This is a genomic window from Microbacterium sp. P5_E9, from assembly GCF_054049175.1.
Genome location: NZ_JBFUMV010000013.1, coordinates 1 through 56,501 on the forward strand (window position 1 = coordinate 1; position 56,501 = coordinate 56,501).

A 56,501-nucleotide genomic window follows, 5' to 3' on the forward strand; every position below is an offset into this window, starting at 1 on the left:
CGAGGTAGCCACGGGCGTGGGGTGGGCAGTCCACCCGGACTCGACTGACGCGGCGGGAGTCACGTTCGTCGAAGGACCTGCAACGCCGCCACTCGGTCGCGGCAGCCTGGAACTCTATGCGCCGACGTCGACTGATCGTGCGCTCGCGTTCGCCGTGCCGACGGGCGCTGGCGGCGGGATTGTGCCGACGCCGGTGCCGTGGGCCGGGACCACCGCCTCCTACGCGACCTTTGTACCCGACGGAGGCGGCGACTCCAGTGCGCCCACGTTGCGGATCGTCGGCTATCAGGTGTTCGTCGGGACGGAAGGGTTCACCACGCTCTCATTCCAGCCTCCCGCTGACGAGTTCGAAGCTGGCGTATGGCAGACGTGGGACATTGGCCCCGGTTCGGAGGTGTTCCAGTCGAACACCCCCGTCGACAACTTCTGCATTCAGGCCGATCCCTGCACGCTGGAGGAGTTCGGGGCTCACTACCCGGGCGGCCGCTGGGGTGAGATCCAGGTCGGCATCGGGGCAGGCGCACCGGCAGAGTCGCTCGGATATGCCGACGCCGTCGTCGTCCGTGGCGTGATTGACGATGCGCAGGCGGAGTTTGCCTACGACTTCGAGCTGCCGGCATCCGACAACTCCACGGCCTCCGTGGCGGCCGGCGCAGCGACCGCCACCGGCGGGTCGGCGACGGTGACGCTCAATGCCTCGGCGATCTCGGCGACGCCGACGGTGCCGTTCACGATCGTCGTCACCCTGCCCGACGGCACGGAGCAGAGCCAGGTGGTGGAGGTCGACTACGACAGCACGCAAGCGGTCTCGATCCCGGTTCCGTTCGGCACGACCCACGTCGAGGTCTGGGCGCAGGACACCCTGATCGCGGAAGGCGATGTGACGTTCACCGCTCCCGTGACACCGCCGGTGACACCGCCGGGCGGTGGCGAACTGGCCCCGACCGGATTCGATCCGGTCCCCGCGTACTGGGGATCTGCTCTCCTCGCGGCCGGGCTCGCCATGGTCGCAGTGGGGCGCGTACGTGTCCGGGCACGTGGCACTGATCGACGGGATTCATAACACCGAACGTCTGAGGGGCTGCGCGGGCGACCGCGCGGCCCCTCAGACTGTTCGGGGCGGTAAGAGAAGAAATCCCTGATGAGGTGCGCCGTCCGCGGGTGAGCTCGAGTCCTGGTCTGGTTGCAGGGGGCCATTGTCGAGCGTCTCGACTCCGGGATACGGTATGCGGAATGCGTAACGAAGGAGTTCGCCATGCTATTGAGTTCGGGTGCGGTCGCGACGGTTCTCGCCACRGTCACTTTCTTYGCACTGCCGGGCWCGCCGCCCGTGGTCGTCGACTCGTTCAGCACCCTCGYCGAGGTAGCCACGGGCGTGGGGTGGGCAGTCCACCCKGACWCGACKGACGCGGCGGGAGTGACCCTCGTCGAAGGGCCCGCAACACCCCCACTCGGGCGGGGCAGCCTCGAACTATCGGCGCCGACGTTCGATGATCTCGCGCTCGCGTTCGCCGTGCCGACTGGCCAGCCCGGCGGCGATCCGCTGGCGACCCCGTGGACCGGACTCAGCGCCTCCTACTCGACTTTCGTACCGGATGTCGACAACCCCACGGGCCGCGAACCGACGCTGCGGATCGTCGGCTACCAGGAGCTCGGCGGGCTCCAGGGGCCCGAGGGATTCACCACGCTGTCGTTCCAGCCCGCTCAGAATGGGCCGATTGAAGCCGGCGTCTGGCAGACGTGGGACATCGGCCCCGACTCGGAGGTGTTCCAGTCGAACACCTCCGACGGCTTCTGCACCATCACCGCACGCTGCACGCTGAGCGAGTTCGTGGCCGCCTACGAGACCGGCGGGTGGTGGCAGGTCCAGGTCGGCCTCGGGTCGGGTGTGCAGCCGGACTCGGTCAGTTACGCCGACGCGGTCGTCGTCCGTGACGGCGACACTGCGGAGTACTCCTACGACTTCGAGGTGCCGGCATCCGATAACTCCACCGCCTCTGTGGCGGCCGGCGCAGCGACCGCCACCGGCGGGTCGGCGACCGTGACGCTCAATGCCTCGGCGATCTCGGCGACACCGACGGTGCCGTTCACGATCGTCGCGACCATGCCCGACGGCACGGAGCAGAGCGAGGTGGTGGAGGTCGACTACGACAGCACGCAAGCGGTCTCGATCCCGGTTCCGTTCGGCACGACCCACGTCGAGGTGTGGGCGCAGGACACCCTGATCGCGGAAGGCGATGTGACGTTCACCGCACCGGTGACACCGCCTGTGACACCGCCGGGCGGTGGCGAACTGGCCCCGACCGGATTCGATCCGGTCCCCGCGTACTGGGGATCTGCTCTCCTGGCGGCCGGGCTCGCCATGGTCGCAGTGGGGCGCGTACGTGTCCGGGCACAGGACGCGGGCCGTCGATCGACTCGACGCGATTCGTAGCGCAGAACGACCTCACTGCGGGGCTGCCCGACCGGGCAGCCCCGCAGTGCTTCGCCCGCTACCCCTCGGTCTTCCAGAGGATCTGACGGATCGGCCCCGCTTGCGACTTCGACTCCACGAATTTGTGTGACGCCCGGAGGATCTGCTCGAGGACAGGCAGATCGACGTCGCTCAGTCGCCTGATGTAGAGGCAGTACCCCGTGGTGGAGTGCCTGCCCAGCTTGGCCAGGAGCGCCGAATGACGTGCCGTGCCATCCATCAGGTAGATGGTCAGCTTGCCCTTTCGCGGGTAGAAGCCGATCGTGTGACCGTCGCCTTCGCGGCCGCTGTCGTATTTGTAGTGGTAGGTGCCGAACCCGATCGTGCCGACATTCCAGAGCGTCGGCTCGTGCCCGCTGATCCGATGCATCATCGCAATCAGCGTCTGGCTGTCCGAGGCCACCTGCTCATCTCCGAGCGACGCGAGGTAGGTGTCGACCGAGGGTTCGTTGCGATCTGTCATTGCGTCCGCTTTTCCATGCCCGATGATGGAGTCGATCCCTGGACGCTACTCCGCCGGAAGGCGGCGATTCCAGGGGTCGAGCATGATCGGACTGTCGACGAGGAGGGTCGTGTGAGCCAGGAGAGGCTGCCGTGGCAGGCGGGGTCAGACGTTCTGCCGATGTTCTTCGCCGGGGTGTCCACCCCTGGCAGGGTGGATCGCGAGGCGGCTATCGAGGTGCTTCGGGGTGCGGTGGATCTGGCCAACGCATGGATCGGTGTCGACGTCACGTGGTCGACGTTCGTCTCGGTCAGAGAGGACGACATGCGGGCCCCGATGGAGAAGATGAGCCGACCTGGACTCGACTGGGAGTTCATCTCCACGAGGTCTGGAACCGCGGCGATGATCCTGCTGACCGGAGTGTGCACCGACCTCGCCGACTATCCGTGGCATCCGAACCACACGGTGGCGGAGGTCGCGGTCTGGTTCCCTGTTTTCGTGGCCGCGCTCGGTCGCGACGCGGGGCGGATGTGCGTGGGCGTCTCGGTGCAGCGCTGGGCGATGTACGGCTCGGGGGAGAACATGCCGTGGATCGCCGGGCCGGTAGGCCCGTGGGTGGCGCGCAGCGTCGAGATCATGGGCGCTGACACCGGGTACGCGATCCTGGACCAGGTGAAGGGCTCTCACCGCCAGAGCCCGCTGGAGAGTCGAAGTATGCCCCCCGACGGCGGATACGGGTCCGTTCCCGATGTCTGGGGCTACGGGTGGGGGACGCTCCTGTCGCCCTCGCACCTCGAGCGGATCGGCGGCGTCGAGGGCCTGCCCGATGCGCACGTCGAGCAGCTGCCGGGCGGCCGGGTCTGGGTGACGCTGGGCGACGATCCATCGCAAGTGCCCGAGGTGGCGATGTGGCGCCTGCATGAGGCGCTCCAGCCGGCGTTCCCGGCGCCCCGGCCGCAGTGGATCGAGGAGCCGGTCGATGAGCGGGCGATCCCGCGCACGGTCGAGGACGTCCGCGAGGCGTGGCAAGCGGCGGCCGCTTCGGCACGCGCGGCAGGCAGGACGGGCGGCACGTTCGGGCCTGTCGGGTTCACCCTGGACGCCGGGGTCCCGGAGGTGGTGGTGCCGCATGGGACCGTCTTCACCGACGGGTTGATCATGTTCGAAGACCTGGACGCAGAGGCGGCGGCGGTGCTGCTGGGCGGGTTGGATGCCGAAGCGCTCGATGAGCGCGCCGGGCCGGGTCCGACGCTGCGTGCGGCGCTGCGCGCTGCGGTCGCTCATCCGGGGGTCGTACGGCTCAATGGGCACGCGGTCGGGCCGAGCCGGGAAGACGAGCGGGTGACGGTGGATGGCGTCCACATCCACGACGACCCTGTGCTCGAGCTGCTCGGCCCGGGAGACCGAGAGCAGGCTTGGCGGCGGGTGCAGGAGCTGGGCATCGACGATGCGCAGGTCGCCCCCGACGAACTGCGCGCGCCCAGCGCGGCGGGCGGTCCCTGGATCGTCTGGTGGGACTGAGCTTCGCTCAGGCCGCCTGAACCGCGCGGATCGGGCGGGCGAGTTCGCCGAACATGTCGAGGTCCAGCAGCAGCCCCTTGCTGGAGCTCGCCGCGTTCGCGAGGTTCTGCAGGACCTGCCCGTCGACCCCGTCCGGCTCCGCGTCGAATACGAATCGCAGGGGGATCGCGGGCTGCATCCAGATCGTGGAGACGCCGGCGGGGTTACCGTCCGGGTGGTGCCAGGAAAGCATGAAGCACTCGCCGCGACGCAGTTTGGTGGTGGCGACCACGCGCAGGTGAGCCAGGATGCGGTCGGGGATCTCGATCGCCTCGGTCAGATTTCCGTACACCAGATGGCCCATGTCGAGCTCCTTCACAGCACCGCCGGTGGGTGCCTCATCGCCTACGGTAACAGATAGTACGCAAAATTAGCTAATATCACGAACAGTAAGATTGGCGAGACATTGTGTGCGATTACGCGGTGAGCGCCGACTCGCGCCGCTCGAGATCTGACCCAGAGCGGTCGGTGAGTCGTCAACCCCCTGGAGAGGGGGTGTCGCTCCGGACACAATGAGCCCATGACCACCACGGACCGCCCGCCGTTCGAATTCCTCGGCGACTGGAGCGGACAGTTCATCGCCACCGCGATCCACAACGGGCATGACGTGCGTCCGGACTTCGCCGCCGAGCTCGCCCTGCCGGAAGCAGATCGGCTGCGGGAGGAGGATCCGCACACCGACGAGATCGGCGCCCTCATCCCCGCGCGGGTCATCGTGCATCGGTCCCGGTTCGAGCTGGACCTGAACCGCACGCGCGATGAGGCCGTCTACCGCAACGCGGAAGAGGCATGGGGGCTCGACATCCTCCGCGATCCTCCACTCGATGAGGCCATCGTCGGCGGTTCCCTCGAGGTCTACGACGCCTTCTACGCCGAGCTCGGCAGGCGGCTCGACCCGGTCGCCGCACGCGGACCGTTCGTGGTGTTCGACGTCCACTCCTACAACCACCGGCGCGACGGCGCAGATGCCGCCGCGGCCCCGGGCGAGGAGAACCCGGAGGTCAACGTCGGCACGGGCTCGCTGGACCGCGAGCGGTTCGGACCCGTGGTGGACACCTTCATCTCGTCACTCGCCGGCGTGGATACGTCAACTGGTCGGCTCGACGTCCGCGAAAACGTCCGCTTCCGCGGACGGCAGCTCGCGGCCTGGACCCACAGCCGCTACCCGGACCGCGGCATCGTGCTCGCCCTCGAATTCAAGAAGACCTTCATGGATGAGTGGACCGGCACGGACGATCGCGCCCGCATTGAGGAGCTCGCGCGCGCCCTCGCGGGCACCATCCCGCCCGTCGAGGAATCCCTGCGGGAGCTGGGACTGCGGTGACGGGCGGCGACGCAGTCGGGCCCGAAACCAGCGCCATCGAGGTGGGCGCGTTCTCGGCCGCCGACCTCGCCGCGGACCACGCGATGGCGTCGCTCGTGGGAAGCGTGCGATTCCTCCTCGAGATGACGCCGGTGAACGCGGACGACGTCCGCGCGGGGTTCCTCGCGCACCCCGAGGCGGACCCGGTGTTCGAATACCGCGAGCTCGATGTGGACCCCGATGTGCTGGACGTCGAGGTCGCGGCGCTGCCGCTCGACGGCGTCTCGGACGCCACCCTCGCCGCGCTGCTGCGAAATCGGCAGCGCGAGATGACGCTTCGGATCGAGATGCTGCGCGCCCGCAATACGCCGGACTTCCTCCAGCTGTCGATCGCCCAGTACGGGGCGCTGCTTCCTGCCCTCGTGACGCGCGCGGAAGACCTTCTCGACCGGCTGCCGAGCGGGCGATTGGAATATGACTCCGTGGATGCGAAGGGGTTCCTGGCCGCGGCGAAGGTGGAGATCGATCATTACCGTTCGCTCGATCCAGATCTCGGCATCCATGCGGAGATCCGCGACGACGTCTCGGGCGTGCTGGTGGACGGCAGCACGCTCCTCATCTCGCGCAACGCCTCGGTCGCGGGGCCCCGGGTCAACGCGCTGCTCCAGCACGAGATCGGCACCCACCTGGTGACCCAGGTGAACGGTCTCGCGCAGCCGATCCGCATGATGGGTTCCGGTCTCGCGCACTACGACGAGACGCAGGAGGGCCTGGCGGTGCTGGCGGAGATCGCCTGCGGGGGGCTCACCGCCGCACGGCTGCGCCAGCTCGCGGCGCGGGTGGTCGCCGTGCACTCGCTGGTCGGAGGTGCGAGCTTCGTCGAGACGCACCGTCTGCTCACCGACCGGGGCCTGCCGGCGGGGAGCGCCTACGGCGTCACGATGCGGGTGTACCGAGCCGGCGGCTTCACCAAAGACGCCATCTACCTGCGCGGGGTGCTCGCGCTGCTCGGGCACCTGGCCGCAGGCGGCGTGCTCGATCTCCTCTTTCTCGGCAAGTTCTCGCTGGAGGATCTGCCGCTGGTGGAGGACCTCGCGGGTCGTGGGCTCCTCGCCCCGGCGCGGGTCATGCCCCGGTACCTCTCCGATCCCGCGACCGCAGTGAGACTGCGGGATGCCGCGCACGCGGAGGACCTCGTTTCGCTGGTCAATCATCCACAGCCCGTCCTGGAGGAACTGCCATGAAGATCGGATTCGTTGTCAACGACATCGCCACCGAGAAGTCGACGTACACGACGACCCGGCTCGCGATGACGGCCACTCGCCTCGGGCACGAGGCGTGCCTGATCGGATTGCGGGACTTCGGCTACGAGCCGGACGATTCGCTGTCGGCGACCGCGGCGGCCGCGACCCCCGGCAAGTCCTACCGCTCGCTGAAGCGGTACCTCGAAGATGTGCGGGCGGGTGCCCGTGAGCAGGTCGCCCTCGACGACTTCGATGTGCTCATGCTCCGCGCCGACCCGGCGGTCGACGCCGCGGAGAGCGCCTGGGCGAACACGGCCGGTTTGGCGTTCGGACACCTGCTCGCCGACACAGGAGTGCTCGTGGTGAACGACCCGAGCTTTCTGGCATACGCCCTGTCGAAGGCGTACTTCCAGCACTTCCCCGAGGTGGTGCGACCGCGCACGATGATCTCGCGCGACGAGGAGCGGATCCGCGAGTTCATCGTCGACCTCGGCGGCCGTGCGGTGCTCAAGCCCCTGCAGGGCTCCGGTGGCTCCGGCGTGTTCCTGGTCAACATGAAGGAAGAACCCAACATCACCCAGATCGTGGAGGCGATCGCTCGCGACGGCTATGTCGTGGCGCAGGAGTACCTGCCCGCCGCCACCGACGGGGATGTGCGGATGTTCGTCATGAACGGGCGTCCGCTCGAGGTCGACGGCGTGTACGCCGCCTTCCGCAGGCGCCCGGGTGAGACCGATGTGCGCTCGAACATGTCGGCAGGCGGCAGCGCCGAGGCCGTCAAGGTGACCGACGAGATGCTCCAGCTCGTCGAGGCGGTGCGCCMTAAGCTGCTCTCCGACGGCATGTTCCTCGTCGGGCTGGACATCGTGGGCGACAAGCTCATGGAGGTCAACGTGTTCTCACCCGGCGGTCTCGGGTCGTGTCAGGCGCTCTACGACGTGGACTTCACGACCGCCGTCATCGAGGATCTCGAACGGAAGACGGCGACTCGGGAGCACTATGGCACGAAGCTGTCGAACGCCCAGCGTGCCACGCTCTGACTGACGCGCGAGCGGCGGGGAGGATCCACCATGAAGCAGGTCGTCATCGTCGGTCATGGGGGCCCGGAGAAACTCCAGGTGCGCGAAGCCGCCGACCCCGCGCCGAAGCCGGGGGAGGTGCGGATTCGCGTCAGAGCGAGCGGCATCAACTTCGCCGACATCTTGACGCGCAAGGGCCTCTATCCCGATGCCCCGAAGCTCCGGGCCGTGGTCGGCTATGAAGTGTCGGGGGTGGTGGACCAGGTGGGCAGCGGGGTCGACCAGGCTCTGATCGGCAGAGAGGTCGTCGCGCTGACCCGCTTCGGCGGCTACGCGGAGGTCGTCTCGGTGCCGGCGGGGCAGGTCTTCGATAAGCCCGCCGGGCTTTCGCACGTCGAAGCGGCTGCCATACCGGTGAGCTATCTCACCGCGTGGCAGCTCCTCGTGGTCATGGGTTCACTGCAGTCCGGCCAGACCGTATTGATCCACAATGCCGGCGGCGGGGTCGGGCTCGCCGCGATCGACGTCGCGCGCCACGTCGGCGCGACGATCTACGGCACCGCCAGCGCCGCCAAGCATCCGTTCCTCATCGAGCGCGGCGTGCACGAGGCCATCGACTACCGCACCACGGACTGGTCGGTCGAAGTCGATCGGCTGACCGCGGGGCGAGGCGTATCGCTCATCATGGACGCCTTCGGCGGCTCGCACTGGAAGAAGAGCTATCGGGCCCTGCGCTCGACGGGGCGGCTCGGGATGTTCGGCGTCTCCGCGGCGACCGCATCGAAGCTGCCCGGGCCGCTCCGGCTGGGGAAGGTGGCCCTCAGCATGCCGATCTTCCATCCGGTGGCGCTGATGAACGGCAACAGATCGGTCTTCGGCGTGAACCTCGGTCACATGTGGCACGAGACCGACATGATCGCGGACTGGATGCGCGTGGTGCTCGAGGGCGTGACCGAAGGCTGGGTGCGGCCGCACGTCGACAAGAGCTTTCCGCTCGAGAGCGCGGGGGAGGCGCACACCTACATCGAGGAGCGAAGGAACACCGGGAAGGTCGTCCTGACGACCTGACCCGCCGCCTTGGCCCTCGCCGCTGTCGCCGCATCCGCGTAGCGTGGACGGCGAAGTCACCTGTCGAACAAGGAGGTTCCCATGGCGAGACTCTCGCCCATCCAGCCGTGCCTGTGGTTCGCCGATCGGGCACGCGAGGCGATGGAGTACTACGTCGACGTGTTTCCGGACTCACGCATCAACTCCATCGAGGAGTACCCCGACGCATCGCTCGACGAGCACTTCGGCGGCATGTCCGGCAAGGTCCTGAACGGACAGTTCACCCTCAACGGCATGGATTTCGTGTGCCTCGACGGCGGGCCGCTCTTCACCTTCAACGAGGCGATCTCGTTCGTCGTGGCCTGCGACGGCCAGGAGGAGCTCGACCGCTACTGGTCGAAGCTTTCGCATGTGCCCGAGTCGGAGCAGTGCGGCTGGTGCAAAGACCAGTTCGGGGTCAGCTGGCAGATCATCCCCGCGAACATGCGTGAGCTGACTCGCCGGCCGGAGCAGATCCAGGTGATGATGGGCCAGAAGAAGATCGTGATCGCCGAGCTCGAGAACGCCTGACGCGTCAGTCCGGCACCGTCACCGAGGTCGGGAACGGCAGGCGCTCTGAGTTGTTCACGACCTGGTGCCAGTAGGGGTAGATCGGCGTCGTCGCGCTCGCCGCGTCGAGCCGGGCGATCTGGTCGGCGTCCAGCGACCAGCCCACCGCGCCGAGATTCTCGATGAACTGAGCTTCGTTGCGGGCTCCGAAGATGATCGAGGACACCGTCGGGCGGCTCAGCACCCAGTTGAGCGCGAGCTGCGGGATCGTCTTGCCGGTCTCGGTGACGAGTTCATCGAGCACGTCGATGGTGCGGAACAGCGTCTCGCGATCTCCGGATGCCTCGGTCTCGCCGGGCACGGCGAGTCGACTGTCTGCGGGGACGGGCGTGTTCCGCCGGAGCTTTCCGGTGAGTCGTCCTTGCGACAGCGGACTCCACACCACGGTTCCGATTCCTTGGTCGACCGCCAGCGGCATCAGCTCCCACTCGAATTCGCGGGACGCGAGCGAGTAGAACGCCTGATGAGCGACATGGCGCACCCATCCGTTGCGCTCCGACACCGAAAGCGACTTCATCAGCTGCCAGCCGGAGAAGTTGGAGCATCCGATGCAGCGGACCTTCCCGCTCCGCACGAACTCGTCGAGCGTGCTCAGCACCTCCTCGACCGGGGTCAGGCCGTCGAAGCCATGGAGCCAGTAGACGTCGACGTAGTCGGTGTCGAGGCGCCGAAGGCTCGCTTCCAGAGCGCGGGTGAGGTGGGAGCGCGAACTCCCGACATCGTTGGCGCCCGGTCCGGTGCGTCCGTTCGCCTTCGTGCCGATCAGCACCTTGTCGCGCCGGCCGGCCACGGCTCGACCGAGGATCTCCTCCGCGCGCCCGCCCGAGTAGATGTCGGCGGTATCGAAGAAGTCGATCCCCGCGTCCAGGGCGAGGTCGACCATCCGCCGTGCCTCGTCGCCCTGCGTGCTGCCCCAGGATCCGGTGCCCTCACCGCCGCCGAACGTCGCGGTGCCGAACGACAGCACCGGGACCCTGAGCCCCGAACTTCCGAGTTGGCGATATTCCATTCCTTGGCTCTCTCTCGAACGGTCGATCCGCCCCTCATCGTGCCAGGCGGCCGTCGCGCTGTCTCCCTCTTGCCGCGGCATCCGCTCCTCCTGTACCCGCAGCTAGAGCGAGTCCCACTCCCGGGCCTTCTCGAGCAGTCGGGCGAGGACCGCGTTCGTCGCGGGCGTCGGCGGAACCCGCGCCGGCACGGCGAGGTGGAGCGTGTTGATCGTGGACTCGATCGGTCGATGCAGGATCTCGAGCTGTCCCGCGGCAAGGGCGGGGTCGGCCAGATAGCGCGGGAGTGCCGAGATGCCTGCTCCGGCGACGACGGCCGCGAGGATGCCGCGCAGGTCGGGCACGACGATGCTGACTGCGTTCGCGGGCCGGCTGTCGAACTGGCTGCGCCAGTAGCGGCGCACGATGGAGAGCTCGCTGTCGTAGGCGACCAGCGGCATCCGGCGGAGCGCTTCGGCAGGATCGCTGCGCAGCCGCTCCTGGTCGATGCCCGCCGCGAGAGCGGGCGCGCCGACCAGCACGAACTCCTCGTCGACGAGCCCGCGGTAGCGAACCTCCGGATGTGCCGGGCGGATCGAGGCGATCACCAGGTCCAGCCGGCCGTGCGCCAGTGAGTCGATCAGCGGCTGCGCGAGTCCGAGCGTGAATTCGAAGGAGATCCCGCCGAGCGTGAGGGGGGCGAGAGCCGGGATGACCCTGCTCGCGATCACATCGCTGGCGCCGCCGATCCGCACGGTGCCCGTCATCGGCGCGTCCGGATCGGCCGTCGCCTGGCGGAGGCGATCGATGGGGTCGGCGATGCGCGCGGCCAGTCGATCGGCGGTGGCGGTGGGCGTGACGCCGCGCGAGGAGCGCTCGAAGAGGGCAGTTCCGAGCTGCGTCTCCAGACGGGCGAGCCGTTCACTCACCGAGGGCTGACTCACTCCGAGGCTGGCGGCCGCGCTCGTGATCGAACCCAGACGGTAGATCTCGAGGAACGTTCCGAGCAGGTCGAGGTCCGGCATCCGCTTCTCCATCAATAAATCTATGACTCCCTAGGATCATACGGAATTCAGTCGATATCGGCGCGTTTACTCTCGAGACGGTTCGTCGAGCCGGATCCCCCTACGAAGGAGAAGCACATGTCACGAGTACTGATGGTCGTCACCGGAGCTGACACGCTGACGCTCGCCGATGGCAGCGCGCACCCCACCGGGTTCTGGGCCGAGGAGCTCGTCGAGCTGCACCGGTCGATCACGGCTGCCGGCCACACTCTCGATGTGGCGACGCCGAACGGGCGGGGTGCCACCGTCGACCCCGGGAGCCTCGACATCGCCACCGAATCCGGCCGGGAATTCGCGGGCTACCTGGATTCCATCGCCGGCGTCCTCGCCGAGCCGCTGGTTCTCGGCGACATCTCGGCGGGGACCTACGACGCGATCGTCCTGCCCGGGGGACACGGCCCGATGGCCGATCTCGCGTTCGACGCCGACCTCGGCCGACTGCTCATCGACGCCGTCGACCGTGACGCGATCGTGGGGGTCTTGTGCCACGGCCCGGCCGGTCTGCTGAGCGCGATCCGTCCCGACGGGTCCTTCGCGTTCGCCGGTCGCGAGCTGACCGTGTTCACCGACGAGGAGGAGAACGCCGGCGGTCTGGGAGCAGGCTCGCCCTACCTCGTCGAGTCCCGGCTGCGCGAGCTCGGCGCCGTGATCGCCGCTGGCGCGGCCTGGAGCAGCACAGTGGTCGTGGATGGATCGCTCATCAGCGGACAGAACCCGCAGTCGAGCGTCGCCACCGCCCAGCGGGTGGTCGAGGCACTCGCCGGCTGAGAGCAGCGCCTCGCCGCAGTTCGGCACACGGCGGGCGGTCCGCGACGTGGGGCCGGATGTCGCCGCCATACTCGGAAGGTCCGCACAACTCGACGAGGAGACGACGCATGGCCAAGACCCCGGTTCGCCGGCCGCCGATGGGCTGGAACAGCTGGGACTGCTTCGGCACGACCGTCACCGAGGCCGAAGTGCTCGCGAACGCCGAGTTCATGGCGACGCACCTGCGCGAGTTCGGCTGGGACACCGTCGTCGTCGACATCGACTGGTCGGATCCGTCTGCTCGGACGCACGGCTACAACGCTGACGCTCCGCTGGAGCTGGACGTCTATGGACGCCTCGTCCCCGATCCGATCCGGTTTCCGAGCTCTCGCGACGGCCGCGGGTTCGGGCCGCTCGCGGAGCGCGTCCATGAGCTCGGACTGAAGTTCGGGATCCACACGATGCGGGGGATTCCGCGGCGTGCGGTGGAGCGGGCGCTTCCGGTGCTCGGCACCACGGCGACGGCCGCCGAGATCGCCGATCGCACGAACGTCTGCGAATGGAACCCGGACATGTTCGGACTGGATCACGATCACCCGGCCGTGCAGGCGTACTACGACTCGACGCTCGCGCTCTACGCCGAGTGGGGCGTCGACTTCATCAAGTCGGACGACATGCTGTGGCCGTACCAGGCACGCGACATCGAGTCGTACGATCGGGCGATCGCGGCGACCGGCCGGGACATCGCCCTCAGTCTCTCGCCCGGTCGCGATCTGTCCCTCGCGCGGCTGGACCACCTCCGCGCGCACGCCACGATGTGGCGGATCTGCGACGACCTCTGGGACAACTGGGCCGACGTCGAGGCCAATTTCGCCCGGTTCGCGCGGTGGGCGCCCTTCGCCGGGCCTGCCGGCTGGCCGGACGGCGACATGCTGCCACTCGGCCGTCTCGGCCTGCGCGCTGAACGCGGCGACCCGCGCGACGACGGCTTGACCCCGGCGGAACGCGTCAGCCTCATGACGCTCTGGACCATCGCGCGGTCCCCCCTGATGATCGGGGGCGATCTGCCGAGTACGGATGCCGCGGTCATCGCCCTCTTCACCAATGCAGACGTGCTCGACCTGCACGCGACGGCGACAGCGAGCCGGGAGCTGTTCCGCGAAGGCGCGCTGGTGCTCTGGGGTGCGGAGGGTCCGGACGGCCGGCAATGGACTGCGGCCTTCAACCTCGGCGACTCTCCGCTCGAGGTCACGCTCGACGCGCAGAATCTCGGGTTCCCGACATCCGGCGACGGGCAGCTGCCCGGCGTGGTCACCGAGCTCTGGAGCGGGCAGACCGTGCCGGCTCGGCGGGTCAGCGAGCAGAGCGACGCGGCTCGAGGCGTCGCGCCGGGAAGCATCGCGCTCGATCTCGCCCTCGCGACCCACGGGGCAGTGCTGCTCCGCTTCGACCCGTCACCCGCCTGATCGAGGCCGAGTGCCGCCCGGCGTCAGAAGGGTGGGAGGGGTTCGGCGCCGGCGGTGGGGTCGATGGTGAAGACGGGGACTTTCCGTTCGGGTTGGACGACGTAGATGCGTCCGGTCGGGGAGGTCCATTCGATGGCGCCGCCGCTGCCGGGGATCTGGCGGATCTCCCAGTTGCCGTGGTGGCGGACGGTGTGGTGCCCTTGGCAGAGCGGGGCGTGGTTCTGCAGGGACGTCTCGCCGCCGTGCTCCCATGGCACCTGATGGTCGATCTGACATCGGGATGCGGGCATCCCGCATCCGGGTGCCATGCACCGGTCGGCGCGCCATTTGATCAGTCTCCGCAGTGCCGCGGGAGGTCGGTACTGGTCCCGGCCGACGGAGAGCACCATCCCGGTCTCCGGGTGGGTGAGGACCCGCATCCACGAGGCATCCCCGCCGCACAGTTCCCGGGCGACGGAGACCGGGATCGGCCCGATCCCTTCGACGACCGGCAGATCCGAGTTCAGCGCGGCTTCGTCGCTGAGCAGGGCCAGCACCGGGGCGGTGACGACCGCCGTGGCGCGGATGCCGCGGGATTCGGTGGGCATCGCGTCGGTGAACCCGTCGATCAGCAGGTCGCAGATCACGTCGGTGCGGACTTGGTCGAGGGCTCTCGTGTCGCCGTCACCGTCGCGGGCGTCGCGCCCGACGATGGTCTTCGCGATGGCGGTCGCTCGTCCGTAGATGGCGTGCAGTTCCACGATCGGGGCGTAAATCAGCAGCAGCCCTGCCCCGTCCTTCCCGGGTTCGAGCACGACCCGCCGGTTCTTCACCGCGGCGGCCCAGCGTTCCTCGATGGTCGGCGCCTGCGCCTTCTCGATCAGGGCATGCAGGCCCCGCCGGAACGTGCCGACCGGCTCCGCCTCGGCCAGCACCAGCGCCCTCGCTGCTACGGCGTCGCGGAGCTCGGGCATCAGTTCATCCACGGCGTCGGCCAGGATCTCGGCGTGCTTGAGCGTGATCCGCCCGCCCGCCAATGACTCCAGGACGGCCGGGTACCGGTGCACGAACGCGGCCGCGAGCGTGATCATCCGCCCGGCCGCGTACTCCGTCACCCGCAGCGCCGTCGCCAACTCCAGGCGGATCCCCCGCTCGATCACCTCACCGACGCCCAACCCGGCACGCTCGGCCACGGCCAGGAGTTCCCGGCGCATCACGTCGACCCGCCGCAACTTCTGCGCGGCGAACACCGCCTCCATCGTCGCGATCTCGAGCACCCCGTCCAGCGCATCCGGGGCGGGTGCTCCATCGACGTCGCCCGGCCACGCATCCGCAAACTCCTGCGGGTCGGGGGGAAGCTCCGGATCGATCATGACTTCAGAGTAGAACATACCTCCGACACTGGTAGCAGCAGCCACCTCGCGGTGGTCAGGGGGCAGCGGGGGCAACGCTCGGCGTGCGGAGCATCATGGCGGTGGTGATGCCGAGCACCACGATCCCGATCGCTTCGACGATCACGGCCTGCGGAACGAGCGGGCGATCCCACGACTCGGTGATGCCGAACAGGCTGACGGTGAGGGCGAGGATGAGCGCCACCAGGGTCGCTATCAGGAACAGCAGGCTCAGCACCGTGGTGAGTTGCAGCAGCCGGCCGCGGAGGAGCAGCATCCCCACCGCGAGCACGACGCCCGCGACCCCGTTGAGCACGAACGCCACCCCCAGCACGCCGCCGGTGCCGTTGAAGACGAGATACAGATGGATCAGGCCCGTCGCGAGAAGGACGGCGGCGCTGAGAAATCGCATGATCCACAGAACGCGCTGGTTGTCTTCGGCCATCACTCACCCGTTTCCGCTCGGCAGCCCTTCGAGACGAGGCTCTCACCCATACACACGATGGAGCGCCCCGGCAGGTTCACCTCGAGACGATCGTTAGTGTGGCGTGCGTGGCCAGTTCCGACAAGCACACCGATGCGATGCCCGCAGCGGTCCGGCTGAGTCCGCTGTACGCGGCCGGCTTCGTGACCGCGTTCGGCGCGCACAGCGTCGCGGCGGGGCTGGGCGCCACCGGCGGGGACATCGGTCTGAGCCTGTTCCGCATCGGTCTCCTCCTTGCGCTCTACGACCTCGCCGAGGTGATCCTCAAACCCGTGTTCGGATCTCTGTCCGACCGCATCGGGGCGAAGCCCGTGATCGTCGGGGGACTGGTCGCCTTCGCCCTGCTGTCGCTGATCGGCCTCGGGGCGGCGAACCCGATCATGCTCGCCCTCGCCCGCGTCGGGCAAGGTGCGGCGGCAGCCGCCTTCTCGCCGGCATCGTCCGCAGCGGTCGCACGGCTCGCCGGCCCCGGCAGGACCGGGAGCTACTTCGGCCGTTACGGGTCCTGGAAGGGACTCGGCTACACGATCGGCCCCCTGCTCGGCGCGGGCCTCATCGCCCTGGGCGGCCTTCCCCTGCTCTTCGGAGTCCTCGCGGCGGCAGCGGCCATCACCGCGGTATGGGTGCTGGTCGCGCTGCCCACGCTCGCGCCGCTGCCGCGCCCCCGGTACACGGTGATCGATCTGGTGCGTCAGACCACCGAACGCGCCTTCCTCGTGCCGACCGTGGCGATGGCGACGTCGAGCGCCGCACTCGGAGTCGCGATCGGGTTCCTCCCCGCACTGGCGGTGCAGCGGGGCTCCTCCGTGTTCGTGAGCATCGCGATCGCGTCCGTGCTCGCGCTGTCGTCGACCCTGGTCCAGCCCTTGGTCGGCACGTATCGCGACCGTCATGCCGACATGGACCGCACCGGCATGGTCGTGGGCTTGGTCGTGATCGCCGGGGGAGTGCTGCTGGCGGCGTCGCCGCTCGGCATTGCCGGGCTGTACGGTGCCGCGGTCCTCATCGGCGTCGGAATCGGGGTGACCACGCCGTTCGCGTTCGCGAGCCTCGCCGATTCGACGCCGGTCGAGCGGATGGGGCGCACGCTCGGTTCCGCCGAGGTCGGCCGTGAGCTCGGTGACAGCGCCGGCCCGCTGCTCGTCGGAGCCGTGGCCACAGCGTTCGCCCTTCCCGCCGGCCTGGCCGCGCTCGCCGCGGTGACGGCCGGCGTCGCCATCGTCGTGGGCGTGCAGAAGATCCCGGTTCAGCCGCCGGCATGACGTGGGATTCGCCGGATGCCGCGGCTAGCCTGAGCCCGTGAGCGAGCGCCCGATCTACCCGACCTGGATCAAGGCATCCCGCATCCGGCTCTTCTGGCTGCTGGCCGGCGCGGTGCTCCTCAGCGCGGTCGCAGCGGCGCTCTTGTGGCTGCCCGCGCTCGCGCTCGCCTTGCTGGCGGTGCCGTTCGCGTACATCGCGCTGGTCATCACGATGTCGTCGCACCGCCTGAGTCCTGCGGGCGACGACCTTCAGGCGAAGATCCACCGGCTGATCATCGACGGGGTCGGCGAGAACGGAAGGCTCCTCGACATCGGCTGCGGCAGTGGTGAGCTCGTCATCACGCTCGCCAAGGCGTCGCCCGACGAGTGCGTCGGACTCGACTTCTGGCCGGCGGAGTGGGGCGACTTCTCACAGGAGCTCGCGGAGCGCAACGCCCGGCTCGAGGGCGTGCCGGGCATCGAGTTCGTCCACGGCACGGCGTCGCAGCTGCCCTTCGCCGAGGCATCCTTCGCCCGCGTCGTGAGCAGCCTCACCTTTCACGAGGTGCGCGATGCGCCGGACAAGACCACGAGTGTCGCCGAAGCCATCCGCGTGGTCGCGCCCGGTGGCCGATTCGCCTTCGTCGACCTGTTCGACGACCCGAGCTTCTACCCCGGGCGCGAGGCGGTGCTCGCAGCGATCCGCATGGCCGGCGGCGAGATCACGTCTGCACGGGCGCTGTCCGAGCTGCTCGCGCTCCGGTGGCCGATGAACACTGGCAAGGTCCTGGGACACGCCGTGCTCGTCACCGGGACGAAGCCGCTCGCGCGCTGAGGGCCCACGCCGGGCATGCCATACTGCCTCGGTGGCGGACATCGAGATGGCGCGGATCCCGGCCGGCACCGTCACGCTGCACGACGCCCGCCGCAAGGCGCGCTGGAGCGTCCGGCTCGAGTCCTTCGAGCTCGGCGTCTACCCGGTCACGCAGGAGCAGCTCGCCGAACTTCTCGGCGAGACGGCGTCACATCCACGCCGCCCCGCGACTGAGGTGAGCTGGCTGCGGGCCATCCGCTTCTGCAACGCGGCCTCGGAATGGGAGGGCCTGGATTCCGCGTACTCGTTCGAGGGCGAGGACGTCACCTGGCACGTCGACTCCGATGGCTACCGGCTGCCCACCGAGGCGGAGTGGGAGTACGCGTGCCGGGCCGGGTCTACGACGCCGCACTACGGCCCGCTCGCCGAAGTCGCCTGGACGAGCGCGGACGGCGTCACCGCCCCGMAGAACGTCGGCGGCCGGCTCCCGAACCTGAACGGCCTGTTCGACACGCTCGGCAACGTGTGGGAGTGGTGCTGGGATCTGCTGGACCCCGCGCGCTACGACGCGTACCGCGTGTTCCGCGGCGGAGGCTTCGCCGACGACGCCTGGAGCGTCCGGGCGTCGACCCGCCGCGGCGGAGCGCCGCGCATGCACCACGAGGACGTCGGCTTCCGGGTCGCGCGCGGCGGCTTCGATACGACGGATGCCGCGCAGGGCTGGTCCGCGGAAGCCGACCGGGAGCGGGCGGCGGTCGATGGCCCGCTGCCGCCGGGGTGGACGCCCCGGCGCTGAGCCATCGACCGCCGGTGCCTCAGAGAGTTGCGGCGAAGGGATCGAAGTCGGCGTCCAGCGACCCGACCTCATCGACCGTGCTCGCGACGGGAGCGAACTGGCGCGCCTGCGCGGACTCCTCGATCGAGAGGAGCGTGTCGAGCACGTGGTAGCCGAAGCGTCCGGTCGCGACGTGCGGACGGTTCGCGCGGATCGACCGGGCCATATCGAGCACGCCGAGACCGCGACCGACCAGGATGCCCTCCTGCGGCACGTCTTCGGTGTCCTGCACGAGCGGCTCGGGCGGGATGATGACCCGGGTCAGCGGCCGCGTGATGAGGAGGTCGCCGCCGAACGTGTTCGGGTCGGGGATGACGAGCGTGCCCTCCGTGCCGGTGATCTCGACGATCCCCTGGCGGAACAGCGGCGAGTCGGTGCTGTACAGGCTCTGCGCCTGACCACCCCCCTCGAACTGCAGGAGCACCGACACGGTCGACGGGATCTCGACCGGGAACTCCTTGCCGGCCTGCGGGCCGACCTGCACCTTGCGGGTTTCGGTGCCCTTCAGTCCGAGGGCTGCCACCGCGGCGACCGGCCCGAAGACGTGGATCAGCGTGGAGACGTAGTACGGGCCCATGTCTAGCAGCGGTCCACCGCCGCGCGCGTAGAGGAAGGACGGGTTCGGGTGGAAGATCTCCGGGCCCTGCCACTGCAGCGTCGTCTGGGCGAACAGCGGTCGCCCGATGTCGCCGCGGGCGATCGCGCGCTTCGCGGTCTGCACGCCGGGGCCGAGCACGGTGTCCGGAGCGACGCCGACACGCAGGCCTGCGGCATCCGCCTTCTCCAGCAGTCCGAGTGAGGATTCGCGGTCGACGCCGATCGGCTTCTCGCTCCACACGTGCTTGCCGGCCGCGATGATCGACTCCGACACCGCGACGTGCGCCGCTGGGATCGTCAGGTTGATGACGATCTCGATGTCGGGATGCCCGAGCACGACGTCGATGCCGCCGGCGGTCGGCACGCCGTATTTGGCGGCCTGCTCGCGGGCGCGGTCCTCGAGCAGATCGCCGATCGCGAGCACGCGCAGGTCGGGGAAGGTCGTCAGGTTCTTCAGGTACTGGTCGCTGATGTTGCCGGCGCCGATGATGCCGACGCCGACCGGCTGGGCCGCCATCAGCGGGCCGCCCGCTCGTCGAGGAAGATCCGGCTGGCTTCGACGGCCTCGAAGATGTCGCCGTTGTAGTGGTCGAACTCGACGATGGCGAATTCGAGAGCGGATGCCGCATCCAGCGCCTCGGCGAGGGGAACCACGCCCTGGCCGGCCGGCACCTGATCGGCCGGCGGGTAGGCCGCGACGGCTTCGGGGTCGAGCGTGCCGTCCTTCACGTGGACGGCGATCACGCGATCGCCCAGCGTGCGCAGCAGGGTGGGGGAGTCGACGCCGGCGCGGGCGACCCAGTAGAGGTCGACCTCGAGCACCACACGGGGATCGAGCAGGCTCGCGAGCAGCTCGAGGCCGGACACGCCATCGAACCGGGCTTCGAGCTCGTGCGCGTGGTTGTGGTAGCCGACGCGGATGCCGTGCGCGACGCCGATCTCGGCCGCGGCGTTGAGGAGCCCGGCGGTGTGCTCGATCTGCTCGACGCTGGTCCAGCGGTCAGGCGCCGTGTACGGGTCGATCACGGTGGTCATGCCGAGCGTCTTCGCCGCGGCGAAGACCTCCTCGGGCGAGGGAACGGGGACGGTGGTGCCGCTGCCGTCCGGCAGGACGAACGACTCCGAGGCGAGGAAGGCGTGCCCGGTGGGCGCGGCAAGCCCGTGTGCGGCGAGGGAGGCAGCCAGCGGTTCGGCGCGCCGCACGAAGTCGTACGGCTCCACCGCGGTGAACCCGCGCGCGGCGATGGCGGCGAGAGTGCCGTCGAGGTCGGCTTCCAGCGCCGCGTTGACGGTGAACAGCTGGACGGATGTCTGAACCGGCATCGGTAGTGCTCCTTCGTGTCGTCGATGACCATGGCGGCATGGCCGCGCACTCACGATAACACAAAACCTCCACGTGGAGGTTTTATTCGATAGGATGCCGGTATGCCCGACGAGAGCCCGAATCCGCCCCCGCCGCGCGGGTCGTACGCGAAAGGCGTCGCCCGTCGGCAGGAGATCCTCGACCGGGCGATCGAGGTGTTCGCGCAGCGCGGGTCGGACCGCACGAGCATGCGGGCGATCGCGAAGGAGGTCGGCGTGACGCACGCCGCGCTCGCGCACTACTTCGGCTCGCTCGAAGAGCTGCTCGTCGAGGTGTATCGCGAGTCCGAGCGTCAGGGCGGCAAGCGACCACCGGCGGACCCGGAGGAGACGCCGGTGGAGATGATGCGGCGGTCCGCCGAGGTCAATCGCGAGGTGGTCGGGCTCGTCCAGCTGTACTCCACGCTGGTGGCGGCCGCCCTCGAAGAGGGCCATCCTGCCGCGCACGAGTTTGCGACGACCAGGTTCGCTCGGCTGCGGCAGGATCTGGCGGCCCGCGTGCGCCTGAATCAGCAGGCCGGCCGCATCCGTGTCGATCTCGACCCTGAGGCGATCGCCGCGCTCGTCATCGCGGCGTCGGACGGACTGCAGACGCAGTGGCTGCTCGACTCGGATGCGCCGCAGGATGCCGCCCTCCTGCTGCTCGAGCAGCTGCTGTCGCGTCCCTAGGAAATCAGTTCGTCTGCTGGCCGCGCTCGGCGGGGTTGTTCGCGAAACGGGTGCCGATCAGTGCTGCGAAACCGCCGCCCACGATGACGCCGACGGTGAGCGCGAGCGGCAGGAACAGTCCATAGGTGGAGGCCCAGTAGCCGATCCAGATTCCGATGACCAGATTGATGCACGCCCACAGCACGTTCTCGGCGGCCGACGCGGGCACGCGCCACGGCACCCGGTGCAGGTACCCCGCGCTCCCGCGCGTGAGGTGCGGGATGGCGTTGGCGATGAAGATGCTCGCCAGCGCGGCGATGAGGTATCCGACGATGATCACCTCCTGATCCTGCCGCACCGCGGGCAATGCTCCCGCCGCATCTCCAGCGGCCGAGCGGTTGTCAAGCCCCTCAGTTGTGTCGAGCCCCGCTACTAGCGTCCGAGTCGGAGGTGCCCGGAGCCATGGACGCAGTGCGAGGGAACGGCAGGCCATGAGGCGCCGCGGCGCGGGGGCGATGCTCCTCGCGGCGAGCCTCGCGCTCGCCGGCTGCTCGTCGGCGCCGATCGACTCGGTCCTGACCTCGGCCGTGGCCGACGCGATCAGTTCGGGTGCCTCGGCTCAGCTCGGACTCGAACTCGACGAGCGGAACCGGATCCTGCCCGGGACGCTCACGGCACTCCTCGGCGACATGGCCGGCAACCTCGCCGACACCGAGCGGCAGCTCGAGCTGCATCAGGCATCGGATGCCGGTGACGCCGAGTATCGCGAAGAGGCGCTGGAAGGGGTCCGGGCCTCGCTCGAGGCCGTGCACGTCGCGGAGAAGGGCGATCACGCCGCCGGACTCGACGCGCTGACGGCATCCGTCGAGGATCTGCGGACGCTGGAGGCCGACGGATGAAGAAGATCTTCGCCCTGGCCCTCGGCATCCTGACCGCGATCGGCGGGTTCGTCGACATCGGCGATCTCGTCACGAACGCGGTGGTCGGCTCGCGCTTCGGATTGGGGCTCGCGTGGGTCGTCGTCATCGGCGTCGCCGGCATCTGCGTGTACGCCGACATGGCCGGGCGGGTCGCGGCGGTCAGCGGACGCGCGACGTTCGAGATCATCCGCGAACGGCTGGGCCCCCGCGTCGGGCTGTCGAATCTCGCGGCGTCGTTCCTCATCAACCTGCTGACGCTCACCGCCGAGATCGGCGGCATCGCGCTCGCGCTGCAGCTCGCCGCGGGAGTGGGCCCGATGCTCTGGATCCCGGTCGCGCTGTTCGGGGTGTGGATCGTGATCTGGCGGACGAAGTTCAGCACGATGGAGAACGTCGCCGGGCTGCTCGGGCTGACGCTGATCGTGTTCGTCGTGGCACTCTTCCTGCTCAAGCCGGATTGGGGCCAGCTCGCCGGCGGTGCCACGCAGCCGTGGGTCGCGGCATCCGACAGCCCTCTCTCGTACTGGTACTTCGCGGTCGCGCTGTTCGGCGCGGCGATGACGCCCTACGAGGTGTTCTTCTTCTCCTCGGGCGCCGTGGAGGAGAAGTGGACGCGCAAGGACCTCGGCACCGAGCGGGCCAACGTGTTCGTCGGCTTCCCCCTCGGCGGCATCCTGTCGCTCGCCATCGCCGGGTGCGCCGCCGTCGTGCTGCTGCCGCAGGCGATCGAGGTGACGAGCCTGTCGCAGGTCGTGCTGCCGGTGGCGCAAGCCGGCGGGCAGCTCGCCCTCGCGTTCGTGATCGTCGGCATCCTCGCCGCGACCTTCGGCGCCGCGCTGGAGACCACACTCTCCAGCGGCTACACGCTCGCGCAGTTCTTCGGGTGGAGCTGGGGCAAGTTCCGCAAGCCGGCGCAGGCCGCGCGCTTCCACGTGGCGATGATCGTGTGCCTGCTGATCGGCGGCGGAGTGCTCGCGACCGGAGTCGATCCGATCACGGTCACCGAGCTCTCGGTGGTCTTCTCCGCGGTCGCGCTGCCGCTCACGTACTTCCCGATCCTCGTGGTCGCCAACGACCCGCAGTACATGGGCGACGACGTCAACGGGCGGATCCGCAACGGACTCGGCATCGGGTTCCTCGTCATCATCCTGGTCGCCGCGCTCGCGGCGATCCCCCTCCTGATCGCCTCCGGAATGGGGTCGTCATGACGCGCGCGACGAAGCCGCAGCATCCGCTCGAGTGGTACCGCGACCCGGACGGGCGCGGCGTGGACGCCCAGCTGCATCTGCTCGACCGGCAGATGATCGACCGGGACGGGGTGCCGGTGAGCACCGTCGACGATGTCGAGCTGGCGGGTGTCGAGCTCGGCGAGCCCGTCGACCACATCGCTCCGCCGACGGTCGCGGCCCTGCTCGTCGGGGCCGCCGTGCTGCCGCGCATCTTCGGCGGGCACATGCCGAGATCCCGCTGGGATCGCATCCCGTGGCAGGACGTCAACCGGCTCGACACGACCGTGGAGCTGAACGTCCGCGCCGATGACCTGGATGCCACGTGGCTCGAGCGCTGGTTCCGCGATGTGGTCATCGCCCGCATTCCCGGAGGCCGCCATGCTCCTGAGTGACCTGCTGGATCGGCCCGTGCACGCGCCCGGCGGGGCCGAGCTCGGCCGTGTGGTCGATGTGCGCTTCCGTCGCGGCGCGCGCCAGGGTCGCCGGGAGGGCGACCTCGAGCTGATCGCCCTCATCGTCAGCCCGCACAGCCGGCTCTCCTACTACGGCTACGAGCGGGGCACGGTGAACGGCCCGGCGGTGATCGCCGCGATCGTGCGCTGGCTGCACCGCGACTCGCACATCGTGCCGTGGGAGTGCGTCGCCCAGGTCGACGACGACGGTGTGGTCCTCGGCGTCACGCCGCCGCGGATTCCGCTCGATCCGAAACGGCCGATCGACGGCTGAGCGTCGACTTCGATCTCAGAGCAGCGCCTTGGCGGCGTCGATGAACCGGAGGCAGTCGTCCAGCCCGTCGGTCGGCGTGATCACCCGCAGCACGACCTCGTCGACCGCCGCACGGTAGCTCGCCAGACGCTCGGCGACCGAGTGCGCGCTCGCGTCGAGGACGGTCTCCGCGGCGACCGCTCCCTGCCGCGCGAAGTTCGCTCCGTAGGAGGGGATCCCCGCGTAGCGTCGCATCTCCGCGTCCATCCGGTCGAGCGCTGACGGGTCGAGCGCCGTGCGCACATAGAGAGCGATATGCGCAGCGGATGCCGCGGCCCGAGCCTGGGCGGCCTGCTCCGCTGCGACATCCGGCCTGAGCCAGCTGAGCAGCACGCCGTCCGACCGCTCGATCGCGAGCTGCCGCATCTTCGGCCCCACCGCGCCGACGACGATCCGCGCGGTGAGCCTGTCGCGAAGCTCGGTCGCGGCGTCGCCGACGAGCTGGAGCGCGCCGACGGTGGCCCCGCCCGCGCCGATGCCGAGCATGAGGCGCTCCTGCGGCAGCCCCAGTTCGGCGACGGTCGCGGCGATCTGGTCGGCGGATCGACGATCGACCGGGATCACTCCGGCCGCGAGGGTCAGGCGCGTCGTGGACCGGGCGGCGGCCGCGAGCACTGCGAGCGAGTCGGCGCCCGGGATGTCGTTCACCCAGATGGCGTGGAAGCCGGCCTCCTCGATGGCGGGGGCCAGCCGGCCGACCAGCTCGGGCCCGATCGCCGCGCCCACCCCGATCGACACCACAGCGCGTTCACTCATCGTCCCAGCATGCACCCACAACGCTGAATCTGGTCTCGGCTCCCAGCCTGGTCGCGTACCGTTGAGATAGACGCAGCTGGCCGCCCGATGCGGCCCCGTCGCCACTACAGCGCAGGGTCCGCTCGACCCGCATCCCCCGCAGGAAGGCCCACATGAAGGTCGCCAAGACAGCCGACTGGCGCGACGGCGTCCCCTTCGATACGCCGATGGTCGCGGCCGACGTCGCCCCGGGCGAGGCGACACGCTGCTTCGTGTGCGGAACCGACTCCGAGCCGCTCGACCGCACCGAACTGTGGGCGGTCAAGCACCAGCATCCGCATCATCACGATGGCTACGTGCGGTTCTACTGCGCCGAGCACACCCCGAAGATCGCGCTCCCTGTTGCGCCGATCATTCCGGTCGCGAAGGCGAGCGCTCGCCGCGCAGCACCGCGCCCGGCGGGTTCGAGCGAACGGCAGGCGCCGGCAGTGCGTCGCAGCCCGGTGACAGACGAGGCGCCGCGCGCGATGTGCCCGAACTGCTTCATCGAGGTCTCCGCCCTCGGTCTCTGCGGAGTGTGCGGCGAGACGGTCGCCTGACCCACGGTCATCCTCGCTGTCTGATCGGGGGACCTCAGCGCGCAAGAGTTGCGAGCGCCTGCGGTTGCATCGCAAGAAATTGACAATATATCGTCAATTCACGACAGGGCATTGAACTTTCCCGTGAGACGCGCCTAGATTGGGCCGCGAGCGGGCAATGCCGCCCGTCCCCTTCGTTCGAAGCGAGTCGATGATGACACGTCCCCGCACGCTGCTCGCGGCTGTTGCCGCGGCATCCCTCACTCTCGGCGTCCTCGCCGCGGCTTCGCCCGCCTTCGCGGTGAAGCCGAGTGCCCCGCCACCCGTCGTCACACGCGCGGCGCTGGATCCGGCCCTGGTCGACGGCCGCGGCGCGGAGGTGCCCTTCCTCGAGCAGGAGGCCGAGAATGCGTCGACCACCGGCACCATCATCGGCCCGAGCCGCGACGCCTACACTCAGGCGGCCGAGGCATCCGGCCGCAAGGCCGTGCGGCTCACGCCCGGGCAATATGTCGAGTTCACGCTTCCCGCGGACGCCAATGCGATCACGGTGCGCTACAGCATTCCGGATGCCGCGAACGGGGGTGGCACGACGGCACCGCTGCTGGTGACTGCGGGCAACAAGAAGAGCACCCTCACGATGACCTCGCAGTACGCCTACCTCTACAACCAGTACCCGTTCAGCAACGATCCGAACGCCGGCCTGCTGCACCCGGACTGGTGGATCACGGAATGCGGGTGCGTGCCGCAGGTCGACCAGCCTGGATTCGTTCCGGACAAGCCGTTCCGTCCGATGAAGTTCTACGACGAGCAGCGGCTGCTGCTGGGCAAGACGTACCACTCCGGTGAGACCGTCCGGCTGACCGCACCCGCTGACGTGCCCTGGACGGTGATCGACCTGATCGACACCGAACTGGTGAGTGGGCCGTACGTCAAGGACGGAGCCGTGAACGTGAACCGGTTCGGGGCCGACCCCACCGGCCGCAAGGACTCGGCTCCGGCCATCGAGAAGGCGATCGCGTTCGCCCAGCAGAAGGGCGCCACCGTCTACGTGCCGGCAGGCATCTTCCGCGTGGACCGCCACATCATCGTCGACGACATCACGATCGAGGGCGCCGGCAGCTGGTACACGACCTTCAAGGGCACCGAGGTCGCGCTGTCCAGCCCGACACCGGACGGCTCGTGGCACACGGGGGTCGGCTTCTACGGAAAGGATGCCGCGACCGGCGGCAGTCGCAACGTGCACCTGTCTGGCTTCGCGATCGAGGGCGACGTGCGCGAGCGCATCGACACAGACCAGGTCAACGGCATCGGCGGCGCGTTCAGCGACTCGAGCTTCAGCGGTCTGCACATCCAGCACACCAAGGTCGGCATCTGGCTCGACGGTCCGATGAGCAATGTGACGATCGAGGGGAACGTCATCGTCGATCAGATCGCCGACGGCGTGAACTTCCACATCGGCGTCACCGACTCGACCGTGCGGGGCAACTTCCTCCGCAGCACCGGCGACGACGCGCTCGCCGCGTGGGCCGAGGCCAAGCCCGGCCTCCCGACCAACGCCCGCAACGTGTTCGATCACAACACGGTGCAGACGCCGACGCTCGCCAACGGCATCGCGATCTACGGCGGCACCGACACGACGGTGTCGAACAACCTGGTCGCGGACACGATCCGCGAGGGCAGCGCCCTGCACGCCGGCTCGCGGTTCGGGGCGAACCCGTTCGCCGGCTCGCTGACGTTCTCGAACAACACCACGGTCCGCGCCGGCACGTTCGAGTTGAACTGGCACATCGGTCTCGGCTCGATCTGGTTCTACGTGCTCGATCAGTCGATCGACGCGAATATCCAGGTCGTGGGAGACCACTACCTCGACAGCACCTACAACGCGATCATGCTCGTGGCGGACTGGCCGGTGAAGGACCTGTACTCCCTGACGGGACTGCACTTCAAGGACATCCAGGTCGACGGGGCCGGGACCTCGGTGGTCAGCGCCCGCGTCGCCGGCGATGCGACGTTCGAGAACGTGGACGCCCGCAACATCGGATGGGCAGGCGTGAACAACTGCGGCACGTTCACGTGGGACTGGGTGAACGGATCGACCTTCTCGTACCAGAACCTGGGCGGCAACGACGGGGCGACGCTGCTCACTCCGTGGAACGACGGCCCGGCCAACTGGCTGAGCCGTTACCAGCCGAACATCATCTCGTGCAACGACCAGCCGCCGGTCGTGGCACCCCCGGCGCCGTCCACGTGGGTGCAGCCGGTCGGCTGACCGGTCGGATTCGATTGATTCGAGCGGATGCCGGATCCCGCGCTGCGGCGCGGGGTCCGGCATCCGTCGTTCTGCGTGTTCGCCGCCGTACCATTCGGCCGGCTATCCGCGAGAAACCATATCCGCGACGAGACACACGGCGCCGCATGATTCTTCGGCGGGAATGTGGTTTCTCGGGTTGGGAGCGGGTCAGGAGCTTGCGGCTGCGGCCTGGGCGACGAGGGCGCCGGCGACCAGGTCGGCCCCGGCACCCGTCAGCAGCAGGCTGTAGTGGTTGAGCTCGGGAGCGCTCACGACGACGAGCTGCGGCATCTCGGCGACGGACTGGGCGACGACCGCATCGCCGAAGAGGGGCGTCGGCTCGTTCATCAGGTTGTGACCGGCACGCACCAGGGTGACCGGGCACGTGATCTCGGAGAGCCGGCGGAGGTCGGTGTTGACGAGCTGGTCGCGTCCGTCCGCGACGACCGCGGCCACGGACACGACGGAGCGGAACTCCGGTGCCTCACCGGTCAGGTCCGCGTCGACGTACGCCTCGATGTACGGATTCCACACGTCGCGGAGCGCGGGGTGCTCGTGCCAGAACGCCCGGTAGGCGTCGCGCGATTCGAAGGTCATGCGCAGGCGCGCGAGGGCGGGGCCGAGGATCGCCGCGACCGCCGCATCCGGATCGGCGAGCAGGGCCTCGGGAACGGCGAGCGGGAGTCCGCCATCGGCGAGGACGAGCCGCTCGACGCGATCCGGGTGCGCTACCGCGAGCTGCACGGCGACGTAGCCGCCCATCGACTCGCCGAGCACGATCGCCCTCGGCACGCCGAGGTCGCCGCGGTCGACGGGAACCTGCAGATCCGTCGGAGCGATGCGGCTGATCATGGCGTCTCATCTTCGGCGGGCGAATCCGCGGCCTTCGCGGCCACACTGGGCGCGAGCATCTCGGCCACCTGGGCAACGTTGTCGGTCGCGGGAGTCACCGTGTCGGGCCAGGACGCGATCTGCTCGAGCGACCAGTCCACCCACTCGATGATGTGGTCGTAGTGGCCGATCATGTAGCGATTGGCGAGCGCGAACAGGTGCTGGCGCTCCGGGAACGTTCCGCCGGTGGATGCGATGAAGGCGGCATGGTCGGCGAACAAGGCGCGCGCGGCGACCGATTGGCGGCGCATGGTCTGCAGGTTGGCGCGGAGATCTTCGATCGATCCTTCGTCGGCGAGCAGCACCCGGATCATGCCCTCGAACTCGAGTGCGGGGGGTCGGGCCTCCGTCGACAGCCAGAGCGCGAGCGCTTCGCGGCCCTCCGTGGTGATCGAGTAGATGGTGCGCGTGCGTCTGCCGGAAGGCTCCGCCCGCGCCGTGACAAGGCCCTCCTCGAGCAGCTGCTTCGGCGTGATGTAGCGCTGCCGGGCCGCGCGTGGCCAGAGGTGGTCCACGCCTCGCCCGACCTGCTCCGCGAGCTGGTAGGCCGACCAGTCCCGGGAGGTCAGCAGCCCGAGGGTGAGGTACGCGGAGGTCGTGAGCTGGCGATCGGTCATGGGTGCTCCCCTCAGCTCCACAGACTTCGAGCCTACGTGCGCGGCGCCGAACCCAGTGCCTATACTGAGATCCGGTTACTGCATTGCGCAGTAGTCGGGGGGACCAACGCATGCGTCGCCCGACCAGACAGATGTGGGGATCCCTGGTCGGACGGCGCATGCGTCTTGACTCGGCGGGTCACGTTCCGAGCGCCACACGGAGGATGCGGTCGTCCTCCGGCCCCGGAGAGCCGCGTCCGTCGGTGTTGTTCGTGATGAACCACAGATCGCCGTCAGGTCCCAGGGCCACATCGCGGAGCCGCCCGAACTCGTGCAGGTAGTAGTCGGTGTGCTGCGAGGGGTCGGCCGTCGGGACGGCGCGGAGCACTTCGCCGCGCAGATTCGCGATGAAGATCGTGTCGCCGACGATCGCCATGCCACTCGGGCTCGCGGCATCCGGAGTCCACTGCTGCACCGGATCGATGAACTCCGCGCCGCCGCCCATGCCCTCGACGACGGGCCAGCCGTAGTTCTCGCCGGGCTCGATGATGTTGAGCTCATCCCAGGTGTCCTGGCCGAACTCGGTCGCGAACATCGTGCCGTCCGCGGCCCACGCGAGTCCCTGCACATTGCGATGGCCGTAGCTCCACACCGGCGAATCGGGGAACGGATTGTCACCAGGGATGCCGCCCTCCGGCGTGAGCCGCAGGATCTTGCCGCCGAGATCGTCGAGGTCCTGGGCGCGATCGCCCTGGGCTGCGTCTCCGACACCGACGTACAGCATCCCGTCGGGGCCGAACGCGAGGCGCCCGCCGTTGTGGTTGCCGGCGACGGGCAGAGAGTCGATGATGACCTCGGGGTCGCCGAGCGCGAACGAGCCGGGCGAGCCCTCCAGGTCGTAGCGCTCGATGCGGTTGTCGGTCGGCGTGCTGAAGTAGACGTACAGCCCGCCGTCGGGCCCCACTGCGAGCCCGAGGAGCCCGCCTTCACCTCGGCCGTCGGCATCCGCGATCACGCCGACCCGGTGCACCCCACCGTCGTCCGCGATCTCGACGATGCGCCCCGAGTCTCGCTCGCTCACGAGTGCCGTGCCCTCGGCGAAGACGACCGACCACGGCACCTCCAGTCCCGTCGCGAAGCTCTGCGGCTCGCCCTGCGGAACGACCGCTGCCGCCGCGGGACTCGAGCCGGCCGAGGGGGGAGTCGCCGTGGGTTCTGGCGCGGCCGCGGTGCATCCGGCGGCGGCGAAGACGACGCCCAGCGCGAGGGCGAGCCCGGCGTGACGCCGAAGCACGCGCCGCGCGTTCTCGGTTTTCGAGTCGCGACTCACCACTCCAGCGTGCGCCATCCCGTCGCCGTGCGCCATCCCGGCGCGGCCGGCGTCGGTGAGCGCTGGGAAGGTGGCGCGAGTGACCGACCGCCTGCGCGCATGCGACCACCTTCTTGGGATGGTCTTGTCCGAGTTCGGGGAGGGCATCCACCCGGCAAATCCCACTCCTATCCGTCGTGCGTGCGATCGGAGGTATGGCGGTGGCGATCGCGGTGTTCTCCCTCATGCGCTCCGCGAGGGCCTAACCTCCGGCCGGGGTTCCGTTATGCATTCGTTACCCTTCTCCGGGTGGAATCAGCTCGAACACTCGTTCGAATGTCGGTGGTCGCTGAGAGCATGTGGCATGGCGTTCTTCTCAGACATCGAGCAGCACATCGCGATGTTGCGCGGCGCGCTGGGCGAAGACACTTCGGCCGACGCTCTCCCGGTGAAGATCAACGAGCTCGACGACGCGACGGTCGTGAGACTGATCGGCGCCGCATCCCGGCTCATCCGCGCCGCCGAGAAGGTGCGGATCACGGCCTCCGGGGTCGTCGCCGCCCGCTCGACGCGAGATGCGGGCCATAACGGGCTTGCGCAGGTCCGCGGCCACCGCTCCCCCGTCGCGTTGATTCAAGACCTCACGGGCGCAACGCACGCCGATGCGGTGAAGCATGTGCGGCTCGGCGAGTCGCTGCTGGAGTCGGTGGGCATCGGTGCCGCCGGAGCGTCGACGGATGCYSCGTCAGCCGGTGCGCCCACCGACGTGCCGGYGMCGTGGCACGCGCCGCTCGGCCGCGCGCTCCTCCAYGGGACGATCAGCTCCGCRCAGCACGATGTGATCCTCCGCGGCCTCGGCGAACCGCCGGCCGTTGACGACACGGCGGCCGCGGAGCACATCGTTGAGGTGTGGTCGTTGGCGGCGGAGCAGCTTGCCGTCGAGGCCTCCGAGCGGACGGTCGAAGAACTGGCCCGCGCGGCCCGCACCATCCGCGACCAGCTCGACCCAGAAGGTGCCGAGCGCCGCTTCGACGAGCGGTTCGAGCGGCGGTCGTTCCGACTGTGGACCGACGCCGACGGTGTCCGCCATGGTGCCATCGTCTTCGACGACCTGGGTGGCACGTGGCTGCAGACCATCCTCGACAGCGCACTCCGTCCCCGGCGCGGTGGCCCACGGTTCGTCGATCCGACGGAGAAGTCCCGCGCCGAGGAGCTCGTGGCCGATCCGCGCACAAACGATCAGCTTGCGTACGACCTGTTCCTCGACGTGATGCGCTCGGGAGCCCTGGCCGACTCGGCGACGGTCTTCGGAACGAAGCAGGCAGGCGTGCGGGTGCTCGTCACGGAGGCAGCGCGAGCGTCGGAGGCGAACGGCCGGGCCGCGGTGGGGCTCACCGAAGACGACCAGACCGCCGTGCCGGCGTGGCTGATCGCACAGCAGGCCTGCGAGGTCGGCACTATCGAGTGCACGATCGATCGGGACGGAAACCCGCTCTACCTAGGACGAGAGCAGCGCCTGTTCTCCGCGAAACAGCGCCTGACCCTCGCGATCCGCGACGGCGGATGCCGATGGCGCGGGTGCGATCGACCGCCCTCGTATTGCGAAGCACATCATCTCGACCCTTACAGCGAGGGTGGATGCACCGATATCGACCGGGGCATCATGCTCTGTCGTTATCACCACATGCAGCTGCACCACGGCGCCTGGTGGATCACGCGCGACGGTCTGGGAGAGTTCGTCCTGCATCCTCCGCAGGGGCAGGGCGAATCGATCGTCCTCACACCGCGCCTCCCGCTCCGATATGCCTGGGCAGATGTCGATCCGCCCCCGCTCCGATTTCGGCGAGCGGCGTGACATCGCGCCTCGACGCTTAGGATCGAGGGATGCCCTCGATCGGTGAAGTCGTCGCACCCCGACGCCTGGGAACCGATTTCCGCTGGCTCATGGCGTCCTCGTGGACGACCAACCTCGGCGACGGCATCGCCCTGTCGGCGGCGCCCCTGCTGATCGCATCGCTCACTTCGTCGCCCCTGCTGGTCGCGTCGGGGGCCATGATGCAGTTCCTCCCGTGGCTGCTCTTCGGACTGCTCGCCGGCTCTGTCGCCGACCACCATGACCGCCGCCGGCTCGTGATGCTGGCAGACGGCTCCCGCGTCGTGATCGTGGGAGCCCTCGTCGTCTTCCTCGTCACCGGACACGCGACAGTCTGGATCGTCCTGGCGACGACGTTCCTGTACGGCACCGCCGAAGTGTTCGCCGACACGGCGAGCAGCACGCTGCTGCCGATGATGGTGCGCCCGGCCGACTTGGGCATCGGCAACGCCCGCCTGCAGGCCGGCTACCTGGTCGGCAATCAGCTCGCCGGACCGGCGCTCGGGGCGATCCTCTTCTCGGTCGGGTCGTTCTGGCCGTTCTCCGTGCAGATCATCTGCGTCGCGCTCGGGGTCGTCCTCATCTCTCGGATCGCACGCACGCCGATCCCGCCACGCGCGGATGCCGAGTCCGGCGTCAAGACGCATCCGATCCGCGAGGGCCTGCGGTGGCTGCGCGGCAACCCACCCGTGCGCACGCTCGTGCTCATCATCTTCGTGTTCAACGTGACGTGGGCGGCGCCGTGGAGCGTCCTCGTCCTGTACACGACCGAGTACCTCCACATGGGCGCGATCGGCTACGGCGCCATGACGACCGTGTCGGCCATCGGCGGACTCATCGCGATCGCGAGCTTCGGCTGGCTCGAGAAGCACGTGTCGTTCGCGACGCTCATGCGCGTGTGCCTGTCGCTCGAGGTGCTCATGCACCTCTCGTTCGCGCTCACCACCTCGCCCGCGGTCGCGTTCGTCGTCATCTTCGTGTTCGGCGCCTACGCGTTCGTCTGGGGCACGATCTCGACGACGGTGCGCCAGCGCCTCGTGCCGCTGGAACTGCAGGGACGCATCGCCTCGGTGAACATGGTCGGCGTCTTCGGCGGATTGGTGATCGGCCAGCTGCTCGGCGGCCTCATCGCCGAAGCGTGGGGCCTGACCGCGCCCTGGTGGTTCGCCTTCGCGGGCTCCGCGATCACCCTGCTGCTCGTGTGGCGCACGATCTCGAACATCGCGGCGGCTCCCCCCGTCGTCGGCGTGACGGGACCGATCGACCTGCCCTGATGCGGCTCAGTCCTCGAACGCGCCGTAGACCTCGACCGTGTTAGCGGCCAGCTGCGCACACAGCTCGTCGACGTCGACGCCCAGCTCGGCCGCGATGAACCGCACCGTGACCGGGATCAGGTACGGCGCGTTGGGCCGCCCGCGGTGCGGAGTCGGCGTGAGGAACGGGGCATCCGTCTCCACCAGGATCCGCTCGCGCGGCGTCACCGCCAGCGCATCGCGCAGGTTCTGGGCGTTCTTGAACGTCACGTTCCCCGCGAACGACAGGTAGTACCCGGCGTCGGCGGCGACACGCGCCATCGCCTCGTCTCCCGAGAAGCAGTGGAACACCGTGCGCTCCGGCGTGCCCACCCGCTCCAGCGTCGAAAGCACGGCGTCATGGGCATCGCGGTCGTGGATCTGCATCGCGAGGCCGTGCTTCTTGGCGAGCGCGATGTGCGCCTCGAAGCTCTCGAACTGCGCGGGGAGGCCGTCCGCCTCGGTGCGGAAGAAGTCCAGCCCGGTCTCGCCGATCGCCCGCACTCGGGGCTGCGCGGCGAGCTCGTCGATCACCGCGATCGCCTCATCGAGCCGGCCGGCCGCCGCGTACGCAGGCGCTTCATTCGGGTGGATCGCGACTGCCGCGAGGACGCGGGGATGGGATGCCGCGGCCTCCGCCGACCACCGGCTCGACTCGATGTCGCCGCCGGCCTGCACGACGCCGATCACCCCGACGGCCGCCGCCCGCTCGAGCTGGTCGGCGAGGGTCAGCGGCTCGTCGCCGTCGGAGATCTCGAGGTGCGTGTGGTTGTCGTACACCGGCACCGCGAGCGGCTCCGGCGCGGCGGGCCAGCGCACGTCCCGCTTCCCGTCGTTGTAGCGCTCCCGGACGTAGCCGCTCGGGTCGGTCATCGCCGAGCTAGACCGACTGCTCGACGCGCGGGAAGAGCGGCGCGAGCGCGTTCACGGTCGTCCCGGGGCGCAGCACGCCCCAGGCCCCGGCCTCGCGGATCGGCTGGTCGACGAGGCGCCCGAGCGAATCAGCGGCGCCCAGGGCGATCCACAGCTTCTCGGTCGCGATCGGCGTCACCGGCGACAGCAGCACGGCAAGCGCCCGCAGGCCCTCGGCCGCCGTGTACAGCACCGTGCCGAGGCGCGCGCGCTGCGCGTCGTCCTTCGCCAGCGCCCACGGCTCGTTCTCCGTGATGTACAGGTTCAGCGCGTCGACGATCGTCCAGATCGACGTGATCGCCTCGTCGATGCGGAAGCGCTCGATCGCGGCGTCGGCCGCGGCCGCGGCATCCGCCACCGTCTGCTGGATCGCCAGATCCGCCTCGGTGTACTCGTCGGCCTCAGGGAGCACGCCTTCGAAGTAGCGCTCGATCATCGCCGTCGTACGCGAGGCGAGGTTGCCGAAGCCGTTCGCGAGCTCCGCCTGGTAGCGCGCGGAGAGGTCTTCCCACGAGAACGAGCCGTCCTGCCCGAACGCGATCGCGGAGAGGAAGTAGAACCGGTAGGCGTCCGACCCGAACACGTCGGTGATCTCGGTGGGCGCGATGCCGGTGAGCTTCGACTTGGACATCTTCTCGCCGCCGACGAGCAGCCAGCCGTGCGCGAAGACGCCGCGCGGCACCTCGACGCCCGCTGCCATCAGCATCGCGGGCCAGATCACGGCGTGGAAGCGCAGGATGTCCTTGCCGACCACGTGATAGGCCGGCCAGCGGCGCGCGAACTCCTCCGGGTCGGAGCCGTAGCCCACCGCCGAGGCGTAGTTGAGCAGTGCGTCGACCCACACGTAGATGACGTGCGACGGGTCCCAGGGCACCTCGATGCCCCAGTCGAACGTGGAGCGCGAGATCGACAGGTCCTTGAGGCCCTGCTTGACGAACGAGACGACCTCGTTGCGGGCGGACTCGGGCCGGATGAAATCGGTCTTGTACAGCTCGAGCAGCTGGTCCTGGAACTCGCTCAGCTTGAAGAAGTAGTTCTTCTCCTGGAGCAGCTCGAGGGGCTTCGAGTGGATCGCGCAGACCTTGAGGCCCTCGAAGGGCCCCTCGCCGTCGACGATCTCGGACTCGGTCTTGAACTCCTCGCAGCCGACGCAGTACAGCGCCTCGAACTCGCCCGCATAGATGTAGCCCCGGTCGTAGATCGCCTGCACGAACTTCTGCACGCGCTCCTCGTGCCTGCTCTGCGTCGTGCGGATGAAGTCGTCATTGGCGACGTCGAGCGTCTTCAGCAGCGGGAACCACGCCTCGCCGACCAGCCGGTCGACCCATTCCTGCGGGGTCGCGCCGTTGGCCGCGGCGGCCCGCAGCATCTTCTGGCCGTGCTCGTCGGTGCCGGTCAGCATCCAGGTGTCGTCGCCGGCCTGGCGGTGCCAGCGCGCGAGGGTGTCCACCGCCACGGTCGTATAGCCGTGGCCGATGTGGGGCACGTCGCTCGGATAGTAGATCGGCGTCGTGATGTAGAAGGATCGGCCGGTGCTCACCCGAAGATTCTAGTTTGGACGGATGCCGTCACCCGCCGTGTGACGGTCAGCCCTTCCGTGCTGCCAGCGCGGCCTGATACAGCTCGCGCGACGAGTGCCCTGTCTGCGCCGCCACCTCGGTGGCGGCATCCTTCAGTCGCGTGCCGGCGGTCACGAGCGTCAGCACCTGCGTGACCGCGTCCCGGAAGACGACGTCGACGGCGACCGCTCCCCCGACAACGACCACGACTTCGCCGCGGACGCCCGGGGCTGCCCACTCCGCGAGTTCGGCGAGCGTTCCGCGGGCAACCTCCTCATGCAGCTTGGTCAGCTCGCGGCAGACGGCGGCGGGTCGGTCGGTGCCGAAGGCGGCGCCCATGTCGACGAGGGATGCCGCGACCCGGGCAGGCGACTCGAAGAACACCATCGTGCGGGGCTCCCGGGCAAGGGCGGCGAGGGCGCCGCGGCGCTCGCCTGACTTGCGCGGGAGGAACCCCTCGAACGTGAAGCGGTCGGTGGGCAGCCCCGCGACCGCGAGCGCGGTGAGCACCGCACTCGGCCCAGGGATGACCGTGACGGTGACCCCCGCCTTCGCGGCGGCGGCGACGAGCCCATAGCCCGGGTCGCTGACCGTCGGCATTCCGGCATCCGACAGCACCAGCAGGTCCTGGTCGCGAGCGAGTTCGACGAGCTCCGCCGCGCGCTGCTTCTCGTTGTGGTCGTGCAGAGCCAGCAGCCGTGGGCGGTTCGCGATCCCCAACGCCGCAAGGAGGCGAATGGTCGTGCGGGTGTCCTCGGATGCCACCACCCGCGCGGTCTCGAGGGCCTCGACGAGTCGCCGCGAAGCGTCCCCGAGATTGCCGATGGGCGTCGCGGCCAGGATGATCACGAGCCCAGCCTAGGCTTGTCGCCGTGACCGTCACCTCCGAGGAGCCGACCGTGGAGCCACCGGTGGAGCCGCTGGTGCCCGAGCCGCGGCCCACCTTCTATGAGCGCTGGCGCGGCCGCCTCGACACCGATCCTCGCGTCGAGCGCCTGTGGCGCTGGCTCGCGCCGACGATCGTCGTCGTACTCGGGGCGATCCTGCGACTCTGGGACCTCGCACACCCGCACACGCTGGTCTTCGATGAGACCTATTACGTGAAGGATGCCTGGAGCCAGTGGAACCTCGGCTACCCGGCGACCTGGCCGGAGAACGCCGACGAGCGCTTCGCCGCCGGCGAGACCGACATCTTCACGACGACCGGCAGCTACGTCGTGCACCCGCCGCTCGGCAAGTGGATCATCGGCGCCGGCATGGCGATCTTCGGTGCGGACTCGTCGTTCGGCTGGCGCATCGCGGTGGCGCTGTTCGGCACCGCGACGATCCTCGTGCTGTATTTCGTGGCCCGCCGGCTGGGCGGATCGATCGTGTTCGCCTCCGTCGCGGCGCTCTTCTTCGCGGTCGACGGACTCGGGATCGTGCTCGGCCGTGTGGGCCTGCTGGATGGCATCCTCACCTTCTTCGTGATGCTCGGGTTCTGGTTCGTGCTGCTCGACCGACAGCGCCATCACGAGCGGCTGGCCGCCGCAATCGCGGCGCGCACGGCGGACGGCAGAGGCCCCGACTGGGGACCGGTCTTCTGGAATCGCCCATGGCTCATCGCGGCGGGTGCCGCGTTCGGCGCCGCGACCGCGGTGAAGTGGTCCGGCCTCTTCGTCATCGCGGCGGTCGGGATCTACCTCGTGGTGGACGACGCGCTGACCCGGCGCAAGGCCGGCGTCTGGTACTGGCCGGCCGATGCGACACTCCGCCAGGGTCTCGCGAGTTTCGTCCTCTACGTCCCGATCGCGTTCGTCGTGTACCTCGCGTCGTGGACCGGCTGGCTCGTCACCGACGGCGGGTACGACCGGCACTCCGCAGATGACTCGCCGGCAACCGGACTGTGGTCATGGGTGCCGCTGCCGCTGCAGAGCCTGTGGATCTATCACAAGGCCATCTACGCCTCGAATGTAGGACTGACCTCGCCGCACAGCTATGCCAGCCCCGCGTGGCAGTGGCCGCTCATGCTCCGCCCGACCTCGATGTACTACCAGGGCTCGGCGACCGGAGAGAACGGCTGCTCCGCGGTCGGAAACGGGTGCGCCGAGAACATCTCGAGCATCTCGAATCCGCTGCTGTGGTGGGCTGCGGTCATCGCGGTCCTGTATCTCGTCTGGCGCTGCTTCGTCCGCCGCAACGCCGGCGACTGGCTCGTGCTGACCGGCGTCATCGCCACCTACGTCCCGTGGCTGCTCTACCCCGACCGGACGATCTTCCAGTTCTATACGATCGTCATCCTGCCGTTCATGATCCTCGCGCTGACCGCCGCACTGCGGGACCTCGCACAGCTGCGCACCCGAAGGCAATTCCCGCTCGGACGCTGGTGCGCGGGCGTGTTCATCGTCGCCGTGCTTCTCGTCTCCGCCTGGTACTACCCCGTGTGGACCGCGATGCCGGTGACCTACGACTTCTGGCACCTGCACTTCCAGCGCGACGGCTGGGTGTAGCCCGGGCCCCTTTCAGGCCGGGCGTGCGGCCGCTGCCGCGCGCGCGGCGGCGGGAAGCGCGTCGAGGATCCGCGCGATGGCGGCCTCGTCGTGCGCCGCGGTGAGGAACCACGCCTCGAACACGCTCGGCGGAAGCGAGACGCCAGCGTCGAGCATCGCGTGGAAGAACGGCGGATAGCGCCACGCGTCCTGCGCCCGGGCGTCGTCGTAGTCGCGCACCGGGTCCGCCCGGAACGCGACCGAGAACAGGCTCCCGGCCCGCGAGATCGTATGAGCCACGCCTGCCGCTTCGAGGGCCGCATGCAGGGCATCCGCGACGGCGTCGGCCGCGGCATCCACCCGCGCGTACACCGCGTCGTCGGCGAGCCGAAGCGTCGCCAGCCCCGCGGCGACCGCGAGCGGATTGCCGCTCAGGGTGCCGGCCTGGTACACCGGGCCGAGCGGGGCGAGCAGGTCGAGCAGCCGTGCGGGGCCGCCGAGGCCCGCGAGCGGCATGCCGCCGCCAATGACCTTGCCGAACGTCACGAGATCGGGCACCCACGCCTCGCCGGCGGCCTGCTCGAGCCCCCACCAGCCGGCGGGGCCCACCCGGAAGCCGGTCAGCACCTCGTCGAGGATGAGCAGTGCGCCATGGGCGTGCGCCTCGTCGACGAGGAAGCGGTTGAAGCCCGGCTCGGGGGTCAGCACGCCGGCGTTCGCGCCGGCCGCCTCGGTGATGATCGCCGCGATCCGACCGGGATGCGCGGCGAAGGCGGCGCGCACGGCGTCACGATCGTTGTACGGCAGCACCAGGGTGAGCCCGGCGATCGCCGCGGGCACGCCGGCCGAGCCCGGCAGGCCGAGGGTCGCGATGCCGGAGCCGGACTCGGCGAGCAGGCCATCGGAATGCCCGTGGTAGTGGCCGGCGAACTTGACGATCAGGTCCCGGCCGGTGGCGCCGCGCGCGAGCCGGATCGCGGTCATGGTGGCCTCGGTGCCGGTCGAGACGAGTCGTAGCTTTTCGATCATCGGCGTGCCGCCGGCGACCAGTCGGCCGATAACGAGCTCGGCCAGTTCGGTCTCACCCGGGGTCGATGCGCCGAAGGACAGTCCGCGGGATGCCGCGTCCCGCACCGCGTCGACGACGCCAGGGTGCGCGTGCCCGAGCAGGGCAGGTCCCCACGAGGCGACGAGATCGACGTAGTCGCGGCCGGCGACATCGGTCACTGTCGCGCCCTGCGCGGAGACGATGGAAAGCGGGGTGCCGCCCACCGAGCCGAAGGCCCGCACCGGGGAGTTCACCCCGCCGGGGATCACCGCGCGGGCGCGGGCCGCGGCATCCGTGTTCGAGGCAGCGTTCGAGGCAGCGTTCGAGACGGCGCTCATGCGCGGCTCCACCGCTCTGCGGCCTCGATCGCCCAGTAGGTGAGCACCGCGTCGGCGCCCGCGCGGACGATGCCGGTGAGGGATTCGTCGATCGCCCGTTCCCGGTCGATCCAGCCGTGTGCGGCGGCCGCCTCGATCATCGAGTACTCGCCGCTCACCTGGTACGCCCAGACCGGCACGGGCGAGGACGCTGCGGTGTCGGCGAGCACGTCGAGGTACGACATCGCCGGCTTCACCATCACGATGTCGGCGCCTTCGGCCACGTCGAGCGCGACTTCGCGCAGGCCCTCGCGGCGGTTCGCGGGATCGAGCTGATACGTGCGGCGGTCGCCCTCGAGCGAGGACTGCACGGCGTCGCGGAACGGGCCGTAGAACGCCGAGGCGTACTTGGCTGCGTAGCCGAGGAGGGCGACATCGCTGCGACCGGCCTCGTCGAGGACGGCGCGCACCGCGGCGACCTGGCCGTCCATCATGCCGGACAGTCCGAGCAGCGCCGAGCCGGCGTCGGCCTGCGCGAGCGCCATCTCGCGGTAGCGCGCCAGGGTCGCGTCGTTGTCGACCCGGCCCTGCGCATCGAGGACCCCGCAGTGCCCGTGGTCGGTGAATTCGTCCAGGCAGAGATCGGTCGCAACGACCAGCGCGTCGCCGACTTCGGCCACGGCGGCCCGCGTCGCCACGTTCAGGATGCCGTCGGGATCGGTGGCCCCTGAACCCACCGCGTCCTTGTGCTCGGGCACGCCGAACAGCATGACGCCGCCGATTCCGGCCGCCGCGGCGCGCCCGAGCTCGGCGCGGAACGAGTCGAGACTGTGCTGCACGACCCCCGGCATCGAGCCGATCGGCAGGGACTCGGCGGCACTCTCGCGGATGAACAGCGGGAGGATCAGCTGCGCCGGCTGCACCCGGGTCTCCTGCGCCAGGCGGCGCCAGGCCGGGGTGGCGCGCAGGCGCCGGGGTCGCGCGGCCGGGAATGTCGCGTCGGGAGAGGTCATCACGGGTCCTGTCGGGGGTTCAGGGGTGCGAGGTCGGCAGCGCCGAGGCTCAGCAGCTCATCGGCGACGCGAGCGGAGATGTCGGCCGCGGCATCCGCGTCCACCGCCATCGCGTGCGAGCTCGTGACGAACGCGCCGCCGTCAGGTCGGTAGACGCGGGCGCTCAGGAACAGCAGGCCGTCCTCGACGAACGCGTGCGCGCCGATCGGCGCGGCGCAGCCGGCCTCGAGGCGCGCGAGTACGCCGCGCTCGGCCTCGACGGCCAGCCGGGTGTCGGCGTGGTTGAGGCGCGCGACGAGGCGCTCATCGCCTGACCGGGTCTCGATGGCGAGCGCGCCCTGCGCGGGCGCCGTCGGCCAGTCCTCCAGCGGCAGCAGCTCATTGGCGGCGTCGAGACGCCCGATCCGGTCCAGCCCGGCGGCGGCCAGCACGACCGCATCGAGAGCGCGAGCGGGGTCGGCCGTCGCGAGTCGGTCCAACCGGGAATCGATGTTCCCGCGGATGTCGACGAGTGCGACATCGGGGCGCAGAGCCGCGAGCTGCGCGCGGCGGCGCGGTGACCCGGTGCCGACGCGGGCGCCGGCCGGAAGCCCCGCGAGGTCGGATCCGTCGCGGGTGCACAGCGCGTCCCGCGCGTCGGCGCGCTCGGGCACCGCGGCGATGGCGAGGCCTGGGGCCGGGTCCGTCGGAAGGTCCTTGAAGGAGTGGACCACGGCATCCACCTCCCCCGCCAGCAGGGCGTCGCGCAGCGCGGTGGCGAAGACGCCGGTGCCGCCGAGCGAAGCCAGCGACGCACTCGAGGTGTCGCCCTCCGACACGATCAGCACGAGCTCCGCGCCGAGGAGCTCGGCCACCGCGCCCGCCTGTGCGCGGGCCAGGGTGCTCGCCCTGGTGCCGATGCGCAACGTCAAAGCAGGTCCGCGAGCTCGGCGGCCTCGATCAGGCGACCGGTGAAGAACGGCACCTCTTCGCGCACATGGCGGCGCGCTTCGGTGGCGCGCAGGTGCCGCATCAGGTCGACGAGGTCGATCGGGTCGTCCGCCTCGAGGGCGAGCAGCCATTCGTAGTCGCCGAGCGCGAAGCTCGCGACCGTGTTGCTCTGCACCTGCGGGTATTCGCGGCCCTTGCGGCCATGGTCGGCGAGCATCGCGCCGCGCTCGGCCGCCGGAAGGACGTACCACTCGTAGCTGCGGACGAACGGGTACACCGTGACCCAGCCCTTCGGCGGCAGGCCGCGGGCGTACGCCGGCGCGTGGTCGCGGCTGAACTCCGCGTCGCGGTGCACGCCCATCGCGTTCCAGGTGGGCAGCAGGGGGCTGATCTCACGGGTGCGACGCAGGGTGCGCAGCGCCGCCTGCAGCTCGTCGGCCGATCCTCCGACCAGCCAGATGAGCAGATCGGCGTCGGCACGCAGTCCGGAGACGTCGTAGAGTCCCCGCACGGTCTCGCCAAGCGACTCGACGGCCTCCGCTGCGGTGGGCGCCTTCGGGCTCACCGGCTTCGCGTGCGGGTCGCGCCGCAGCACCGCCCAGAGGGCATAGTGGCGTGCGCCTCCCTCGACGGGAGGGTCGGATGCCTGGTCCTGGGTGTGTTCGGTCACCTGACTATCCTCATCCCTCACGGCGAAGGCCGCCAATCGCGGGCGAACCCGCCAGGTCGCGCGCCAGGCGCTCCGCCTGCGCGACGACCGCGGCGAGCCCCGTTCCGGCGGCGGTCTCGCCGACGCTCGGCAGCGTGGCCGCCGCCGCCGCACCGGAGCGTTCCCACGTGGCGAACGTCGCGTCGTCGACGCGGTCGATGACGGTGCCCATCAGGATGCCGGCGTCCGCCGTGGCGGTTGCGACCGGGTCGATCGGGGCGATGTCGTATGAGAGACGCAGCGCGTGGCGGCCGGGGAGCGCCTCCGCCGCCCAGGTCCATTTCGCAGTCAGGTGCGTGAGCGCGCGGGCGCGGACGCCGGGCGCGCCCGGCGCCACGAGGACGCCGGTGCCCCGTGGCGCGCCATCGAGCGCCGGCGCGTCCACGACGAGGGTCACGAGGGTCACGGTCCGGCCGGCGGGATGGCGGCGCGGCGGGCACGCCCACACGACGACGCCGTCACGGCGCCGGCCTTCGACCACGACACCGGCGGGCTCGGCGCGCTCGACGCGGGCACCGCGCTCGATCGCGACGCCGAGGCGCTCGCAGTCCGCCACGAGGGCGTCGACAAGGCGGAACATCCCGCCGCGGATCCCGCCGACCTGGGAGCCGGCCGGTGCGGCCGCGCGCAGGGCGAGCACGGCGGCCGCGAGCGATCCCTTCGCGCGCAGCTCGGCGCGCAGGCGCGGTGCGGCGCGGTCCAGAGCAAGCCCATCGGGTTCGACGGAGTGGACGCCGCGCACGACGGGAGCGACGAGGCCGTCCACGACGGCGCGTCCCATCCTGCGCCGGACGAGCTCGCCCAGTGACGAGGCATCCGCTCCCACCCATCCGGGGAGCAGCGCATCCCACGAGGCCCGGCGGGCACCGGCCGCGCCGATCGCGCGGACGACGTCGGCCGCACCAGGATCGCCAGGGATGCCGAGCAGACCCGTCGCCGGGAGCGGCACCGCCGTGCCGTCGGCGCGGTGCAGCCACGCCGGGTCGGACCGGGGCTGCACGATGTCGGCGCCGAGGCCGAGCTCGGTGAGGAGGCGAGCCACGGTGCCGTCGCGGGTCGCGAACGACTCCGCCGCGGCATCCAGGTCCACTCCCCCGACGCGCTGCCGCGCGACCTGGCCGCCCAGCGTGCCGGACTGCTCGAGCACGGTCACCCGGCGACCTTCGAGGGCGAGCCGGCGCGCGGCGACGAGGCCCGCGACGCCGCCGCCGACAACGAGGACCCCTGGGTCAGAGACCATGGACGAACTCGACGATGCGGGTGAGGACCACAGGATCGGTGTCCGGCGGCACGCCATGACCCAGGTTCACGATGTGCGCCGGGGCGGCCTTCCCGCTCTCAACGACCTCGCGGATGTGCGCCTCGAGCACGGGCCACGGCGCCGTCAGGAGCGCGGGATCGATGTTGCCCTGCAGCGGGTGGGCGCCGCCGAGCCGCTCGTTGGCCTGTTCGAGCGGCATCCGCCAGTCCACCCCGACGACCTCCGCGCCGATCCCCGGCAGCAGGTCGAGCATCTCGCCCATGCCGAGACCGAAGTGGATGCGGGGAGCCTCCAGCCCGCGCAGGGCGGAGAACGCGCGGCGGGAGTGGGGGGCGACCCGGCGCTGGTAGTCCGCGCGGGACAGCGAGCCGGCCCAGGAGTCGAAGAGCTGCACCACGCTCGCGCCGGCCTCGACCTGGGCGCGCAGGAACGCGCCGGTGACGTCGGCGCACCAGTTGAGCAGGGCCGCCCACGTGTGCGGGTCGCTGCGCATCAGGGCGCGCGAGCGCAGCTGTTCGCGCGAGGGACCGCCCTCGATGAGGTAGCTCGCGAGCGTGTACGGGGCGCCGCCGAAGCCGACGAGCGGGGTCGTGCCGAGTTCGGCGACGACGAGCGCCACCGCCTCGCGGATCGGCGCGAGCGCCTCCGGCTCCATCGGCCGCAGCTTCAGGACATCCGCGGCGGTACGCACCGGCTCATCGAGCACCGGGCCGCGCCCAGGCACGATCCGCACCGGGACCCCCGCCAGCAGCACCGGGATGACGATGTCGCTGAAGAACACCGCCGCGTCCACACCATGCCGGCGCACCGGCTGGAGCGTGATCTCGGCCGCAAGGGCGGGGTCGAGGCAGGCGTCGAGCATCTCGGTGCCCACCCGGCTCGCCCGGTATTCCGGGAGGGACCTGCCGGCCTGCCGCATGAACCAGATCGGCAGGACATCGGGTCGATCACCCCGCGCGGCGCGGACGAGCGGCGCCGAGGCGGTGCGGCCATCGAGCAGGGGATGGGCCTTGGGCAGGGCGCTGACGGAGAGTGACACCCCTCCAGGCTAGACTCGCCTCCGTGCTGTTCTGCCTGACGGCCAACCACCGGAACACCGACTTCGACGTCCTCGACCGCATTTCGAGGGCCTCGGAGTCCACCGGCGCCGACATCGTCGCCGCGCATGGATTCGTGCGCGGTGCCGTCGTGGTATCCACCTGCAACCGCTTCGAGACCTACCTCGAACTCGACGAACCGCTCACCGGCGGCGTCGCGCTCGCCCGCGAAGCCGTGCTGGAGACGCTCGCCACAACGGTGGGAGCGGATGCCGAGGCCCTGCGCTCCTCCGCGGTCGCACTCTGCGGCGATGAGGTGGTCCGCCACCTGTTCGCGGTCAGCTCTGGCCTGGAGTCGATGGTCGTCGGCGAAGAGGAGATCAGCGGTCAGGTGCAGCGCTCCCTTAGCGGCGCCCGCACGGCCGGCACCACCAGCACAGAGCTCGAGCAGGCTTTCCAGCGCGCCGCCCGGGCCACCCGCGACGTGCGGGCCAAGGCCGATCTCGCCAAGGAGGGTCGTTCGCTCGCCCGCCTCGCGCTGGACCTCGCCGAGTCGCGCTTCACGGATTGGGCCGCGACCCCGGTGCTCCTCGTGGGCACCGGCCGGTACGCCGCCACGACGATCGCCGCGCTGCGCGCTCGCGGTGCCACCGACATCCGGGTGTACTCCGCGACAGGCCGCGCCGACGCCTTCGCCACGAAGTACGGCGTGCGCGCAGAGCACGAGCTGTCCGCCGCGATGGCCGCCGTCGAGCTCGTCGTCACGTGCACCGCGCGCTACGTGCTCACCCCCGCGGACTTCGGCGACGCCCGGCCGCGGCTTGTGATCGACCTGGGTCTGCCTCGCAACGTCGACCCCGCCGTCAGAGGGATCGCCGGCGTGGAGCTCCTCGACCTGGAGCTCATCGGCCGGCACGCCTCGCTCGCCGAACTCGGCGCCGGGGCGCATGAACTGGTCGGCTCAGCGGCAGCGACGTTCCACGCGGAGCGAGCCGCCGCACCCGCGATCGTGGCGCTGCGCGCCCACGTCCAGGCGACGCTCGAGGCCGAACTCGCTCGACTCGGCGCCGACGACCATCGCGCGGCGACCGCCCTGCGCCACTTCGCCGGGGTGCTCTCGCACGGGCCGACGGTGCGTGCGCGCGAGTTCGCGGCCGAAGGCCGCCTCAGCGAATACGAGCGGGCGCTGGAGATCGTGTTCGGTGTCGAGGTGGGCGCGCCGCTCGCGGCCGTCGACGAGGACCGCGCCGCGGGCTGAGACGGCGTTTCGTTTCGCTTAGTCGCGGTTCCTGAGCTTGTCGAAGGGCGCTCAACGACCGGGGTCAGAGTTCCCTGGGGTCGGTGACCGGCAGGCGGCAGGCGAAGTCGCGGCAGTCGTAGGCCGTCGCTCTCCCATCGCGCTCTGTCTTCTCGTCGAAAAGCGTGAAGCCGGCTGCCGACCACGCCTCGGCCTGCGCCGGTGTGACGATCGCCACGACGTCGGCATCCAGCGCGCGGGCCGCGACCGCGAGCGGGTCATCCGGGTCGCCCGTCAGCACGACGACCTGACGTGGCGCGAACGCGAGCAGCGCGGCGACCCGCAGCAGGGCGCTGTGTGCGAGCGGTTCGGCCAGCGCTGCGGCCGAGTGCGCGGCGACCAGCCCCTCCGCGAGCGCCAGGTGCTCGTCGCCGGCGCCGAGCACCCACAGTGCGACGGACGCCCCGGCGAGCGCGGCGACCCCGGAGGGCTCGTCGCCGTCGGATGCGGCATCCGGTGCCTGCAGGCCCTGGGCGGCGAGCACGGGGTCTGCTCCGGCGGGCGCCCGCACGACGCCATCGGTCGAGAGGCACGCGGCGACGAGTTCGCGGGCGCGCTGCGCGTAGCCGGGGTCACCGGTGGCCACGGCCAGCGCGACGAGCCCCCCGGCGAGCTGCCCGTGATCGGCGACCGTCGCCGGCGCCGGCGACCGGATGCCGTCGAGCGAGGCGCGCACCAGCAGCCCGTCCGGGCGGGTGTTCGCGGCGAGCACGGCTTCGGCCGCCGCCCGCGCGCCGTCGATCCAATCCGGCTCGCCGAGCCGCGCGCCCGCGCGCGCCAGGGCGCCGATCGCAAGGCCGTTCCAGCCGGTCACCACCTTGCCGTCGACCGCCGGGCGCTCGAGGTCGCGCCGTGCCGCGGCATCCCGTGCGTAGTACCCGCCCTCGCTGCGAGCACCGTCGATCCACGATTCCGAGTCCTGCGCGGCGCCGAAGCCACCGCCCGGCTGCCGCAGCACGTCGAGCAGGAATGCGGCGACGCCCCGCGCCGTGTCGGCGTCGCCGGCATCGACCGCCACCTCGAGCAGCTGCGCGTTGTCGGTGAGCATGCGCTCGAAGTGCGGCACTGTCCAGTCGCGGCGCGTGGCGTACCGAAAGAACCCGCCTTCGACCGGATCGCGCAGCTCGGACGACGCCATCCCGGCGAGCGCCCGGTCTGCCACGACGGATGCCTCCTCCGCCCGCTCGCGCACGGCCCGGGTCTGCAGCAACCGCAGCGCCGTCGCGACCGGGAACTTCGGCGCGTTCGGATCGCCGCCCCAGAAGCCGCCGTGCTCGGGGTCTTCCCGGGCGGCCAGGGTCCGCGCCGCGGCGGCGAGGGCATCCGCGTCGGGGACCGTGCCGCCGGCAGCCGTCGAGCCGGCGCGCACGTCGGCGAGCGCCCCGGCGATCGCGGCGGCAGTGCCTTCGGCGGCGTCGCGTCGGGTGGACCAGGCTTCGCGCACCGCGTCGAGGATCTGCCCGAACGACGGCGACTCAGCCCGCGGTACCGGCGGAAAGTAGGTGCCGGCGAAGAAGGGTCCGCCGTCGGGGGTGGCGAACACGCTCAGCGGCCAGCCGAGATGCGGGGTGAACGCCGCGGCGGCGGCCATGTACGCGCCATCCACCTCCGGGTGCTCCTCGCGGTCGACCTTGATCGCCACGAAGTCCTGGTTCAGGCGCGCGGCGAGCGCGGCATCCTGGAACGACTCCCGCGCCATCACATGGCACCAGTGGCAGGTCGAATAGCCGATCGACACGAACACCGGCACGTCGCGCCGGCGCGCCTCGGCGAAGGCCTCCTCGCCCCACGGATACCACTCGACGGGGTTGTCGGCGTGGGCCCGCAGGTAGGGGCTCGCGGAGGCGGCCAGGCGCGGGTTCACGGCATTCCCGGTCAGTTGACCTCGTCGGGGTGCGCGCTGACGCGACCCGAGCCGTCGCCGGCGTCGAGCGTGTCGATCGCGGCGACCTGGGCGGCGCTCAGTTCGAAGTCGAAGATGTCGAGGTTCTCCTCGAGCCGTTCGCGCCGCACCGACTTCGGGAACACGATGTTGCCGTGCTGGACGTGCCAGCGCAGCACGACCTGCGCGGGTGTCTTGCCGTGGGCGACTGCCGCGGCCGCGACCGGCTGCGTGCCGAACAGGTCGTACTTGCCCTGGCCGAGCGGTCCCCACGCCTCGATCTTCACGCCGTGCGCGGCGGCCCAGTCGGTGATCTCACGCTGCTGATGGGCCGGGTGCAGCTCGATCTGGTCGACGGCCGGGGTCACACCGGTCGCGGCGACGATCTTCTCCAGGTGCGGCACGAGGAAGTTCGACACTCCGATGCTGCGCGCGAGCCCGGCATCCCGCAGCTCGATGAGCTTCTCCCAGGCATGCAGGTAGTTGTCGCGGGCCGGGGTCGGCCAGTGGACGAGGTAGAGGTCGACCTGGTCGAGACCGAGCTTGTCGAGGCTCTCCGCGAGTCCGGCGGCGGGTTCGTCGCCGTCGTGGCGGTCATTCCACAGCTTCGTCGTGACGAACAGGTCGCCACGGGCGAGGCCGCTCGCTGCGATCGCGGCGCCGACGCCCGTCTCGTTGCCGTAGATCGCCGCGGTATCGATGTGGCGGTAGCCGACCTCGAGCGCCTCGGCAACCGCGCGTTCGGTGTCCTCCGCCGGCACGCGGAACACTCCGTAGCCGAGCTGAGGGATGAGGTGGCCGTCGTTGAGCTGCACTACGGGGATCGTCATCCCTCCAGCCTAGGAGTTCACTCGATGCGCGCGACCGGCCACTGCAGCTCGGTCACCCACTCCTCCTGCGGCAGCGGCTCGGAGACGAGATACACCTCGCGGCACGCCCCCGCGAAGCCATAGCCGTTCTGCTCGATCCATTCGTCGAGCGCCATCCACGACTCCCCGATCCGCGCCATGACCCCGTGGTGGATGAGCGTCGCGGCGAGCGGCACGGCGTCAAGCGTGACCTCCGTGAACTCACCCGCACGATCGCCGGGTTCGGCGGGGAACCCGACATGGACAGCTACCGATCCGCTCTCCGACTCCATATCGGTGCCCTCGCCGGTGTAGTAGATCGTCGATGGATCGCGCAGGGGAATACCGGCGGACTGGAGGGCGGGGATCAGGAGGTCGTACAGCGGACCGATCACCGGGCCGATGTTCTCCGGCCCGAACCCGGGCGCGGAGCCGACGACTTCGTGCAGGCTCACAGCGGGAAGGGCCTTCAGCCGCACGGCTGCGCTCGCAGCGGACATGGGGACTTCTCCTTCCAGGGCGGGCCGGCGCCGGTCCATGGTTTACATGATCCTCCTCATGCTCGGTACGATCGAAGGCTATGCCCGCGCCCGAACCCGTGATCTCCTACCCGCCGGAGCTGCCCGTCAGCGCCGCCCGGGACGAGATCGCGCGCGCCATCCGCGACCACCAGGTGGTGATCGTCGCGGGCGCCACCGGATCGGGCAAGACGACCCAGCTGCCGAAGATCTGCCTCGAGCTCGGCCGCACGAACATCGCGCACACGCAGCCGCGCCGGATCGCCGCTCGCTCGATCGCCGAACGCATCGCCGAGGAGCTCGAGGTGCCACTGGGATCGACGGTCGGCTACAAGGTGCGCTTCACCGACAAGGTGACCGCCGACACCCGCGTCGCGCTGATGACCGACGGCATCCTGCTCAACGAGATCCACCGCGATCGCCTGCTCCGCCGCTATGACACGATCATCGTCGACGAAGCCCACGAGCGTTCGCTGAACGTCGACTTCCTGCTGGGTTATCTCACCCGGATGCTCCCTCAGCGTCCCGACCTCAAGGTGATCATCACGTCGGCGACGATCGATCCGGAGAGCTTCGCGAAGCACTTCGCGGATGCCGCGGGCAACCCCGCCCCGATCATCGAGGTGTCCGGCCGCACCTATCCCGTCGAGATCCGGTATCGCCCGCCGATGACCGAGCAGGCGAGCGAGAAGAAAGGAGCCGCGGAGCCCGACGACGTCGACGCGATCGTGACGGCCTTGCGCGAACTCGATCGCGAGCCCGCCGGCGACGTGCTCGTCTTCCTTCCAGGGGAGGCCGAGATCCGCGACGCGATGGACGCCGTCCGGGGCGCGTACGCGAAGGATGCCGCGCCCACCGAGGTGCTCCCCCTCTACGGGCGACTGAGCTCGGCTGAGCAGCATCGGGTGTTCGAGCGGTCGCAGGTCGCGGGCGTCCGCCGCCGCGTCATCCTTGCGACGAACGTCGCCGAGACGAGCCTGACCGTGCCAGGCATCCGGTACGTCATCGACACCGGCACGGCGCGCATCTCGCGCTACAGCAACCGCAGCAAGATCCAGCGCCTGCCGATCGAGGCGATCTCGCAGGCGTCGGCGCAGCAGCGCGCGGGGCGAGCGGGGCGCACCGCCCCGGGCATCGCGATCCGGCTGTATGCCGAGGAGGACTTCGACCGACGCTCCGAATTCACCGAGCCGGAGATCCTGCGCACGAGCCTGGCCGCCGTCATCCTGCAGATGCTCGCACTCGGGTTCGGCGACGTCACGTCGTTCCCGTTCCTCACGCCCCCCGACTCACGCGGGGTCAAAGCCGCGTTCGACCTTCTCCTGGAGATCGGCGCGGTCGAGACCGGCGCACCCCGCCTCACCGATCTCGGCCGCAAGATCTCGCGGCTGCCGATCGACCCGCGGTTCGCCCGCATGCTCATCGAGGCAGAGCGCACCGGCGTGCTGCCTGATGTGCTCGCGATCGTCGCCGGACTGTCGATTCCGGATGTTCGCGAGCGCCCCGAGGAGCGCCGCGAGGAGGCCGACCGCCTGCACGCCCGGTTCACCGACCCCACCAGCGACTTCCTCTCGCTGCTCAATCTGTGGAACCACCTGCAGGAGCAGCAGACCGCGCTCGGCTCCAGTGCGTTCCGCCGCCTGTGCCGGGCCGAGCATCTGAACTACGTGCGCGTGCGGGAGTGGGCCGACGTGCACCGCCAGCTCGGCAGCCTCGTCGGCCGCAGGCGCACAGAAGCTGCCGACGGTCCCGCAGCGGATCCGGACGCCATCCACAAGGCGATCCTCTCCGGCCTGCTCTCGCACATCGGGATCATCGACGAGCGCACGACCACCACCCGTGGCCGGCCCGAGGCCCAGACCCGTAAGCCGGCTCAGGCCAGTCGCGACTACCTCGGCGCCCGCGGGGCCCGCTTCGCGATCTTCCCCGGCTCCGGACTGCGCAAGAAGCCGCCCACCGCGGTCATGGCGGCCGAGCTGGTCGAGACCAGCCGCCTGTTCGCCCGCACGGTCGCGGCGATCGACCCGGAGTGGGCGGAGCCGCTGGCCGGAGACCTCGCCAAGCGCCGGATGAGCGAGCCGCACTGGTCGAAGAGCTCAGGCGCGGCCGCCGCGTACGAGAAGGTGACCCTGTTCGGCGTCGACATCGTCCCTCGGCGCCGCGTCCAGCTCGCCCGCGTCGACCGTCCGCTCGCCCGGGAGCTGTTCCTGCGTCACGCGCTCGTGGAGGGCGACTGGGACTCCTCGTATCTGGACAAGCGCCTCACCGCCTTCGAGAGACGCAACTTCGAGCTGCGCCGCCGGCTGGAGAAAGTCGAGGAGCGTGAGCGTCGGCGCGACATCCTGGTCGGCGACGAGGCGGTGTACTCCTTCTACGACGCCCGCATCCCGCAGGACGTGTTCGACGCGCGCTCGTTCGAGACGTGGTGGCTGGATGCTCAGGCGCGCACGCCGCGCCTGCTCGACATGGCCGAAGCCGACCTCGTCGAGGGTGCGTCGCGCGGCGACGAGCGCGACTTCCCCGCCCGCTGGCTGCAGGACGATCAGGTGCTCTCCCTCGCCTACCGCTTCGAGCCGGGAGCGCCGGACGACGGTGTCACCGCGATCGTGCCGCTCGCCCTGCTGGCCCAGCTGCGCACGGACGGCTTCGACTGGCAGGTGCCCGGGATGCGCGACGAGCTCATCGCCGGGCTCATCCGATCGCTGCCTAAGGCGATCCGCCGTCACGTCGTGCCTGCCGCGGACTGGGCGGCCCGCTTCGCCGGGGAACTCGACGGACAGGGGCCGGAATCGCACGCCGGCCGCCCACCCGCCACGCTGCGCGATGCCCTCGCGGCGCGCATCCAGCGCATCGCCAACAGCCCGGTCGCCGCGGCGGACTTCGACCTCGACCGCGTGCCGCCGCACCTGCGGATCTCGTTCCGCGCTGTGGATGAGCGCGGCCGCGCCGTCGGCTCGGACCGCGACCTCGCCGTCCTCCAGCAGACGCTCGCCGATCGCGCCAGAGCCTCTGTGGCCCGCTCGCTCACGAAGGCCGAGGCCCCGACAACGCGCCCCGCCCCGCGCCAGGGCCCTACGCCACCCTCCCACCAGGGCTTCGCCGAGCAGTCCGGCCTGACCGACTGGACCTTCGGCGACCTCCCCGCGGTCGTCGACACCCGGGTCGCGGGCGGCGTCGTCCGCGGCTACCCGGCCCTCATCGACGAGGGAGCCTCGGCGGCACTGCGGATCGAGGCGACCCCCGAGGCCGCGGCATCCGCCACCAGCGCCGGCGTCCGCCGGCTTCTGCTCCTCGCCGTCCCGTCGCCGTCGGCGTACGTGCTCGATCACCTGACCTCGAACGAGAAGCTCGCGCTCGCGGCCTCGCCCTACCCTTCGGCGAAGGCCCTCGTCGAAGATGCCCGCGCAGCGGTCGCGGATGCCGTCATCGCGCGCACCGTCCCGACCGGCGAGGTGCGCGCACGCGCCGAATTCGACCGCGTGCGCGACGCCCTCTCCGCTGCCGTGGTCGATGAGCTCTTCCAGGCGGTGTCGCTGAGCGCACGCATCCTCACCGCCGCGAGAGACGTCGAGCGCACGCTGCGCGGGCAGAACTCGCTCACGCTCCTGGGCGCGCTGAACGACGTCAAGGGCCAGCTCGCCGGCCTCGTCTTCCCGGGCTTCGTCGGGCGCACCGGGCTCGCCCGGCTCGCCCACGTGCCGCGCTACCTCAGCGCCGCCGGCGCGCGTCTCGCCGCCCTCGCGGACAATCCCGGTCGCGATCGGCAGCGGATGACGGAGTTCGAGCGGGCGGCCGCCCTCTTCGCCGAGGCCGGCGGCGTCGTGCCCGTCGCGACGGACGCTCCCCCGCATCTCGTTCAGGCTCGCTGGCTGCTCGAGGAGTACCGGGTGAGCCTGTTCGCGCAGACCCTCGGCACCGCCGAGGCGGTCTCGCTCCCCCGCATCCAAAAGGCGCTGCGCCCCTGAGCGCAGCCCTCACCCTGGTTGGGCGAGATCTGCCGTCACGTCGGGAATGCCCGCCCGTCGCGGCCAGTTGCGCCCTGCATGGCTGATGCGATCGTTTACACAGAGTTCGGCGGACCCGAGGTCCTGACCCTTTCCCAGATCCCCATTCCCGTTCCCGGAGCGGGCGAGATCGCCCTCCGGGTAGAGGCCGCAGGCGTCAATCCGATCGACTGGAAGCTACGCAGCGGCCTCCGCCCGAGCGGCCCGATCGTCGAGCCCCGTGGAGTCGGGTCGGACGCCGCCGGCGTCGTGACCGCACTGGGCGACGACGTCGAGGGCTTCCGCGTGGGCGATCCGGTGGTCGTCGTCGGCGCGCAGGGCGCGTATGCCAGCGACATCGTCGTTCCCGCCGCCAAGGCGCACCCGCGGCCCCCGCAGGTCACGGCCGCGCAGGGCGCCGCCGTCGGCGTCCCGGCAGGCACCGCCTACCAGTCGCTGCGTTCCCTCGCCGTGGGCGCGGGAGACACCCTGCTCGTGCACGGCGGGTCGGGCGCGGTCGGCCAGGCCGCGATTCAGTTCGCGGTGCTCTGGGGCGCTACCGTCATCGCCACCGCCTCCCCGCGGCGCTTCGACCGCGTGCGCGCCCTCGGGGCGACCCCCGTCGATTACGGCGACGGCCTCGAAGACCGCGTCCGCGCCGCCGCCCCGCAGGGGGTGACCGTGATCCTCGACGCGGCAGGCACCGACGACGCGCTCGCCGCCTCGGTTCGTCTCCTCGACGACAAGTCCAGGATCGCGACGATCGTGCGCGGACGGGATGCCGCGGGCCTCGGCATCCGTGCGTTCGCGGGCGGCAGCCCTGAACCCCTCACCGCGCAGCAGCTGACGTGGCGCGCCGAGGCGATCCCGGTGACGCTCGCGCTCATCGCGGCAGGCCGGTTCACGATCGAGCTCGGGCCGACGGTGCCGCTCGCGGACGCGCCCGAGGCGCACCGCCTCGTGCAGGAAGGCGTCGACGGCAAGGTCGTGCTCGCTCCCTGATCGCCCCGGGAGAAACACTGCGACACAGCGATTTGCCGCAATCCCAGGGGGGCATGGAACGATGTCGGGATGACCGATTCGTCCACCCCGCCCGCCGACGTCGACGGCGAGGCATCCGCCCCCCTGGGATTCGCCACGCTGCAGGTGCAGGCGGGGTACCGGGCGGGGGTGCCGCAGAACACGGCGATCCCGCCGATCTACCAGTCGAACGCGTATGAGTTCGCCTCGCTGGCAGACGCCCGCGACGTGTTCGCGCTCACCAAGCTCGGCAACGTCTACAGCCGAAACGCCAACCCGACCCAGCTCGTGTTCGAGGAGCGTCTGGCGCTGCTCGAAGGCGGCCGCGCCGCGGTGGCCGTCGCCTCCGGCCAGGCCGCCACGGCGGGCGCGATCCTCGCGCTGGCATCACGGGGTCACCACGTGGTCGCCGCCAAGCAGCTCTACGGCGGCACGGTCGACCTGGTCGCCGACTCGCTCGCCGACTTCGGCATCGATGTCACGTTCGTCGACCAGGACGACGTCGAATGTTGGCGCGCCGCCGCGCGGCCGGAGACGCGCCTGTTCTTCGCCGAGTCGATCACCAATCCGCTCGCCACTGTGCTCGACATCCGCGCGATCGCCGACGTCGCCCATGAGGTCGGCGTGCCGCTCGTCATCGACAACACCGTGGCGACGCCGTACCTGCTGCGTCCGGGCGACTTCGGCGCGGACATCGTGGTGCACTCGGCGACGAAGTACATCGGCGGTCACGGCACGGCCCTGGGCGGCGTGATCGTCGACATCGGCTCGTTCGACTTCGGCGCCGATCCCGCCCGCTGGCCGCAGTTCACGGCGCCCTACCCGCGCTTCGGCGACCTCGTGCTCTGGGAGCGGTTCGGTGCGGAGGGCCTCGCCCTCGCGGTGTACCTCAAGACGAAGTTCGTCCACGACTTCGGGCCCACTCTCTCGGCGTGGGGCTCCTTCCAGTTCCTGCAGGGCCTTGAGACCCTGGATCTGCGGATGCGCCGGCACAGCGATTCCGCGCTCGCGGTCGCGCAGTTCCTCGAGGCCCACCCCGCCGTCGCCCGCGTGCATCACCCCGGCCTGGAGTCCAGCCCGTGGCATGCGAACGCGGTACGGTACCTGCCCCGTGGCACGTCGGCCGTGTTCTCGTTCGACCTCGCCTCATCGGGTGACGCCGACCTCGACTGGGTCCGCGTCCAGCAGGTCGTCGACGGCCTCGAGGTGGTCAAGCTCGTGGCCAACATCGGCGACGCGCGCAGCCTGGTCAACCACCCCGCGTCGATGACGCACAGCCACCTCAATGCGGAGCAGCTCGCCGATGCGGGCATCGCCCCCACCACAATCCGCCTGTCGATCGGGTTGGAGGAGACTGCCGATGTGATCGCCGACCTGGCGCGTTCGCTGGATGTCGCGTTCGCGGCGCACCCCGGTGCGGCGCTCTCCGAACAGCTCTCGTCCGCGGACTGAGCCGAGCCGGTGCAACGAGAAACGCCCCGCCGATTGGCGGGGCGTTTCTCGTAGGTCGTCAGCGAGACTTAGTTGCCCGAGCGCCGCTTGTTGTAGACGTCGAAGGCGACGGCGAGGAGCAGGACGAGGCCCTTGACGGCCTGCTGCCACTCGATGCCGATGCCCATGATCGACATGCCGTTGTTCAGGACACCGATGATCAGACCACCGATGATCGCGCCGCCGATCGTGCCGACACCGCCCTGGACCGCCGCGCCGCCGATGAAGGCCGCCGAGATCGCCTCGAGCTCGAAGCCGTCGCCGGCCTTCGGGCCCGCGAGGTTCAGTCGCGCGGTGAAGATCAGACCGGCCAGAGCCGCCAGCGTGCCCATGTTCACGAACAGCCAGAAGTCCACCCGGCGGGTCTTGATGCCGGAGAGCTCCGCTGCGTGACGGTTGCCGCCGATCGCGTAGAT

53 protein-coding genes (1 of these 53 running past the window's edge) are annotated in these 56,501 nt (G+C 70.3%); 27 read left to right on the plus strand and 26 right to left on the minus strand.

Annotation, left to right across the window (positions count from 1 at the left end):
- Both ACXJ3V_RS14625 and ACXJ3V_RS14630 read left to right on the plus strand, forming a co-directional pair.
- Positions 1-1,063 (plus strand): hypothetical protein (locus ACXJ3V_RS14625; protein WP_457101057.1); only part of this gene is annotated, 1,063 nt, incomplete at its 5' end.
- Positions 1,064-1,417: 354 nt separating this feature from the next.
- Positions 1,418-2,434, plus strand: a complete 1,017-nt coding sequence (locus ACXJ3V_RS14630; protein ID WP_457101058.1) for a hypothetical protein — start codon at positions 1,418-1,420, stop codon at positions 2,432-2,434.
- Positions 2,435-2,492: 58 nt separating this feature from the next.
- On the opposite strand, the gene ACXJ3V_RS14635 is transcribed toward ACXJ3V_RS14630, so the two are convergent.
- On the minus strand, positions 2,493-2,936 hold the full coding sequence (locus ACXJ3V_RS14635) for a DUF1801 domain-containing protein (RefSeq protein ID WP_457101059.1): 444 nt from the start codon (positions 2,934-2,936) through the stop codon (positions 2,493-2,495).
- Between the two features lie 111 nt (positions 2,937-3,047).
- Between ACXJ3V_RS14635 and ACXJ3V_RS14640 the strand changes: the two genes are divergently transcribed.
- Positions 3,048-4,436: a hypothetical protein gene (locus ACXJ3V_RS14640; RefSeq protein ID WP_457101060.1), complete on the plus strand. Its 1,389-nt coding sequence runs from the start codon at positions 3,048-3,050 to the stop codon at positions 4,434-4,436.
- A 7-nt stretch (positions 4,437-4,443) separates the two neighbouring features.
- On the opposite strand, the gene ACXJ3V_RS14645 is transcribed toward ACXJ3V_RS14640, so the two are convergent.
- Complete coding sequence (locus ACXJ3V_RS14645; protein ID WP_457101061.1) at positions 4,444-4,779, minus strand: DUF7882 family protein; 336 nt, start codon at positions 4,777-4,779, stop codon at positions 4,444-4,446.
- A 216-nt stretch (positions 4,780-4,995) separates the two neighbouring features.
- Here ACXJ3V_RS14645 and ACXJ3V_RS14650 point away from each other — a divergent pair, with 216 nt between their 5' ends.
- From ACXJ3V_RS14650 to ACXJ3V_RS14670, 5 genes are all read left to right on the plus strand, one after another.
- The gene (locus ACXJ3V_RS14650; protein WP_457101062.1) at positions 4,996-5,799 is read left to right on the plus strand and encodes an N-formylglutamate amidohydrolase; all 804 of its coding nucleotides are present in this window, start codon (positions 4,996-4,998) and stop codon (positions 5,797-5,799) included.
- Positions 5,796-7,022 carry a flavohemoglobin expression-modulating QEGLA motif protein gene (locus tag ACXJ3V_RS14655; RefSeq protein WP_457101063.1) on the plus strand — a complete coding sequence of 409 codons (1,227 nt, stop codon included), beginning with the start codon at positions 5,796-5,798 and terminating at the stop codon, positions 7,020-7,022. The genes ACXJ3V_RS14650 and ACXJ3V_RS14655 overlap by 4 nt, the downstream gene beginning before the upstream one ends.
- Positions 7,019-8,062 (plus strand): glutathione synthetase, encoded by a 1,044-nt coding sequence (locus ACXJ3V_RS14660; protein WP_457101064.1) that lies wholly within the window; start codon positions 7,019-7,021, stop codon positions 8,060-8,062. Before ACXJ3V_RS14655 ends, ACXJ3V_RS14660 begins: the two co-directional genes overlap by 4 nt.
- Positions 8,063-8,092: 30 nt before the next feature.
- Entirely contained in the window at positions 8,093-9,109 is a 1,017-nt protein-coding gene (locus ACXJ3V_RS14665) for a synaptic vesicle VAT-1 family membrane protein (RefSeq protein WP_457101065.1), read from the plus strand.
- A gap of 81 nt (positions 9,110-9,190) precedes the next feature.
- Entirely contained in the window at positions 9,191-9,658 is a 468-nt protein-coding gene (locus tag ACXJ3V_RS14670; RefSeq protein WP_457101066.1) for a VOC family protein, read from the plus strand.
- Between the two features lie 4 nt (positions 9,659-9,662).
- On the opposite strand, the gene ACXJ3V_RS14675 is transcribed toward ACXJ3V_RS14670, so the two are convergent.
- Complete coding sequence (locus ACXJ3V_RS14675) at positions 9,663-10,706, minus strand: aldo/keto reductase (protein ID WP_457101067.1); 1,044 nt, start codon at positions 10,704-10,706, stop codon at positions 9,663-9,665.
- A gap of 102 nt (positions 10,707-10,808) precedes the next feature.
- Positions 10,809-11,708, minus strand: coding sequence for a LysR family transcriptional regulator (locus tag ACXJ3V_RS14680; RefSeq protein WP_457101068.1), 900 nt, complete (start codon positions 11,706-11,708; stop codon positions 10,809-10,811).
- A 117-nt stretch (positions 11,709-11,825) separates the two neighbouring features.
- Between ACXJ3V_RS14680 and ACXJ3V_RS14685 the strand changes: the two genes are divergently transcribed.
- A complete protein-coding gene (locus ACXJ3V_RS14685) occupies positions 11,826-12,515 on the plus strand; it encodes a type 1 glutamine amidotransferase domain-containing protein (RefSeq protein WP_457101069.1) in 690 nt (229 codons plus the stop codon).
- Between the two features lie 107 nt (positions 12,516-12,622).
- Entirely contained in the window at positions 12,623-13,960 is a 1,338-nt protein-coding gene (locus ACXJ3V_RS14690) for an alpha-galactosidase (protein ID WP_457101070.1), read from the plus strand.
- 23 nt (positions 13,961-13,983) lie between these two features.
- Here ACXJ3V_RS14690 and ACXJ3V_RS14695 read toward each other — a convergent pair whose 3' ends face one another.
- Complete coding sequence (locus ACXJ3V_RS14695; protein WP_457101071.1) at positions 13,984-15,312, minus strand: DUF222 domain-containing protein; 1,329 nt, start codon at positions 15,310-15,312, stop codon at positions 13,984-13,986.
- 55 nt (positions 15,313-15,367) lie between these two features.
- Positions 15,368-15,775: a hypothetical protein gene (locus tag ACXJ3V_RS14700; protein ID WP_457101072.1), complete on the minus strand. Its 408-nt coding sequence runs from the start codon at positions 15,773-15,775 to the stop codon at positions 15,368-15,370.
- 137 nt (positions 15,776-15,912) lie between these two features.
- Here ACXJ3V_RS14700 and ACXJ3V_RS14705 point away from each other — a divergent pair, with 137 nt between their 5' ends.
- Genes ACXJ3V_RS14705 through ACXJ3V_RS14715 form a run of 3 tightly spaced genes read left to right on the plus strand, consistent with a single transcriptional unit; the run spans position 15,913 to position 18,665 of the window.
- Positions 15,913-17,076 carry an MFS transporter gene (locus tag ACXJ3V_RS14705; RefSeq protein WP_457101148.1) on the plus strand — a complete coding sequence of 388 codons (1,164 nt, stop codon included), beginning with the start codon at positions 15,913-15,915 and terminating at the stop codon, positions 17,074-17,076.
- A 37-nt stretch (positions 17,077-17,113) separates the two neighbouring features.
- Entirely contained in the window at positions 17,114-17,890 is a 777-nt protein-coding gene (locus ACXJ3V_RS14710; protein ID WP_457101073.1) for a class I SAM-dependent methyltransferase, read from the plus strand.
- A 31-nt stretch (positions 17,891-17,921) separates the two neighbouring features.
- Entirely contained in the window at positions 17,922-18,665 is a 744-nt protein-coding gene (locus ACXJ3V_RS14715; protein ID WP_457101074.1) for a formylglycine-generating enzyme family protein, read from the plus strand.
- A gap of 19 nt (positions 18,666-18,684) precedes the next feature.
- On the opposite strand, the gene ACXJ3V_RS14720 is transcribed toward ACXJ3V_RS14715, so the two are convergent.
- Both ACXJ3V_RS14720 and ACXJ3V_RS14725 read right to left on the minus strand, forming a co-directional pair.
- Positions 18,685-19,818 carry a Gfo/Idh/MocA family protein gene (locus tag ACXJ3V_RS14720; RefSeq protein WP_457101075.1) on the minus strand — a complete coding sequence of 378 codons (1,134 nt, stop codon included), beginning with the start codon at positions 19,816-19,818 and terminating at the stop codon, positions 18,685-18,687.
- The gene (locus ACXJ3V_RS14725) at positions 19,818-20,624 is read right to left on the minus strand and encodes a sugar phosphate isomerase/epimerase family protein (protein ID WP_457101076.1); all 807 of its coding nucleotides are present in this window, start codon (positions 20,622-20,624) and stop codon (positions 19,818-19,820) included. The genes ACXJ3V_RS14720 and ACXJ3V_RS14725 overlap by 1 nt, the downstream gene beginning before the upstream one ends.
- Positions 20,625-20,726: 102 nt before the next feature.
- Between ACXJ3V_RS14725 and ACXJ3V_RS14730 the strand changes: the two genes are divergently transcribed.
- On the plus strand, positions 20,727-21,332 hold the full coding sequence (locus ACXJ3V_RS14730; RefSeq protein WP_457101077.1) for a TetR/AcrR family transcriptional regulator: 606 nt from the start codon (positions 20,727-20,729) through the stop codon (positions 21,330-21,332).
- A 4-nt stretch (positions 21,333-21,336) separates the two neighbouring features.
- On the opposite strand, the gene ACXJ3V_RS14735 is transcribed toward ACXJ3V_RS14730, so the two are convergent.
- A complete protein-coding gene (locus tag ACXJ3V_RS14735) occupies positions 21,337-21,651 on the minus strand; it encodes a hypothetical protein (RefSeq protein ID WP_457101078.1) in 315 nt (104 codons plus the stop codon).
- A 151-nt stretch (positions 21,652-21,802) separates the two neighbouring features.
- On the opposite strand from ACXJ3V_RS14735, the gene ACXJ3V_RS14740 reads away from it, so the two are divergent.
- Genes ACXJ3V_RS14740 through ACXJ3V_RS14755 form a run of 4 tightly spaced genes read left to right on the plus strand, consistent with a single transcriptional unit; the run spans position 21,803 to position 24,186 of the window.
- A complete protein-coding gene (locus tag ACXJ3V_RS14740) occupies positions 21,803-22,210 on the plus strand; it encodes a hypothetical protein (RefSeq protein WP_457101079.1) in 408 nt (135 codons plus the stop codon).
- Positions 22,207-23,439 (plus strand): NRAMP family divalent metal transporter, encoded by a 1,233-nt coding sequence (locus ACXJ3V_RS14745; RefSeq protein WP_457101080.1) that lies wholly within the window; start codon positions 22,207-22,209, stop codon positions 23,437-23,439. Before ACXJ3V_RS14740 ends, ACXJ3V_RS14745 begins: the two co-directional genes overlap by 4 nt.
- Positions 23,436-23,852: a hypothetical protein gene (locus ACXJ3V_RS14750; protein ID WP_457101081.1), complete on the plus strand. Its 417-nt coding sequence runs from the start codon at positions 23,436-23,438 to the stop codon at positions 23,850-23,852. Before ACXJ3V_RS14745 ends, ACXJ3V_RS14750 begins: the two co-directional genes overlap by 4 nt.
- On the plus strand, positions 23,839-24,186 hold the full coding sequence (locus ACXJ3V_RS14755; protein WP_457101082.1) for a PRC-barrel domain-containing protein: 348 nt from the start codon (positions 23,839-23,841) through the stop codon (positions 24,184-24,186). Before ACXJ3V_RS14750 ends, ACXJ3V_RS14755 begins: the two co-directional genes overlap by 14 nt.
- 15 nt (positions 24,187-24,201) lie before the next feature.
- On the opposite strand, the gene ACXJ3V_RS14760 is transcribed toward ACXJ3V_RS14755, so the two are convergent.
- On the minus strand, positions 24,202-24,981 hold the full coding sequence (locus ACXJ3V_RS14760; RefSeq protein ID WP_457101083.1) for an LLM class flavin-dependent oxidoreductase: 780 nt from the start codon (positions 24,979-24,981) through the stop codon (positions 24,202-24,204).
- 152 nt (positions 24,982-25,133) lie between these two features.
- On the opposite strand from ACXJ3V_RS14760, the gene ACXJ3V_RS14765 reads away from it, so the two are divergent.
- Together ACXJ3V_RS14765 and ACXJ3V_RS14770 are read left to right on the plus strand one after the other, a co-directional pair.
- Entirely contained in the window at positions 25,134-25,559 is a 426-nt protein-coding gene (locus ACXJ3V_RS14765; protein WP_457101084.1) for a glucose-6-phosphate dehydrogenase, read from the plus strand.
- 190 nt (positions 25,560-25,749) lie between these two features.
- Positions 25,750-27,810 carry a glycosyl hydrolase family 28-related protein gene (locus ACXJ3V_RS14770; protein ID WP_457101085.1) on the plus strand — a complete coding sequence of 687 codons (2,061 nt, stop codon included), beginning with the start codon at positions 25,750-25,752 and terminating at the stop codon, positions 27,808-27,810.
- A gap of 189 nt (positions 27,811-27,999) precedes the next feature.
- On the opposite strand, the gene ACXJ3V_RS14775 is transcribed toward ACXJ3V_RS14770, so the two are convergent.
- The 3 genes from ACXJ3V_RS14775 to ACXJ3V_RS14785 all read right to left on the minus strand — a co-directional run bounded on the left by ACXJ3V_RS14775 (position 28,000) and on the right by ACXJ3V_RS14785 (position 30,648).
- Entirely contained in the window at positions 28,000-28,683 is a 684-nt protein-coding gene (locus tag ACXJ3V_RS14775) for an alpha/beta fold hydrolase (protein WP_457101086.1), read from the minus strand.
- A complete protein-coding gene (locus tag ACXJ3V_RS14780; RefSeq protein WP_457101087.1) occupies positions 28,680-29,339 on the minus strand; it encodes a PadR family transcriptional regulator in 660 nt (219 codons plus the stop codon). Before ACXJ3V_RS14780 ends, ACXJ3V_RS14775 begins: the two co-directional genes overlap by 4 nt.
- A 178-nt stretch (positions 29,340-29,517) precedes the next feature.
- Entirely contained in the window at positions 29,518-30,648 is a 1,131-nt protein-coding gene (locus ACXJ3V_RS14785) for a PQQ-dependent sugar dehydrogenase (protein ID WP_457101088.1), read from the minus strand.
- Between the two features lie 343 nt (positions 30,649-30,991).
- Between ACXJ3V_RS14785 and ACXJ3V_RS14790 the strand changes: the two genes are divergently transcribed.
- On the plus strand, positions 30,992-32,482 hold the full coding sequence (locus tag ACXJ3V_RS14790; protein WP_457101089.1) for a DUF222 domain-containing protein: 1,491 nt from the start codon (positions 30,992-30,994) through the stop codon (positions 32,480-32,482).
- A gap of 29 nt (positions 32,483-32,511) precedes the next feature.
- A complete protein-coding gene (locus tag ACXJ3V_RS14795; RefSeq protein WP_457101090.1) occupies positions 32,512-33,774 on the plus strand; it encodes an MFS transporter in 1,263 nt (420 codons plus the stop codon).
- A 6-nt stretch (positions 33,775-33,780) separates the two neighbouring features.
- On the opposite strand, the gene ACXJ3V_RS14800 is transcribed toward ACXJ3V_RS14795, so the two are convergent.
- Genes ACXJ3V_RS14800 through rsmI form a run of 3 tightly spaced genes read right to left on the minus strand, consistent with a single transcriptional unit; the run spans position 33,781 to position 37,112 of the window.
- Positions 33,781-34,665 (minus strand): TatD family hydrolase, encoded by an 885-nt coding sequence (locus ACXJ3V_RS14800; RefSeq protein WP_457101091.1) that lies wholly within the window; start codon positions 34,663-34,665, stop codon positions 33,781-33,783.
- A 7-nt stretch (positions 34,666-34,672) separates the two neighbouring features.
- Positions 34,673-36,244: a methionine--tRNA ligase gene (gene metG, locus ACXJ3V_RS14805; protein WP_457101092.1), complete on the minus strand. Its 1,572-nt coding sequence runs from the start codon at positions 36,242-36,244 to the stop codon at positions 34,673-34,675.
- Positions 36,245-36,290: 46 nt separating this feature from the next.
- Positions 36,291-37,112 (minus strand): 16S rRNA (cytidine(1402)-2'-O)-methyltransferase, encoded by an 822-nt coding sequence (rsmI, locus tag ACXJ3V_RS14810; protein ID WP_457101093.1) that lies wholly within the window; start codon positions 37,110-37,112, stop codon positions 36,291-36,293.
- A gap of 23 nt (positions 37,113-37,135) precedes the next feature.
- Here rsmI and ACXJ3V_RS14815 point away from each other — a divergent pair, with 23 nt between their 5' ends.
- Complete coding sequence (locus ACXJ3V_RS14815; RefSeq protein ID WP_457101094.1) at positions 37,136-38,752, plus strand: dolichyl-phosphate-mannose--protein mannosyltransferase; 1,617 nt, start codon at positions 37,136-37,138, stop codon at positions 38,750-38,752.
- Positions 38,753-38,764: 12 nt separating this feature from the next.
- Here the strand turns inward: ACXJ3V_RS14815 and hemL are convergent, their stop codons facing one another.
- From hemL to hemE, 6 genes are read right to left on the minus strand one after another with little or no spacing between them, the layout of a single operon-like run.
- On the minus strand, positions 38,765-40,117 hold the full coding sequence (gene hemL / locus ACXJ3V_RS14820) for a glutamate-1-semialdehyde 2,1-aminomutase (RefSeq protein ID WP_457101095.1): 1,353 nt from the start codon (positions 40,115-40,117) through the stop codon (positions 38,765-38,767).
- Positions 40,114-41,109, minus strand: a complete 996-nt coding sequence (hemB, locus tag ACXJ3V_RS14825) for a porphobilinogen synthase (protein WP_457101096.1) — start codon at positions 41,107-41,109, stop codon at positions 40,114-40,116. Before hemB ends, hemL begins: the two co-directional genes overlap by 4 nt.
- Complete coding sequence (gene hemC, locus ACXJ3V_RS14830; RefSeq protein ID WP_457101097.1) at positions 41,109-42,020, minus strand: hydroxymethylbilane synthase; 912 nt, start codon at positions 42,018-42,020, stop codon at positions 41,109-41,111. Before hemC ends, hemB begins: the two co-directional genes overlap by 1 nt.
- Positions 42,017-42,709 (minus strand): hydrogen peroxide-dependent heme synthase, encoded by a 693-nt coding sequence (hemQ, locus tag ACXJ3V_RS14835; protein ID WP_457101098.1) that lies wholly within the window; start codon positions 42,707-42,709, stop codon positions 42,017-42,019. The genes hemC and hemQ overlap by 4 nt, the downstream gene beginning before the upstream one ends.
- A 10-nt stretch (positions 42,710-42,719) precedes the next feature.
- Positions 42,720-43,988, minus strand: a complete 1,269-nt coding sequence (locus tag ACXJ3V_RS14840; RefSeq protein WP_457101099.1) for a protoporphyrinogen/coproporphyrinogen oxidase — start codon at positions 43,986-43,988, stop codon at positions 42,720-42,722.
- Positions 43,978-45,048 carry a uroporphyrinogen decarboxylase gene (gene hemE, locus ACXJ3V_RS14845; RefSeq protein WP_457101100.1) on the minus strand — a complete coding sequence of 357 codons (1,071 nt, stop codon included), beginning with the start codon at positions 45,046-45,048 and terminating at the stop codon, positions 43,978-43,980. Before hemE ends, ACXJ3V_RS14840 begins: the two co-directional genes overlap by 11 nt.
- Before the next feature lie 23 nt (positions 45,049-45,071).
- On the opposite strand from hemE, the gene ACXJ3V_RS14850 reads away from it, so the two are divergent.
- Positions 45,072-46,304 (plus strand): glutamyl-tRNA reductase, encoded by a 1,233-nt coding sequence (locus ACXJ3V_RS14850; protein ID WP_457101101.1) that lies wholly within the window; start codon positions 45,072-45,074, stop codon positions 46,302-46,304.
- Between the two features lie 64 nt (positions 46,305-46,368).
- Here the strand turns inward: ACXJ3V_RS14850 and ACXJ3V_RS14855 are convergent, their stop codons facing one another.
- The 3 genes from ACXJ3V_RS14855 to ACXJ3V_RS14865 are packed head-to-tail and all read right to left on the minus strand — an operon-like array spanning position 46,369 to position 49,573.
- On the minus strand, positions 46,369-48,207 hold the full coding sequence (locus ACXJ3V_RS14855) for a thioredoxin domain-containing protein (RefSeq protein ID WP_457101102.1): 1,839 nt from the start codon (positions 48,205-48,207) through the stop codon (positions 46,369-46,371).
- 11 nt (positions 48,208-48,218) lie between these two features.
- Entirely contained in the window at positions 48,219-49,055 is an 837-nt protein-coding gene (locus ACXJ3V_RS14860) for an aldo/keto reductase (protein WP_457101103.1), read from the minus strand.
- A 17-nt stretch (positions 49,056-49,072) separates the two neighbouring features.
- Positions 49,073-49,573, minus strand: coding sequence for a GyrI-like domain-containing protein (locus tag ACXJ3V_RS14865; RefSeq protein ID WP_457101104.1), 501 nt, complete (start codon positions 49,571-49,573; stop codon positions 49,073-49,075).
- Between the two features lie 80 nt (positions 49,574-49,653).
- On the opposite strand from ACXJ3V_RS14865, the gene hrpA reads away from it, so the two are divergent.
- The 3 genes from hrpA to ACXJ3V_RS14880 all read left to right on the plus strand — a co-directional run bounded on the left by hrpA (position 49,654) and on the right by ACXJ3V_RS14880 (position 56,046).
- Positions 49,654-53,556 (plus strand): ATP-dependent RNA helicase HrpA, encoded by a 3,903-nt coding sequence (gene hrpA / locus ACXJ3V_RS14870; protein ID WP_457101105.1) that lies wholly within the window; start codon positions 49,654-49,656, stop codon positions 53,554-53,556.
- A 78-nt stretch (positions 53,557-53,634) separates the two neighbouring features.
- Positions 53,635-54,576 carry a quinone oxidoreductase family protein gene (locus tag ACXJ3V_RS14875; protein WP_457101106.1) on the plus strand — a complete coding sequence of 314 codons (942 nt, stop codon included), beginning with the start codon at positions 53,635-53,637 and terminating at the stop codon, positions 54,574-54,576.
- A 69-nt stretch (positions 54,577-54,645) separates the two neighbouring features.
- Positions 54,646-56,046 (plus strand): O-acetylhomoserine aminocarboxypropyltransferase/cysteine synthase family protein, encoded by a 1,401-nt coding sequence (locus ACXJ3V_RS14880; protein WP_457101107.1) that lies wholly within the window; start codon positions 54,646-54,648, stop codon positions 56,044-56,046.
- A gap of 68 nt (positions 56,047-56,114) precedes the next feature.
- Here the strand turns inward: ACXJ3V_RS14880 and mmsB are convergent, their stop codons facing one another.
- A protein-coding gene (gene mmsB, locus ACXJ3V_RS14885; protein ID WP_457101108.1) for a multiple monosaccharide ABC transporter permease crosses the window boundary here: on the minus strand, positions 56,115-56,501 show its 3' end. It continues 846 nt past the right edge of the window; 387 of the gene's 1,233 nt are visible here — the last part of the coding sequence; its start codon lies beyond the right edge, outside the window — the gene reads right to left on this strand; it ends in the stop codon at positions 56,115-56,117.

Coding starts and splice junctions, on each gene's coding strand:
- ACXJ3V_RS14755 (WP_457101082.1), top strand. CDS start 23,839: ATGCTCCTGAGTGACCTGCTGGATCGGCCCGTGCACGCGCCCGGCGGG.
- ACXJ3V_RS14690 (WP_457101070.1), top strand. CDS start 12,623: ATGGCCAAGACCCCGGTTCGCCGGCCGCCGATGGGCTGGAACAGCTGG.
- ACXJ3V_RS14800 (WP_457101091.1), bottom strand. CDS start 34,665: ATGACCGACCCGAGCGGCTACGTCCGGGAGCGCTACAACGACGGGAAG.
- ACXJ3V_RS14695 (WP_457101071.1), bottom strand. CDS start 15,312: ATGATCGATCCGGAGCTTCCCCCCGACCCGCAGGAGTTTGCGGATGCG.
- ACXJ3V_RS14665 (WP_457101065.1), top strand. CDS start 8,093: ATGAAGCAGGTCGTCATCGTCGGTCATGGGGGCCCGGAGAAACTCCAG.
- ACXJ3V_RS14740 (WP_457101079.1), top strand. CDS start 21,803: ATGAGGCGCCGCGGCGCGGGGGCGATGCTCCTCGCGGCGAGCCTCGCG.
- ACXJ3V_RS14770 (WP_457101085.1), top strand. CDS start 25,750: ATGATGACACGTCCCCGCACGCTGCTCGCGGCTGTTGCCGCGGCATCC.
- ACXJ3V_RS14670 (WP_457101066.1), top strand. CDS start 9,191: ATGGCGAGACTCTCGCCCATCCAGCCGTGCCTGTGGTTCGCCGATCGG.
- ACXJ3V_RS14725 (WP_457101076.1), bottom strand. CDS start 20,624: ATGCCGGTTCAGACATCCGTCCAGCTGTTCACCGTCAACGCGGCGCTG.
- ACXJ3V_RS14760 (WP_457101083.1), bottom strand. CDS start 24,981: ATGAGTGAACGCGCTGTGGTGTCGATCGGGGTGGGCGCGGCGATCGGG.
- ACXJ3V_RS14675 (WP_457101067.1), bottom strand. CDS start 10,706: ATGGAATATCGCCAACTCGGAAGTTCGGGGCTCAGGGTCCCGGTGCTG.
- hemL (WP_457101095.1), bottom strand. CDS start 40,117: ATGAGCGCCGTCTCGAACGCTGCCTCGAACGCTGCCTCGAACACGGAT.
- ACXJ3V_RS14840 (WP_457101099.1), bottom strand. CDS start 43,988: ATGGTCTCTGACCCAGGGGTCCTCGTTGTCGGCGGCGGCGTCGCGGGC.
- ACXJ3V_RS14745 (WP_457101080.1), top strand. CDS start 22,207: ATGAAGAAGATCTTCGCCCTGGCCCTCGGCATCCTGACCGCGATCGGC.
- ACXJ3V_RS14765 (WP_457101084.1), top strand. CDS start 25,134: ATGAAGGTCGCCAAGACAGCCGACTGGCGCGACGGCGTCCCCTTCGAT.
- ACXJ3V_RS14685 (WP_457101069.1), top strand. CDS start 11,826: ATGTCACGAGTACTGATGGTCGTCACCGGAGCTGACACGCTGACGCTC.
- ACXJ3V_RS14795 (WP_457101090.1), top strand. CDS start 32,512: ATGCCCTCGATCGGTGAAGTCGTCGCACCCCGACGCCTGGGAACCGAT.
- ACXJ3V_RS14880 (WP_457101107.1), top strand. CDS start 54,646: ATGACCGATTCGTCCACCCCGCCCGCCGACGTCGACGGCGAGGCATCC.
- ACXJ3V_RS14635 (WP_457101059.1), bottom strand. CDS start 2,936: ATGACAGATCGCAACGAACCCTCGGTCGACACCTACCTCGCGTCGCTC.
- ACXJ3V_RS14775 (WP_457101086.1), bottom strand. CDS start 28,683: ATGATCAGCCGCATCGCTCCGACGGATCTGCAGGTTCCCGTCGACCGC.
- ACXJ3V_RS14645 (WP_457101061.1), bottom strand. CDS start 4,779: ATGGGCCATCTGGTGTACGGAAATCTGACCGAGGCGATCGAGATCCCC.
- ACXJ3V_RS14860 (WP_457101103.1), bottom strand. CDS start 49,055: ATGACGATCCCCGTAGTGCAGCTCAACGACGGCCACCTCATCCCTCAG.
- ACXJ3V_RS14780 (WP_457101087.1), bottom strand. CDS start 29,339: ATGACCGATCGCCAGCTCACGACCTCCGCGTACCTCACCCTCGGGCTG.
- hrpA (WP_457101105.1), top strand. CDS start 49,654: ATGCCCGCGCCCGAACCCGTGATCTCCTACCCGCCGGAGCTGCCCGTC.
- ACXJ3V_RS14680 (WP_457101068.1), bottom strand. CDS start 11,708: ATGCCGGACCTCGACCTGCTCGGAACGTTCCTCGAGATCTACCGTCTG.
- ACXJ3V_RS14865 (WP_457101104.1), bottom strand. CDS start 49,573: ATGTCCGCTGCGAGCGCAGCCGTGCGGCTGAAGGCCCTTCCCGCTGTG.
- ACXJ3V_RS14650 (WP_457101062.1), top strand. CDS start 4,996: ATGACCACCACGGACCGCCCGCCGTTCGAATTCCTCGGCGACTGGAGC.
- ACXJ3V_RS14705 (WP_457101148.1), top strand. CDS start 15,913: ATGCCCGCAGCGGTCCGGCTGAGTCCGCTGTACGCGGCCGGCTTCGTG.
- ACXJ3V_RS14730 (WP_457101077.1), top strand. CDS start 20,727: ATGCCCGACGAGAGCCCGAATCCGCCCCCGCCGCGCGGGTCGTACGCG.
- hemB (WP_457101096.1), bottom strand. CDS start 41,109: ATGACCTCTCCCGACGCGACATTCCCGGCCGCGCGACCCCGGCGCCTG.
- ACXJ3V_RS14875 (WP_457101106.1), top strand. CDS start 53,635: ATGGCTGATGCGATCGTTTACACAGAGTTCGGCGGACCCGAGGTCCTG.
- ACXJ3V_RS14700 (WP_457101072.1), bottom strand. CDS start 15,775: ATGGCCGAAGACAACCAGCGCGTTCTGTGGATCATGCGATTTCTCAGC.
- ACXJ3V_RS14720 (WP_457101075.1), bottom strand. CDS start 19,818: ATGGCGGCCCAGCCGGTCGGCGTCGGCATCATCGGCGCCGGCAACATC.
- ACXJ3V_RS14750 (WP_457101081.1), top strand. CDS start 23,436: ATGACGCGCGCGACGAAGCCGCAGCATCCGCTCGAGTGGTACCGCGAC.